Here is a 55,211-nt window from a genome sequence, read left to right as displayed (position 1 = left end):
GATTGTTGGTAGCGTGACATCTTTTGGGTCGGCGTGGAAGACCTCAGGCACTGAGCGGCTCCGGGGTGGAAGTTTTCGTCGTGAAGGTATCAAAAGTATCGAGTGCGAACGCGGCGAAGCCGTAGCCGGGCGCGCCGCCGAACACGATGGTTAGGTTGAGCGCCTCAATCAGCTGTTGCCTGGTGACTCCGGCAACGACGGCAGCTTCCGCGTGAGTCAGGATGCATCTCTCACTCTGGTGAGCCACACCCAGCACCACCGCGAGCATTGCCTTGCTTGCGTCGTCGAGCGCTCTTTCGGCCATTGCGGCTTCCTCCCTCACTTCCATTCAACGCTAGCCAGCACAGGTTCGACCCAGTCGGCGAGCTTGACGCCCTTGGGAATTTTGATCGTCAACGTCGTCAGGTAAGTTTCGGAGTACAGCCCGCCCCAGACATATGCCTGGTACTGGGTGTTGGCACCTTGGAATACGAAACCCTTCACACCTTTGATGGCGCGGTAGCCAGTCATTTTCAACGGTATATCCAGCGTTTCTTGCGAACTCTTGAGACTTAGTTGAGCGATGCGGTCTAGATTAATGTCGATCTGCGGGAATATCGTGGCACCGATAGAGGCAAATCCCTCGGTGCCAGGTACGAATTCACTGGTTTTAAGCGTGACAACTATTGACTTATTACCGACTGATAGCCATTTCATGCCGGCTGGCACCCGAAAGGTCGCGGTTTGTTTTGGGTTGCCGAATCCGGCAGTGAATAGCTGCCCTGTTGCCGGCGCGAAGGTCGGGCTCGGAGTGGCAGATGGTGCGGCTGACTGTGTTGCTGAGGTGGTTTGCGTTCGCTGCTCAGTAGTCGCGCTGACCGAAGCAGAAGGCAGGGGTTCCGGCAGCTCGCTGGGGGCGCTGCAACCCGCCAATGCGAGTGCCGTGATTAGAGCGGCTGTTACGGACGGGATCACTCTAGGTTTAGACATCTTCACTTCCATTCAATGCTGGCCAGAGTGGGCTCGACCCATTTATCCAGACCGGCACCAGTCGGGATCTTGAAGGCCAAGACGGTGAGTACATTATTGGCGTCCAGGCCACCCCACTCGTAGAACTGTTTCTCGCTGTCCGAGCTTTGCAGTACGAAGCCTTTGACCCCGGCGATGGTGCGGTACTCGGTGATCCTTACCGGAGATTTCCATCGCCTCTGCTCGAGGTTCCGTGCGGTCTGTGCCATCACAGTGAGGTCACTGCTGATTTGCGGGAATTCCGAAGCTTCGAGACCGATGAAACCTTCGATGCCCTTGGTGCCTTTGATGAGGTCGAGAGTCTTAACGATTACGGTGGTGGAATTGTTGTCATAGATGTACCACTTGGGTCCTGCAACGAGACGGAAAGTAGCTGTCTGTCTAATAGTCACCACCGGTCCCGTCGCTGGCGCAATGGTGGGAATTGGGGGTGTGGACACGGGAGTTGACGCACTCGGAGTCGCGCCCAGCGTGGAGGGGGAGCTTTTTTGCTCCGGACTCGTCCTAGCGACGTTTGGCGACGAGGAAGCTGGACTGCTTGGGCCCGTGTTGTTGGCAGAACAAGCGACGAGAGTGAGAGACAAAATCAGGCCGAAGGCCAATACTGAGGTGAATCGGCGGCCATCCATGGGTCCCTCTTTCATTTCCATTCGATGCTGGCCAGTGTGGGGTCTACCCAGTTGGCAGGCTTGAGATTTTTGGGGACCAGGAAGTCCAACTTGGCAAGAACATTGTCGGAATCCAAACCGGCCCAGATGTAGCGTTCTCCTCTGGGACCGGTACCTTGAAGGACAAATCCTTTGACGCTATTGACTACCCGGAAGCCGGTCAATGCCAGAGATGTGTTCTTACTCATCTCCTCAGCTTCAATTAGGCGCTGCGCCAAGCTGCCGAGGTTATCCGGAGTGTGCGATGACACCGAGGCAGTAAGGTAGGCGATCTCCTCGGTGCCCGGGCCGAAATCCTTGGTTTTGAGCACAACCATCGTCGACTTGTCGTTGAGGCCGTTCCATTTCACATTTGTGGGCGCACGGAAGGTGATGCGTTTTTCCGCAAATCGAAGGTAGAGAGTGAACAGTTGACCGGTAGCTGGAGCATTTCTGGCACTGGGAGTGAGGGTGGGAAGACTCGGTGGGCTCGGCTGAGTGCCTTGACTCGTGGCGCTGGCGGTGGCCGGAGTTGAGGATGGAGAGTTATTCGGGCCTTCCCCATCGACTGTGCACGCCGCGAGCGCCAGGGCGACTATCAATCCAATGGCTGCTATCGAGCTCACTCTGGGCATTTGCATATTTCCTTCATTCTTCCGGTGGCTGGCGCGGGAGGCGTTATTTTCGCCAGCGGATGCTCTCCAGTACCGGCTCGGCCCAATCGGCGAGGTTAGCGCCCCGGGGAACTGTGAAGGAGAGCACAGTCAGCACGTTTTTGCTATTCAGGCCACCCCATTCGTAGAACTGGAATCTGCCCGTCGCGCCCTGAATGACGTAACCATCGATGCTGTTGATGGCGCGATTCTTTCCGATGGTGAGCGGGGTTTGCATTTGTGTCTGCCGGGCGTCGCGTGCTGTCTCGGTGATCTCGTCGAGCCCAGTTCCGAGCTGCGGGACGATTGAGACTCTGACATGAGCGAAAGTTTTAGGGCCAAGGGGGAAATCGAAAGCCTCGCAGACCACGCCGGAGGATCCCTCGTCGAACACCGACCACCGGGCGTGCTTGGGCAAGCGGAGCGTTGCCGCGGTATTTGTGGTCTCCTCAAGCACGGCGACGAGCTTGCCGGTGGCCGGAGCGATGGTCGAGGCGATGGTTGGGGTCGCCGTGCCCGGGGATTGGGGTGTTGGTATGGCTGGTTGCAAATCCATCGTCCGTCTGGGTTCGCTTGAACAGGCCGAGAGGGCGAGAACCATGGGCAGCCCGGTGGCGGCCACTATTGGCGTCAATCTGCGGGCGCGCATGGCTCTATGGTCCTTCCCCGGAGGATTCTGGCAGCACAAACGTAGCATTCGCCTCAGGGGCCGCGGGAGTATCGTTCGGTTTTCCGATAGGTATCGTTCTTAGGTATCACGCTCGCCGTGAAGGTGTCCTGGCGTCTCCGTTTGGACGGTTCAGCGCTGTACCCGGTAGCGCAGGTGAAGCACCCGGTTGCCCTGAATGACCTCCTCGGGGTCACCCAGCAGCTGCTGAACGTCGAGCGAGCCGAAGTAGCGCTTGCCGGAGCCGAAAACCACCGGGGCGACATCCATCCGCACCTCATCGACCAAGCCGGCGGCAAAGGCCTGGCCACCGACGTCGCCCGCGGCCACCTCAACGATACGATCGCCCGCGAGTTGCTGTGCTTTAGCCACCGCGGCTTCAACGCCTTCGACGAAGTGGAAAGGCGCCTCGGGATGCCAGTCATCGGGCTTGGCCCGGTGACTCACCACCACGACGTGGTCGACCGAACTTGGCGGTACGCCGTCCCAGCCGTCGGTCAGGTCAAAGACGTGGCGACCCGCGATGGTCACCGCGACTTGGTCCCAATAGGGCCGGGTGTAGTCGTAGGAGGCCTGGGAGACGTTCAGGAAACCGCTATCGTCCAAGGGCACATCGCCGCCGAGCAGCCACTCGAAAAGTGGACCCGGGTCGTCATTCTGGTCGGCGATGAAACCGTCAACCGATACCGAGGCGTACATCACTACTTTGTCCATCCGGCGCTCCTTTGCGTGCTGATGTTATGTGCTGCTTTGAGGGTACCCGGGGTGGGGGACTGGCGGTAGTGCTGGTAGATCTCGTCGCTCGTGGTGAGCCAGACGTCGGGCTGCGCGGCGAGATATTCGAGCGCGAGGTCAAGGTATTTGGCACGGAACGGCTGGCCGATCACGAAGGGATGCAGCGCGAGCGCCATCACCCGGCCACTAGTTTGCGAATCTTTACTGAGGACTTCGTGCTGATCTTTGACCATCTGCAGGAAATCGGGCCCGGTCAGGCCGCGCGGGAAGAGAATGAGATCGTTCAGCTCGACGGTGTACGGCAGGCTGAACATGCCGGGCACGGTGAGCGGGTAGGGCTGATCGTCATTGGTCCAGTCGAGGACGTAGCCGAGGCCCAGTTCGGCGAGCAGCTCGGCGGTGTGATGGGTCTCGGACAAGCCCGGGCCCATCCAGCCCTGTGGTTTCTTGCCGGTGGACGATTCGATGGTGTCGATAATGTTGCTGAGGACTTGTTGTTCCTCAGCGCGATCTAGGCCGGTGTGCAGGATCGAGTTGGTGCTGCCACGGGCTAGCCAGGGCCAGTCGCGCTCCAGGCCGGCCTCGATGATCTGCGGGTTGTGCTCGGCGACCATCGAGTTCAGCAGCACGCTGGCTCGGATGCCGTGCCGGTCCAGGATCTCGGTGATCCGCCAGATGCCCACCCGCGCGCCGTAGTCCCGCCAACCGTGGTTGAGCGCGTCGGGGACGAGGGTGGAGGGCCAAATGCTGGTGGAGGGGCGGTCGGGCAGGAAGTGCTCGACGTTGAGGCCGAGGTAGAAAGCGACCCGCTTGCCGTCCGGCCAGTTGATGGTGGGGCGTTCGGTGATGGGGCTGTAGCTGAAGAGTTCTGTCGTCATGTCAGAATGGTAAAAGTTGACATCGGTGTTAAGTTCAAGTCGGTTAGTTGAGCTTTGTTGATTGGGCCTTGCTGATGGGACTTTGCTGCTTGCACCCTGCTTGACGGCCCTTGTTGAGTGCTGCTTATTGATCGAGAGGGGATGCGGTGAGAATTGGTGAGTTGGCACGGCGTACCGGGGTGAGTGAACGGTCACTGCGCTATTACGAGGAGCATGGCCTGCTGGCATCGGAGCGTACCTCCGGTGGGCACCGCGACTTCCCCGAGCGGGCGGTGGATCGAGTGATCCTTATTCAGCAGCTGTTTGCCGCGGGGCTGCACAGCAAGAAGATCGGCCAGTTACTACCCTGCATGCGCGACGCCGACGGCGGGCCTAATGAACGCGCCACTGGTGCGTTGGTTAGAGAGTTGATCGCGGAGCGCGAGCGGATCGACCGGCTGATCGGAGATCTTCAGAATTCCAGGGCGGTGTTGGATGAGGTGATTGGCGGGGTAAAAGCCAGGGATGAGAGGACAGCTCCATTGAGGGCATCATAGACAGCGATATGTGTGACGATGCCCGTCGAGGGTCGAGAGCGTTGCAGATATTACAGGGGGCCAATCTGTAGGGAGCCATTTTCTGCGTTTGTGCGAGTCAAGCGCCTTTGACGTTGACAGGTTGAAGTAATTGTCGGTGTCACGAATTTTGAGCGTTTGATGCATCATGGAAAGTCACTTCAAGCGGGTTCTTGTGCCACCTCAACTGAGCCTCACGTAGGCTGGTAATGCTGACGCTCCATAGTTCGGTTCCACATTGACCGCGGAAGTGGATCACGAAATACAGACACAGTCATCCGCAGCGAAACAGGTACGACGGAGTGCCCGATTCTCTTGTTGGTGATCCACAGGTCTGAACGGTGTTGGCTAAGCCTTGAGATCTGAGAGCACGACGTTGTGGCCGAGCATGATCCTCATCCATTCCTTCTCTGGTTGGCTTAGGTCAGAATCAATGAGAAGGCCAATCCTCCGCATCTCATAGCGCACGAGCCAGTGCTGCTGGTAGTCGGCTTCACAGAGGTAATCCCAGCCTAGGACTCGCCGCTTCGTAGCTGGGCGCGCACGAGGGCAGAGAGCCATTAGCGCCAGGACGACCAAATCGTCGTCCATCGACAAGAGCGGCTCCCATGCCGACTTATCGACGTGGCATTTGAGCACGCGGCGCAAGATATGGAGATTCCAAAGCACCACGTCAGTCTCAGCCCGCTCAGCTGCATCAAGCATCTGGCTCTTGATCGCGTTGGCGATTCGCGCTTTGTCAACCTCGTTGATCTCGCTTCTGATCGTTTCCAGTTCACTGGCGAGAAATGGGGCGAGATGAGGGTGCAAGGTACAGAGACGTGTCAACTCGTCGACGATCAGCATTGACGATGGCTGGTCAGCCTCGCGGCTACCACGGAGGGTTTTCACCGCTAACTTGAGAACCGAGTACCGAGGATATCGATGTGCAAGTAGTTCGGCATGGCGCAGGAATCTCGCCGCCACCAAAGGGGTGAGTCTGGATGGAAAATGTACTCGGACTTCTTCCATCCACGGATCACCGATCCCCTCACGAAGATCGACGATGTGCGTCTTCCTAGTGTTCAGGTCAAGTCGGTACTCTGACAGCGAGTGCTGCAAGTCAACAACGAACCGCTCGGCGTCAGTACGGTCTGAACAATAAGATGTGTAGTCGTCGACGTACCGGATGAAATCGTGACCTTTGGCTACCAGAGAGTTGTCAATTCTCTGTAGAACCAGCTCTGCGAGAAGGTTAGACACCGCTGGGCCAATCATCACTCCCTTGGTCTCTTTGTCGTGACAGTTCCGCACAAAATAATCGAGTTTTGCCTGCCAAGTCCTCTGTGACTGATCTGCCTTTGCGTTTTTCTTTCCCCTCGTCGCCCAGTCGATCGCGTGGCTGTAGACGCTGGGAAAGCAGTTGCTTACGTCCGCCTTGACGATGAACTTCTGTCCCTGAGCGAGGCGAGTATCACGACTCAGAGAACTTTCGGAAGTCTCGTAGTCCATCTGGACCAAGCGTCCGTCTTCATGAAAACTTGGCTTGATCTGGGAGCGGGGGCTCGCAAGCAATGGAGCGAGGCTTGACCAGTTATCTCCTATATGGAGCACTAACCGGGAGTATGGAACTGGATGCGGTATACCGAGGCGTCTGACAAGCCCGTCGAAACGGCGCGCCCGGATTTCGGTCCATGCAGCAGCTTGATGGGGCTTGCCAGGAAGCGCGGATAGGTCCTTTGCGCAGTTGACCGAAAAGGACTCGGACGAGAGTAGCGGTGGGAACTCTTCTCCGATTGCCTTTACATAAGGGAAGTACTGCTTCTGAAATAGCGCCTTGTGAACAGCTTCCGGACCTAGATCGCCTATAGCGAGGAAGGTAAAAATGTTATCGAACTTTGCTCTGGGCATTCGTCGTCCTGCCGCGCTCGGGATCCAAATGTATATTTGTTCAAATGCTTGACGCAGATTGTCGTCAAGTCTTGTTAGGGGTATCCGAGGTCGAGGCACTTGGCGTCGGCTCCAACCAATCGCGAGGGATGAGAGCAGTGCCGTTGCGCCAGGGAGCGTCGATGATTGAGTCCTGGAACCAGTCATCTGCGAAGTCGGCGTGGTCGAAGGCGATGATCTGGAGTTGGCCGTCGTGTTCTTCAACTCTGTCGAACATCATTCTGTAGAGCTTGCGCGTGTTGTCGCGGTCGGTGTCGGAGAGTTCATTGAGATCGCCTCCGGTCTCGCGGTCGCGGGGGAAGAACGCTTGGCTCGGCTGGTCAAGAACCAGGAACCGAGGCACCGGACGGTTGCCCTCGATGTAGTAGTCATGCAGGGCCAAGTAGGCGGTCAGGTGGTAGCCGACCCAGCTCATCCCACTGCCGATGGCTCCCTCGTCCATGTAGGCAGGGCCCTGCAAAGTATCTGCGACGACGGTGAGTCGATAGGGGTCGATTCGGACCCCGTGTTCTGAATGCTCCAATGGAAACGCTTGCGCGAGCTCGGTCATGCGTCGGCTGACGATCCTGAGGAGGGAGTCGACGGCTGACCGTAAGGCGTCGGGGTCCAACTCGTCTGTGAGACGGGCAACCTTTGCTTCGAGCGCTTCGACGGATCGCTCTAGTCTGGTGATGTCATCGTCGGTTTCTAGCGTGGTGGTCTCGAGGTACTGCGCAATGCGACCACGCACGAAGCTTTGTTGATCCCATGTTCGCTGGGCCGCCGCTCGGATCTCGTCTGTCCTGGCGAGTTCTTCCAATGCCGTGTCGACATCAGCCAAGTCCGCTCGTGCTTGGCTTCGCTCCTGCGTGAGTTCAGCGTTTGCATCGGCGATCCGGGGTTGGTCGCGTTGGGCCAGCTCGATACGACGTACAACTCGATGAAGGCTCTGCTCTATCGTGTCGCGCGTATCGGCATCGTTCAGGGAGTTCTGGCAGATCGGGCAGGCTGCCTCGCTGTCTGAGGCCTCTGGAATTAGGCCTATCGAGGCGAGCCTCACGCGGTGTTCGTTGAGTTCCGCTCCGTACTCGGTGCCGATTCGTGCGAACTCGTCAAGACTGCGGATTTTCGCGTTGATATCGCGGAGGCGTTCACGCAGCTCGGCGCGACGGGTGATCAGGTCCTCCATCTCCGCATCGCTATCGACGGCATCGACAGCGGCAGCAGGTTGCTTGGCATCTGCGAGAACTCTGAGTATCTCGAACGCACTGCCAGCGTCAGTTGCTGTGACGTCGGTGGAGAGGAGCCCGCTGGCTTTGGCATCCGCGATGAGCCCAGATGCTCGACCTACACCGAGTTCTCGTGCCGAACGTGCTTCCGCAAGGCGTGCCGCCTTGCGGCGTACGTCACGCCGCAGTTCGGAGAGTTCCTGGCGCTTGCGCAACGCGTCCGGGCTTTGGGCGCCCAGAAAGTACGGGAAAGTGTCGCGGATCGTCTGCTTCTGGAAGTCGCGGTTCTGGTGGTGGAAGAGAAGGTCTGGATTGGCGATCTCACCCTGTCCTTGGAAGTTGTAGTAAAGGGAATGTCGGAAGTTTGCTGCGAGAGGTCGTCGAGTCTGCCCCTCTGCGGGCACGTGGAGGTTTTCCTCAATCCCTATGAGGCCGCCAAGGTAATCGACGAGATCAGTCGCGTTTCCGTTCGTTTCAAGCGCGCCGAAAGCTGGGGCCTCGCTAATGCCGATTGAAAGCATTGCCTTCTCGGTTGTTGATCCGCGAGCTGGCGCAGGCCGCCCGATGAAGAACCGTGTGTCTCCGACATGTGCGAGGAGCCCGTACCATGCAACCGTGTTTTGAATCGGGCCAAGCGGGACGTTCGGGCTATCGCCGCCGAGGAGAAACCTCAGGATGCCAATAAGACTTGACTTCCCCGTGCCGGATTCGCCAGTGATGACGTTGAGCCGTCCAGGACGGAAGCGGATCTGCCGCACCTCGCCATCGCGGTTGTATAGGACGAGTGCGTCGAGTTGCATCATGGCTTGACTCCCCAATGAGCGAGCGTGGTGGCTTCGTCGGTATTGGCTCCAGCGAACCAACGTCCCAAGAATTCTGCTGCCTTGACACAGGCGCTCCAGTCTTCTGTCGGGAAGAGAGTGCGCGGCCGGCGGTTGAGGCTTCCGGCACCGATCGATCCTGTTGAGCCGTTCAGGGCTGTGCTTCGAAGTCCGTAGGTGATAGCCGCAGCGGTGAATGGGCGGAAGGTTCGAACACGATCAGCGAAGTCCATGAGCAGGACAGGGTTGTCTCGAAGCCAGCCCCACATAGCGGCTCCCGTCGTGCCGGGCAGGGCCTCGCGAGTCGGCTTGTGTAGAGCGCTCGGGAGAATCAGGAAGGCGAAGGTAACCGGCATCGCAGATTCGGCCTTCGACTCGTATTCGGTGCAGGCCTTGTTCAACAGGACCGCACAGAACGCAGGGTTGAACAGCGTGCTCGTTTCTGAATCTGCGCTCACTTGCGATGCCCTGGTGTTCATGCGACCGCCGGTTTTTCTGCCTCGGCAAGTCGATCCTTGAGGAGCTCTACCCAATCAGGGTGCCAGCCGATTTCTAGTCGGTCAGCGAGGATGTGCATAGAACCGAATGAGACATACCCGGAGCGGACCTCCGGGCGGATTGCTGGAAGCGTGCGTTCCTGAAGGCGTCCGTAGCTTTCGCGGGCGCTTCTGCGCTTGTCGTCGTCCGTCGTTTCCTCTGATGGTTCTTCGAGAGGGGAAAAGACTCGTCTCCACTCCTCGATGAGACTGCGGTCGTACTTATTGAGGTCACCTATGGCGAGCAGTTGTTCTCGTTGCCATCGTGAGCGTTGCAGGAAGGCTCGATTATGGTCGTAGACGGCCTGTCGGACGCGTTCGTGGTGGAGCAGGATCAGTTTGAGTTGTTCGACGAAGACTCGGTCATCATCCCTGACTTGTTCAGAGGTCGGTTCCGGCTCATCCTCGTAGTCCAGTGGCAAGTGGTCGTCTCGAAGCGACTGGGCGATGAGATGAAGCTGAGTCTCGATCTCCTGCATCTCAATCCAGTCATCCTCCCCGCGTGCGATCTTGGCTAGATGAGACATCGCTCGACCATGCCACCAACCTCGGAGTCGTTCAACGAGCGAGCCGCGACGCGACGCAATGGTCGCCTTGCGAACGCTGGCTTGAAGCTGATCGGTAATCTTTTCGCTGGTGGCTGCTGAGTCGATCACGACGATCCTGCTTAACAGTTCAGTGCGACGTCCTTCATCAAGAGACAGATACTTCTTGTAGTAGTCGGCGGAGGCCGTATTGCCAGCCTTGGTTGCGACTGCGTCAAACCGATCCCGAGCGGCAGAGACATCATCGTTTCTACGCCCAGAGCGAAGCAGATAAGCGGCGCTCCCGTCTGATGCTGTGGCCGTGGTGAAGAGAACGCACGCCGATCCCTCGTTCGATGTCTCGATCCAGTTGTGGATGGTCTTCCAGAGATCTGGGCTGGCATCGCCGATTCCGCCTTGACGATTGATGTGGTGCTTGGTTTGCCAAAGCTCTCTCGGTATGCCGTCGCCGTCGAAGGTGATGTCATCGACAGTTTCAAGTGAAAGCCGCAAGTTGTCTTCGTCGTCCATTCGACGGAGAGCGATAAGCAGCGCGTACTCGATCTGAGCGAGGTAGCCGAGCGCAGACCCCGCTGCGCCGAACCGGTTGCTGTCGACGTTGCTCATACAACATAGGGTAATAGTGATGACAGCACTTGAGTAGCTGAACTCGCAGAACGAAGCCCCGGTGATGTCGTCGGCACAATGATCAGTGTCCGTATTTATATGAAAGCACGCGTGGAGTCGATGTCACTGAGGCCGTTGCGCCACGCTGCGTAAGCCAGATTCACCCTGAAATACCGTTCAGGGAACCCATGTCTTTCAAGCAACAAGACCATACTTATCGGCACCGCTGATCAGTGCGGTCTTCGAGGAATATGCGAAAGATGACCGCAAGATCCTCGGTCTGCACGCCGAGATCATTACCAGAGACCCCACGACGATGCCGACTCGATCCCCGCACCCGGGGGGAGGTCAACGTACTTCAAGGCCCTCTGCAAACTTTTACCGCACCAGCACCGTTCACTGAGGAGGAACCGAGGCCGTGCAAGCACAACCCCCTCACCAGTTGACGAGTCGCCGACGAATACGAGCAGAACCAAGACCGCAGGAAACAGCTCAGGAAAGCACTACGGCTCTTCAACGGCTGCGCGGCCATGTATGCCGCCACCGACGACCACGGCAAGGGGGTCGAGAACCAGGACCTTCACCAACGGCATCGACATCTCAGAGGATGAACAGGCAACGCCGCGACTGGCTGAGCCCTACGAAACGGCAAAGTCGAACCCCGTCAGGAATTCGACCGCGTCTTCCATTGGTGGAGCATAGGAGATTCGAACTCCTGACCTCTTCGATGCGAACGAAGCGCGCTACCAACTGCGCCAATGCCCCTAAAGCTGATCCGGATGGATCGGCTCCAAGCTCCACTAGCCTACGCCACCTGCGCCGCCACTTCAAAACACTTCACGCCGCCACGGAGCCGCACTAGCCTGAATAAATGGATCAGCGAATCACCTTCATCACGCTCGCCGTCGCCGATATGCCTGCCACCAAGAAGTTCTACCTCGATGCACTCGGCTGGCAATCCAGCTACCAGGACGAGACCGTGCTGATGCTCCAAGTTGCGCCCGGCGTCGTACTTTCCTTCTGGGAGGCGCAGGAATTCGAGGCTGAAGCAGGCCCGGTCTCGCTCAAAAACGCGCCCATCACCATCGCCCACAATTGCCGCAGCGCAGAAGCTGTTGACGCCGTATTGCAGACCGCTATCGACGCCGGGGCGACGCTACTGACCCCCGGAACCCCCAGAGAATGGGGTGGCTACTCGGGTTACTTCAGCGATCCGAACGGCTATCGCTGGGAGATTGCCTGGAATCCGACGCCGATGGGGGAGCAGCTGCTCGACGAGGTGGGCGTCGAGTGAGCCAAAGGTAGGCCACGCCGCCGCAGCCGGCAACCGCTGCTGCCACCAGCATCGCCGCGGTTCCGGCCACCCCGGCCACCCCGGCCACCACGCCCGCAGACCCGGCCTGAACCGCCCCGGCCCCGGCAGTGCCAGCCCCGCTATCCGCCCCGGATAACCCCACCCCACCCAGCACGATCCCGATCACCGTGACGCCAATCGTCGCGCCCACCTGACGAATCGCATTGAGCAGTCCACCCGCGCTGCCCGCAGTCCCCTCCGGCGCCGCCGTGAGCAGCTGCGAAATCAACGCCGGCAAGGTAAACGACACCCCAAAACCCATTAGCAAAAGCGCCAGCACACACAACCCGATCGGGAAACCGAGCGACACCGCAGCGCCGAGCAGACCGCTGCCCACCGTGAGCAAGCCCAAGCCACCAAGGATCGGCATTCTGGGCCCATAACGGGCGACCAATCGACCGGTCAGCAGTGGGTTCAGCGCGCAGGGAATCGTGAAGGGCAACAGGAACAGGCCGAGCTGCGCTGGGCCGAGGCCCAAACGGTCCGAGAGCAGCAATGGCAGGCCAAAAATCACCCCGGTGAGCACGAAATTGACCGCCGCCCCGACCATCAATCCGGCAAGCACGCCTCGATTGGTCAAGAGCTGGGCGGCAAACACCGGAGCCGCACTGCGACGCTCAAGCACCACGAGCACTGCCGCGGCCAACACGGTGCCGCCAGCCAGCAGCGCCGCAGCAAGCGGTTGCGCCGCACCCCAGCAGATCAATGCCCCGGTGAGCAAGGCCAAGCCGCCGCCCGCGGTGAGCTGCGCCCCAAAATCAATGGGGCGGTCGCGCCTGGGTGCCGCAAAACCCTTACCCCGAACCAGCGCCAGCACCACGATCGCAATTGGCACGTTCACCAGGAAAACTAGTTGCCAACCGCCAATCGCCACCAACCAGCCACCTAGTAGCGGCCCCGCAGCCAGACCAATACCGCTGATCGCGGTCCAGAACGCCAGCGCCCGGGAGCGCTCGGACGATTTCGGGTAGAACTGAGCGATCATCGAGGTTGCAGAAGGAATGCTCAAAGCGGCGGCAATGCCGAGCAGCGCGCGGCACGCAATCAGCACCCCAACCGATGGGCTGCCCGCGGTGAGCAGTGAGAGTACGCCGAAGGCAGCAATCCCCAGCCGGAACGCTCGGTGCGCACCCCAGCGATCACTGATCGCCCCGCTGGAGAGCAGCGAGGCGGCCAGCGCAATGGTGTAGCCGTTCACCACCCACTGCAGGGCACCGATCGAGGTGCCGAGCGAACCCGCAATATCGGGCTCTGCAACCGAAAGCACCGTGGTGTCGAGTAGCACCATGAAGTATCCCAGTGACAGAGCCAGCAGGACTCGGAAACGCCTCGGTCGCTCTAAGGACTTATTTCTCACACGATTCCTTCCGCAAACTGTGACGCTGTGCAAACTGTGACGCTGTGCCAACTGTGGCGCCGTGACTAACCAAGCCAGTGTGTGCCGAAACTCTGGTACCAGCCATCGGCTCGGCGGTAGGCTGGCATCGGAAAAACCGAAAGGAAGCGCCGTGGAGTTCAGGCAGCTGAGAACGTTTGAAGCCATCATCCGCGAGGGCAGCATTAGCGGTGCCGCGCTCGCGCTGGACCGTGCGCCGTCCTCGGTGTCTGAGCAATTGCGCGGGCTGGAACAATCGCTTGGCGTGGCGCTCTTTGAGCGGCAATCACGCGGGATGAAACTGACCGGGGCGGGCGAAAGGCTGGCGACCTGGTCCGGTCGGCTGCTGGCACAGCTCGACGAGGCCCGCCGCGAGGTGCTCGGCGCCCCCATTCACGTCACGCTGGCCGCACTAGAAACCGTGATGGCGGTGCATGCCCCGCGGGTGCTCAAATCGCTCAGTGCCCGACGCCCCGGCGTGCAGGTGCGCACCGTGCCGATGAATAACCGGATCGACCTGCTGCGCAGCATCAGTGAAGGCGAGGTCGACGCCGGACTGCTCTTCGATCTCGACGGCGAATTGGGCGGCCTCGGCTTCGAGGTGCCGAGCGAGGGTTTCAGCTACCTCGATCTGGAGCCCGTGCAGCTTTCGTTGCTGGCCGCGCCCAATCACCAGCTGGCGCAGCGCGAAGGTCTCCGCCCTGCGGATCTATTGCCGTATTCGATGATCGGCAATAATCCGCTGTGCTCCTTCTGGCTTGCCGCCGAGCGAATGCTGCCCGAGCAGACCCGACGGCTCGCAGCCGGTAGCGTGGCGATTGCCAAGGCCTGGACCGCCCAAGGGGATGGCTTCACGCTATTACCGGATTTTGCCGTCGGGCCCGAACTGGCGGCCCGGGAGCTCATCCGGCTGCCCCTGCAAGTGCTGCCGCTTGAGTTGCGTCTGGTCTGGTCCGCCGAGCGGGAGGGGCAGCCCGGGGTACGCGATCTGCTCTACGCGATAGCCGACCCGGTGCGAGCTTAGTGAGCGGTTTCGACCGGCTCTTGGGGGCCGAATCCATCGCTCTCTAGTCCAGCGCTCGCTCAATCAACGCCCGCAGCTCCCGCTCCGGCAGTTCCCGCTGGAACATCAGCGCTTCAAAGAGCAGTTTTCCGGCCACCAAGCCGACGGCGGCTTTGACCTTTTCAACTGACACCCCGGAGGCCTCGACGGTGTGGCCGATTCGGCCTTGCCAATAGGTGTGCACTGCCTGGCCGATCACCGGATCGCTCTGTGCTGCGGCGACCACATTGGCGATCAGCGTTCGGCCCGCGGTGGTGCGCAGCACGGCCTGGGCTTCATGAGCCAAAGCGAAAAGTGCCTCGGTCAAATCGGCCGGTTCGGCATCGCCGATTCCGGGTAATACGGAAGCCAAGGTGTCCGCGATCAGTTGCGCTGGATCGGGCCAGTTGCGGTAGAGAGTGGCCCGGTTGATTTCAGCCCGGCGAGCTAAGGAATCGTAGGAGAGTAGTCTCGACGGCTCGGAAAGTTCGGCGATCACCGCCTCGAAAGCGCGCTGCCGTACCGCTTCGCTACGACCACCCGGCCTGAGTTGTTTAGCCACCATCGCATCACTATACCAACAATTTGTTGCTTTAACTCGTCATCAGCCCTACGGTGTTAAAGAAACAAAAAGTCGCTTTAGTGAAAGGTGTCATGATGAAGCTCCTCTTTGAAGATCAGGCGTACTCCTACGAAACCCTGCGCGCCGCTGGATACGCCTCGGGTGGCGGCGCAGACCTTGGTGAGATCATTGCCAGCTGCACCACCATCGCCCCTGGCGATCAGGAAAGCTGGTGGCAGGCTTGGCACAGTCTTGCCGCTCGGCTCGATGGGCAGGGCCAGCAACTGCTCGACGCGGGGGATCAGGTGAGCGCCGAGTCGTGCTGGTTGCGGGCCAGCAATTATTACCGCACGGCCGAGTTCTTTCTGCATGGCAATCCGGACGACCCGCAGATCTACCAGACCTCACAGCGGGCGGTGCAAGCCTTCGCGAAAGTCGCGGCGGGCGATCCCGCGGTGCCGGGCTCGATGCGCGAGCGGCTGGAGATCACCGAGATCAGCATTCCCTACCAGACCAGCACCCTGCCGGGTTGGTGGCTGAGCCCGCAAACAGGTGCAGAGGTCACAAGCTCCCGGCCCACCCTGATTATCACCGGCGGCTTTGATTCCACCGCGGAGGAACTGTATTTCGTTGCCGGCCGGGACGCCGTGTTGCGGGGCTGGAATTGTCTGATCTTTGACGGCCCGGGCCAGGGCAGGGCGCTACGTGAACAAGGCCTGTTCTACCGGCCGGACTGGGAAGCGGTGATCAGTCCGGTGATCGACTTTTGCCTCGGTCGACCCGGGGTGGACGAAAATCAGATCGCGCTGCTTGGAATGAGCCAGGGCGGCTATTTCTCGGCTCGCGCAGCGGCCTTCGAGCCCCGGATCGCCGCACTGGTCAGCTGGGATGGGGTGTATGACGTGGCTAGTGCACTGCGTGGCATGCTGCCCGGGCACGTCATCGAAGCAGCGTTGGCTGGACGCCTGGATGAGGCGGATGAGGCGCTCGCCGAGCTGGCCCAGCACAGCGGAACCCTGCACTGGGCGCTGGCCAATGGCACCTGGAGCTATGGTTTGAGCCGCCCCGCCGAGTTTGTCGTCGAAATGTTCAAGTACACGCTAGCGGACGGCATTGCCGAGCGGATCAGCTGCCCAACCCTGATCTTCGACGCCGAGGATGAGCACTTCTTCCCGGGGCAGCCAGCAGAACTGGAGAAACATCTGAAGGCTCCAGTGGAGCGGCATCTAATGCTGGCCAGCGAAGGGGCGGGGGAGCACTGCAACGCCGGGTCGCTGAGTAATTTCCACGCGGTGCTCTTTCCCTGGCTGAATCAGGTGCTGCCGCAGCAGGCGGCCCTCGAGCCGCGCTGAGCATTTCGCACTGAGTAGTCGCACGGAGTCGCCGCGCTGAGCATCTCAGCTAAACCGATAAACGTCATACTTCTACACGTCAGAGATTTGCCAGTTGGATCCCAGGATTCTCGGAGAATCGGTCGCCATATTGTGAAAGGGACATTTGCTCGGGCGGTGTGCCGGGGATGACTAGCTCCGGCACACCGCCCGAGCAAATGACCGTCAAACTCAAGAGACGAATCGACTCAAAGGATGACCATGAAATTCAATGCGCGTAAATTTGCCGCCCTGGCGCTGGCGGGCAGCGTCGCTTTCGGTGGCTTGGCGGTTGGCACTGCCAGCGCTGCTAATGCTGTTGCTCCAAGCCCGGAAATCATCGGAGGTCAGCAGACCAATAATCCCTGGGCGTTCCAGCTCATTAATGTGCTTGATTGGAACACCGGCAAGGCCAGTGGGTGCACCAGCGAGGCCCTCAACGATCATTGGGTGCTCACTGCTAAGCACTGCGTGGTAGCTGAGGATGGCAGCAAGTCGAAGCCGGAAAACGTCTTCGTGGTGCGCACCAATGACACCTCCGATATCAGCGATGCGAGCAAGCGGTTCTTCGCCGACCAGGTGCTCTGGTACGGCAGCGGCGATGTGGCGCTGGTGCATTTCGCTGATGCGGCGAACCTCTCCAGCTACCCGCAGATCGCCGGCGCTTACACACCGACTAACGGCAACGCGGCGCTGATCCAGGGCTACGGGTATCGCAGCGAAGTTCCGGTTGAGCAAGCCGATTGGCTCTACAAGGCCAATGTCACCGTGACCGGGAGCAGCACCGATGCTTACGGTGGCGCTGCCGTGCACGTGAAGGGCGTGGATGGCATTGCCAACCACGGCGATTCCGGCGGCCCGCTCACCATCGCTGGCAAGATCGTCGGTGTTGCCTCAACGATTGATCGTTCGAACACCACTGGTGACATCCACGAGACCGCCAACTACGCCAATGTCACCGGCAGCTCGGTGCGCACTTGGATCAGCAATAACACCGGTTCCTAATCACTCCGGTGCCCGTTTCGGGCAGTGACGATCACGGCTTGGTTGGCTTGGCGAAGTTCCGTCAAGCCAACCAAGCCGTTCCGCTATATTCGGGCTTGCAACTGCCGACAGCCAGGACTGGAGGCTATATTCGTGGCATGGAGGACTTCGAGCTATTAGTTGAAGGCGAGCGGTTTCGAGTCAGCGAACGTCTATCTGACGACGGGGCGCCTGGCTATGACTTTATCTGGCTCAATGGGCCGGGCGAAGGTTCATACGGGTTTAGCTTAGGGTTGGCTCGACTTGGCGTGAACGCCGTCGACGGTGCCGTCTCAAATGGCTTGAGTCCGGCACAATTGCGTGAGCAAGCTCGAGATTTCGTGGAAAGTTTTTATCAACCCGGTGGGATTCGAGATGAAGACTTTCACGATCATATCGCCGCCAGAATTCGACAAAAGGGCGCCCAGAATTAATCTGCGCGACGTCTGAACTGGGGCACTGAGCCCGATCCGTGCTTGATCGGCTAGCGAGCGGTAAAGTGAGAGCACCAAACCAGGAGGCGTCATCATGTCAGCACCCCAGGGAGTGAATCAAAGCCAGGAAAATGCCTTTGTCAGATTTCTCAAGGACAAATGGCTAGCCATCGTCCTGGTGATCCTGGTGATTATTTTTATCGCCCAAAACACCGCGACCGTCTCAATTAGCTTGCTCTGGTGGACGCTTTCGTCCCCGCTGTGGGTCAGCCTGGCTGCGGTGCTACTGGTCGGCGCGATTATTGGCTACATTATTAGCCGTCGCCGCCAGAACCGTCGCTAAGCGCCAGCCGGAAGAGTGCCTCACCGTGCAGCCAGCCGACTGAGCGCGAAAAATAGGGCGGCCAGCCCACAGAGCAGACACAAGCCGGCGCACAACAAAGCCAAGAGGGCGAAACTCGGCAATGCGCCCTGCGGTTTGCTCAGCAGGGCGCGGTTGACGGCGCGATAGCGTTGCTCGGCGTGCACCCACAGCCACAGGCAGAGCGCAATTCCGGCTGCGGTGATTAAGTAGGAACTCGTGCCGAAGACCGGCAACAGCAGCCGCCCCAGCCCGACGCTACCCGCAGCGAGGCCAAGCGCGGTGCGTTGCCAGGCCAGGGCAGTGCGCTCAGCCTGCAATCCTGGGTCAAATACCCCGTTGATTGGCTGGCTCACACCAGGAAGCCCAAGAGAATCAACAGCCCAGCGATGACTACTACGGCGGCGACTGCGATCGAGAGCCTGGGCATTGGTAGCGGTTGAGAATTGCGCAGCGCCCGCTCGGTGCGAAGCCAGCCAAACCAGGCCTGCACCGGGGCGGCAATACCGGCCAGGATCAAGACAATAGCGGCACTGAGCCTGAGCCCGGAGTGAATCGAACTGGCGAACACTTCAATCGCGATGCCGGCCGCGATCAGCGCGACCCCGGTTCTGATCCAAGCCAGAAAAGTTCTTTCATTGGCGAGGGAAAAGCGCGGATCGGGCTCCTCACCGTGCTGGTAGAGCGCTCTAGGGAAACGACGCTCGGAACTCATTGGCGCAACTCCCGGACTAAGACTGATGCTGTTCCCTTAGCCTATCGATACTTTGCGATTGCCGGCGGGGATTCCCCGGCTGCGGTCTCGGTGTCGCTGCACCGCGCTCCGGTTAGCGCAGGCTGGTGAACAGTAACGCTGGCTGCCGGGACGAGAAAAGTCGACGTAAATCCGCTCGCAGTTAGTGGCCTGGCAACGGCCCAATCGGTTCATCCCTCGCCCGGCCAGATGCAGTGCGGTGCCAACGTAGAGCATGGTGCGCAAGATCTGCCAGAGCGCCAGATTCTCCTCGCGATAATGCAGGTGCCAACCATCGCCCTGATGATCGGTCAGACTCGGATAGGTGGCCGAGCTGGCTAGCAGCTGATTGAGCACCTGAGCGCGCTGCTCTGCCTCCTCGGCATCCAGTACGGCGAGCCAGTCGTCGAGCATTCGGTAGGTCTGCGCCAGATCTGTCTTGCTGACCGGACGTTCAAGTACTACTCCAGCCTGCTGACAGACAACTTGCAATTCAGCTGCGCTGTGTACTGGTTCATTGACCAAGCGGACAGCTAGCCGCAAAGGATCTTCACCGTAAGGGTTTACCCGCATAATGGCATTACAGCAGACTTGATGACATGCAGCAATACTTAGCCTGTTTAGCTTTTGATGGCGGCCCGCACCTATGGTCCTTACGCTCCCAGCATCGCACTAGCGGGGGACTGGTGAGCTATTTCGGTTGCCCGTGCGGGCGCTGGGAAGTCGAGCTGAATTCAGCGACGCTGTTTGGCGCGCAGCTCAAGGAACCCGCACTAGGCAGCCAGCAACGTGCTGGCCAGCCTAGCTGTGGATCAGTTCCTGCCAGTTCGCCGGAACCTTATCCGCAGGAGCTGGAACGGGCTGTGTCTCCGGCCGGGACTGCGGATCGGCTAACTTCGGGCCACGCAGAAACTCATCGGTAGAAAAGTCATAGAACCAGTTCTCGCCCGGTTCGAAGCTGGTGATCACCTGGTGGCCTGACTTCCCCGCATGACTGCTGGCGTGCTGAGCAGGGGAGGAGTTGCAGCAACCAATGTGTCCGCACTCAGCGCAACGTCGTAAATGCACCCACCAGCCTCCGCCTTCCAAGCACTCGGCACAGCCCGTGCCGCTTGGCTCCGCGGCGGGATTAATACCAGGAATGAGATCGGACCCCATTGCACTTCTCCTTCACGCTTGCGGACCGCCCGGCGGTCGGGCTGCCGGACGCTCCCCGTTATTAGCTAACGCGGTCTCGATCATCACGGTTCCTCGGGCAGCTTCGCCTAAGGCACCGGCGCGGTGACATATATTGTCACCGTGCCACCGACCGGCACTCGATCAAAGGGCGTGATCGACTTAACTGTGTCGATTTTAGCGCCCGCGGACGGCACCTTGATCAACTGAACGGTGAGTCCGAGATCGTGCAGTGCCGTCAAGGCGTCGGCAGACGAAGTCCCGATGAGATGATTTGGCACCCGCAGATAACCAGAAGCTACCTGCAGAACCACGGTGCTGCCAATATTAATTTTCTGCCCCGCCCCCGGGCTCATCGACAGCACAGTATCCTCGGACTGCTCGCTATCCTTTTGCAGGACCTGAACATTCATTCCCTGCGCCACCAGCAGCTCCTTGGCAAGGCTAAGCTGTTCGCCCACCGTCGCGGGCACCCGATTGCGTTGCTTACCGGAAGAGACCAAGACAACCACGATCGTTGAGTCGGCGACTTTCTCGCCGGCGGACGGATCGGTTCCGATCGCTTTCCCGGCAGGCACTGTCTCAGAGGTCTGTATCTTCTGGCCACCCCATTTGAGGCCACTGGAGGCGAGTTTTGTTTTGGCTTCGGCGGCGGATTGGCCAGCCACCGTGGGGATCCGGATAGCACCATTTTGTGCTGAGTTGTTCGAGGCGGAAACCGCCCAGAAGGCGCTAACCACGCCGAGTAAGATCAGGATGAGCACACCAGGGATCGCAATGGCGCTATTGCGTTGTTGCCTACCCAAACCGCTCAATGGCGTATTCGGTTTTTTGCCGTGGAACCGAGATGACGTTGTCTTAGTTGTCGTTCTAGGACGCGCGGTTGGTAATGAAACCCGCTCCAGCCATTGCGAAATGTCAGCAAAACTCGGCTGCTGTTGGGCCAAGTTGCGGGAGAGCTCCCGCAACTGAGGGAACTCTAGGCTGCATTGCCGTAACCAACTCAGCAGTACGTGCCGAAAACCTAAGAGGTCATCGGCGACGCTGGCATCCTGGAGACGGAAATCGGTGATACGCAGATCTAGTGGTTCAACCAGCCGCACTGTTTTGGTGTTGAGGTTTCCATGTGAAATCCCCGCGCGTTGCAATTGATTCATGGTTGCGGCCAGATTCCTGGTCAAGGCTAGTACCTGTGCAGCCGTCAATTGACACTCTTCGAGGGTCAATGGCTCCAAGTATTCGCTGGCCACCCAGTGTAGGCGGCCCTCAGCGGTAGTGTGCAGACCCGCATCATAAATGGTCACGATGTGATCGAAGACAAGTTCAGCATGCCGCCTAATCGCTCGACGAAAGTCATCTCGATCAGCGGAATCTTCCGCCAACACGTCAAGGCGGACGCGTCGCCGCAGCAGATTATCCCAGCCGCTAAAGACAATCGCTTCAGCGGAGCCGAAAGGCTCCTCGGAGTCTATCCGTTCATCAACCCGGTAGCGGCCGCCGAGCAACTCATCAACGCCCGGTTCGGTGATTGCCGAGGACGTCATGTTCCCTTCTCCAATTGCGCATAAATCACCAGGTTACGGTTCGCCCCAGCATCATTGAGCTGGAAACAGGTCACCAGTACCAGGCGTCCTGGTATCGCCTTCCAGAGCTCCTTTTCCGAGGTGATGCTGCTTTTACGGTAGTCGGCGACCTGGGTGACTCGGTACCGATAGTTGCCAGTGCTAGTCAGGATGGTCAGCTGCTGACCGATTCTCACTCGGGCCGTCCCGGCCGCGATGTTCATAAGTGGGTTAAAGGCCGCGTATCCGTCGTTCCAGGAGTGCGCCGCGAGGTAAAGCGTGTTCTTCGCGGCGGGCCCGGCCGAACCGTATTCGTCCAGCCAGTAAGCCAGCACATTGGATGGAGGGTTGAAACGCCGGTCCGCAGGGAGCCTGCTGGGCAGGATCGGAACGTTCAAGCCCAATTCAGTGGAAAGCACCCGTAAAGGCTGATCCGGTCGTGGCGGCTGCTGGGCGAATTGCTGTTCTTGGGTGTTATTTGCTACCGCGCTATCCAGCACACTGACTTGATCTGCTAGCGGTTTAGCCGATGTCGCGGGAGCGCTAGCTGCGGGCAGCATAGGCAGCAGCGCGCCGACTGCGGGTAGGCTTCCGGGCGCAAAAATCTGGCTCAGCACTAGGGCGATGCCTGCTAAGCAGGCCAGCAGCGCGCCGAGTAGTCCGATTCGAAGCCAACGCTTAGCCAAAGCGGCCGTTCACGTAGTCGCTGGTGCGTTGATCCTGCGGATTGTTGAACATGGCGTGGGTATCGCCGTGCTCAACAATGGCCCCCGGGGTGTTCTGCGAAGCGAGGAAGAACGCGCAGGTATCGGAAACGCGCGCCGCTTGCTGCATATTGTGGGTGACAATCACAATGGTCACCTGGCCGCGTAACGATTCGATGGTTTCTTCAACTCGGCGGGTTGAGGTGGGGTCCAACGCTGAGCATGGTTCGTCCATCAGCAACACGCGAGGGCTGACCGCGAGCGAGCGGGCAATGCACAGGCGTTGCTGCTGGCCGCCGGAGAGCCCACCGCCGGGCTGTTGCAGACGATCTTTGACTTCATCCCAGAGTGAAGCCTTCCTTAAAGAATCTTCCACCAGGAAGTCCTTTTGCGCCCGGCTAGCTTTGATGCCACAGAGCTTCAAACCGGCAATGGCATTGTCGTAGATCGACATCGCCGGGAACGGGTTTGCTTTTTGGAAGACCATGCCGATATTGCGTCGTGCCGCGGTGATGCGCTGACCAGGATGGTAAATATCGGCCCCGTCCAGCACCACCTCACCGGCCAGCGAAGCCGAGGGGATCATTTCGTGCATCCGGTTTAGGATCCGTAGGAAGGTTGATTTTCCACAACCAGAAGGGCCAATCAGGGCGGTCACCTGGCCGGCGTGCATGGTCAGCGAGACTCGATCAAGCACTTTGTGCTCGCCGAACCAGGCACTGATCTGATTCGCCTGTAACTCGGCCGCTTGCTCGCGGGGCAAAGGATCGCGCCGCCGTGGACGTTCGGCAACCTGCGGCTGGTCCAGACTCAGCTGGGGGAGTGCTTCGGTGTGCAAGTTTTCAATGGTCATTATTGCCTCACAATAAATTCGGTAGAAGGAGGTTGATCTGATTTCCCACCAGTACAGTGAGGCTGCCGATCACCGGAACAAAGACGATCCAGCTCTGCCATTTACCCCATCGGCTGCGGCACCAGGCTCCGGCCATGCAAGCACCGAGCAGTAGCTGCAACAAAATCACCAGTCCGAAGAGCTGGGAGAAGTCTTGGCCGAGAGCCTTTTCTGCGTCCGGTGTTGAGCTGGCACTGAGCACCACCGGTCCGGTGGGAAAAGGATCGGAGATCAGCACGGCGTCGACCCTGAGCGCGTCGCTGGGCAGGAACGGCTGGCCTGCCGCGGTGGTCAGGGTGAGCCGACCTTCTTTTGCATCGGGGGCGGGCAGAGTGGGATCTCCGGCTTTGCGGATGGCTCGAACTTGAAAAGTCGCTTCGCCCTGACCTGTGGTCACTTTGATCCGCATTCCAGGTTTCAGCTGGTTGAGCTGGCCGAAAATACCGCCGTAGGCTCCGGAGCGCCCCATCAGCACCGAGATTCCGGCCTGGCCTGGCAATGGGGTATTGCGCAGATGCCCCACGCCTAGCATGGTCTGCGCCGACGTAGTGCCCTCGACTACCACCTCGTTGATGCCGAGGTCCGGGATGCTCAGTAGCGCCATCGGGGTGCCCAGCGGGACTAATTTTTCCGGGTCGTCGTTGAGCGTCTGGCCGACCGGGGCAGACCCGTCGTAAAGCGCCACCCGGAGCTGATCGTAGAGAGCTTTCTGACTCATACTGTGTTGCACGGGGGAGAGCAAAACCAGATTCAGCAGGAGAACGATGATGATGGCGCAGACCATTGAGAGCATTTTGGAAAACATTGAGGCACCGGCCGAAGCGGGCACTCGTCGCTTCGGTTCGGCTTCTTGCCGAACCCTTTTTCGCTCGGTCTCGGCGGGCTGCTCGCGTTCCAAAACCGCCGTCACAGCTGATCATCTCTGCGCGGACGGTTGACCATCCGAGCGGTCAACGGTGGGGCGAGCACCAGCAGTACGATCAGCACACCGACCAAGATCAGCAAATTCTGCGGAGCGCCCCAGCCTTCCGCTGAGGCCAGTGTGGTAGGCACCCCGGCGACCGGTGCGTTGCCCGCCCCGTCCTGGGTGCCAGCGTCGCCGCAGACCCCGGTATCCGGATCACACTTTTGGTTTGTTGCACCGGAAGCAGTGCTTTTCTTAGTACTCTTTGAACCGCTGGTCTGGCTGCCGTCGGTCTTTGTGGACTGCTGGTTTCCACCACCAGCTCCGGCGCCGGCGCCGCCTTGATTCTTCGTGCCGTCGTCCCCGCCGGTGCTGGGATTGCCGGTGTTATCAACCGTCTTCTGAATCGGTTTGCCCTTGATCCCGTAGAGCGCCCAAGCTTTGTTTTGGCACTCGCCCGCGCAGCCGGTGGGGAAGGGGGCGGTGAGCACCAACTGGTTTTGCTTGGGATTATCACCGGGTTTGAAGGTCGGGTTATTACACGGGTTGCTGCTGCCGCTGGTGACGCCGGAGGAGGTCTTGTTCAGCTTAGCTACGGTGGCCGCATCCAGGCCGGGGATTTTGCGTACTTGTTGCATGGCCGCCAGCACCAGGTTCATCGGCAACGGCGAATAACCGAGGTCTTCCGAGGAAAGCTGGCCTTCGCAGAGTGAATAGGTGGCAAAGAATCCGACGCTGGAGCCTTTATCAGCGGTGATCCGAGAGGTGGTCTGCGCCGGGGTGATCATGTAGGAGTAGGCGCTCAGCGGATAACTCCGCGGGTCTGTGTAGCTGTAAACCTCGGAGAGATCCTGGGCCAGATAGTTCTTTGAACTGCTATCCATATTGATTTTTGCTTTGACCAAAGCAACCGCAACGTTTTGTGCTGTTGGTTTCAGGAAGAAGCCGGCCGCATTCTTAATATTGGCCACCGGCAAGGCGGCGTTAAGGGCATAAGAGTACTCGTCGTAGTTAATTGTGAACTGGTTCGACTTAACGTAACCGGTGACGCCGTCGGAGCCCTTCTGGCTGACAAAGTTCCCTAAACCCTGAGTGGGGTAGTACGAGGTGGCGCTGTTCGACTTGCACTGCCCGGTGCTTTGGCAGAGTTTGGCGTAATCTTGCGGGAATTGCCGCAGCATCCAGAGGGTGAACTGCGCGGTGGCACCGGAGCCGTCCGAGCGAACTACCACGGTGAGTCGCTGATTGGGCAGTGTCACCCCCGGGTTATCCGCCTTGATCGCCGGATTATTCCAGTTATCGATCTGACCGCTGAAAATCTTGGCCAGAGTGGATTGGGAGAGATTCAGGCGTTCGAACCTCTTGCCAGCAACCTTCAGGTTGTACATAAACGAGGTTCCACCCGCGACCACCGGCAACATTGAATACTTAAAATTGGGTTCTACGCCCTGATCTTGAGGGTCAGCGGTGTCTCCGGTATAAGGAATTTCGGAAACCGCAAAGTCCGCCAAACCATTAGCGAAGTTCTTCCTGCCTTGCGATGAGCCGCTCGGCGCGTAATCCACCACGGCACCGGAATTGCCAACATTAGCCTTCCACTGATCCAGTGCATTGCCTGCCCACGACGATCCCTCGCCGCTTATCCGAGGGTAGGCTGCGGAAGCTGGCATCACGCCGACCGCGCTCAGCAGCGCGGTAAGCAGCAGGGCAAGTAGCAGCCTTGCGACGCTACGCCGATGGTAAAACGTGCTGGTCATAGGTTCTCCTGCAGCTGCGCCGAATGGTTCTGCGCTAAATGATTTTCGGTTAGGTGATGGTGGTAGTTGGCTTCAATGCTCGGTAGTTGAGCGCGTGAAACCCTGCCGAGCTTGCGCAATTTACGTGGCGAGTATTTGCCAGCTTCGCTACCGCCGGCAACACGGGCGAAGACAAAGAGAATCAGTACCACGACGAGCAGCAGCGCTGCCGTGGCGAAGCCTCGGGCGACCATTTCCGGCGAAGGCGAACGAACGAACTCCAAGGCGGCCAGCGGCAGCGAAGTCTGCTTATCGCTGAACGGGTTCACGTTGAGGTTGGTGGTGATGCCGGAGGTGAGCAGCACTGGTGCGGTTTCACCAATGCCGTGCGCGGTGGCCAAGATAATAGCGGTCATCAGACCGGAGCGAACAGTTGGCAACACCACGTGTAGCACTACCCGCCATTGCCCCGCGCCGAGAGCTAAGCCAGCTTCGCGTAGATTGCCGGGTACGAGCCGGAGCACCACATCGGCGGAGCGGATCATAATCGGCAGCATCAGCACGGTAATAGCGAGCGAAGCGGCGAAGCCGTTGAAGTCACGAGTAAACAGCACGATGACTGCGGCGTAGATAAAAAGCCCCGCCACCACTGAGGGCAGCGCCGTCATGGCCTCGACGATGGTACGTACGAAGCGGGCGAATTTTCCTCCCACTTCGTTAAGGAAAACTGCGGTGAGCAGACCAAGCGGGATGGTGATCGCTAACGCGATGCCAATCTGCTCCAGGGTAGCCACTAGAGCGTGCAGGATGCCGCCTTCGCTGAGCTTGTCTAGCGGACCAACCCCGCTCATATCTCGGGTGAGAAAATGGAAGGCGTCGAGTACGCTCCGTCCTGCCGGGAAGGAGAACATCTCAGCGACCACATCCCAACCACGGAACAACACAAAGATGATCACAATGGCGAGCGCCGCGACCACCACCACTCCGGCGGAGGCGAACATGACCGACCAGAAACGATTCCTGATCGCGGGTCCGAAGTCGGTCACCGCTGCAAGTACTGAGTAGATGGCCACGAACCAGCCAAAGGAGACGACCGGCATCCAGCCGATACCGATGATGCCAAGCCCCGCGCTCAGTAGCAGGCCGATCGCGATCCCAGCCGCTACCGAGCCGATAACGGCCAGAACTGCATCCCTGCCGAGGCCGATCTGGACTCGTTCACCTTCCGGCGGCAGATCGTCCTTCTCTAGCAGCGGCAGGAAGGTTTTTGGGGCGGTTGGGGTTTCAAGCTCCAGGCTGGGTTCCATGTCGATGCTCATTAGCCCTCGCTTTCTGCACCTGATCGTGACCGAGCAATAATCGAGGATGCGGTGAAGTTGATGGCCATGGTGAGGGCAAAGAGCGCTAGACCGGCGGCCATCAGCGCTGAGATGGAGAACTGATTGGCCTCGCCGTAACGTAAGGCGATATGAGCGGCGACGGTATTAGAACCGTTTTCGAGAATATGCGGGTTGACGACGAATTTAGGGCTGATGATCAGGTAAACGGCGATGGTTTCGCCGAGCGCCCGGCCCAGACCCAACATGGTGCCGCCGATAATGCCGCCTTTACCGAAGGGGAGCACCACCGAGCGAATCATTCCCCAGCGGGTGGCGCCGAGAGCAAAAGCCCCCTCGCGCTCGCCGATCGGGGCCCGTCGGAAGGTTTCGGTCATCATTGCCGTCTGCAGCGGGATGACCATCATTGACACCACCAGTCCAGCAATGAACGTAGAAGCGGTGAAGAGGTTGGTATCCACCAGGGGATTGCTAGGATCGACGTCGCGTACTTTGAAGATGGGTATCCAACCAAACCATTCGGACAGCCAGCGGCTGAAGTCGACCACCACCGGTTGCAGCATATAAGCGCCCCAAAGCCCGAAAACCACCGAGGGCACAGCTGCCATCAGGTCGATGACCGAGGTCAGTGTCTTTTGTAACGAGCCCTTGGCTACTTCGGTGATAAAGAGCGCGGTGCCAATGGAAAGCGGTAACGCGACGATGAGTGCCACGATGGCGACCATCACGGTGCCCGAGAGGAGCGCAGCGATACCGAAGTTATTCGTCTCCGGTGCCCACTCTTGGGTAGTCAGGAACTTCCATAGGCCGACAGCGGAAATGGCCTGCACAGCATTGATGGTCAGGAATAGGCCGACCAGGCACATCACCGCGAGCACAATAATGCCGCCAACCCGGGTGATGCCGCGGAAAAAGTAGTCGCTAGGTTCCAGCACATGCTTGAGCGGCCGGGCGGATACCTGCTCGGTGAGCTCTGGATAGCCCGGTAACAGGGTACTCATTATTGTTTCCTCCCGCGGCCGATGAGCGGTGAGAGCAGACCCGCAAGGAGCGCTATACCTAGACCGATCAGGAGCAGATACTGTGGCCAGGTTGAAGATAGTGGGGAGGTGGTACCGGCTTGGCTGACCGGAGCCGGGGTCTCTTTTCCTGCAGACTCATTTGAAGTACCGGCCTTGTCTGCGGGCGCGTCATCGGTCGGGGCTTTATCGGGTGGCAGGATCTCTGCCGGTGGGGGAGCATTATCGTCCCCCTTGGGGGTCGGAGCTGTGGGATCGGTCTTCGGCTCTTTTACTACTGCCGACGGTGATGTGGGGGAAGGAGTGCTCGGACTGCTCGGTGCAGCTTTAAGTAAGCCTGCTGTCTTCTTCAAAGCGCTCAGCATTGATTCGGTGAGTGGGGCGTAACCCGGCGGTAAGCTTCCCTGCGTATAACCTGCGGTTTGTCCGGCGCCTGCGGCGTGCTCGAAGAGCGTTCGGTAGGCGTTGACCTTGTCCTGCGTCAGTCCGTTGGTGTTGACAGCGGCATACACCGGAAGGGTCAGCGGATAAGCCCCACCCGCATAGTCAGGTTTCGTCGCGGGTTTTAGAACCCCAGCGACATCGGTGCTTTGAAAGTTGTTCGCGGCCTTTTGTAGTGAGCTGGTATCAGCACCGGAGCAACTGGTGCCCTCGGTATTGCAGAGCAGAGCGGTCGGTAACTGGAACTGAGCGGCGGTGGCTGCATCGGTAATTGAGGCCAAGAACTTATTGGCATAATTTTGATCGCCAGTGGACTTCCAGACACCGGGAAGCGGATAGTCCGGCTGGTTGAGGCAGAGATTTTTATCGCACCACAACGAGGAAACTTTATTCACTGGACGACTGGTCTCGCGGCCGATCACATCCATCCGTGAGCTGCGCGGTCGCAAATCGCCGATGCGAAGCGGTGAGATGGTTTCCTTGCCGTTCGCGTCGACTTTTGCACTGCGCTCATACCAGGCTGGTTGCGGATAGAAGCCCGAGGTGTAGTCGGGCAACTGGTATTGAAAGTCCTTGGGAGTTTTGGTTTCCGCCAATTTCTTGGTCAGATCTTTCTCCAAGGTCTCTTTCTGGTTTTCGCAGCCCGCGTAGCTTCGCATCGAGAAGTAAGGGTTGATCACCTTGCCGCTCGGATCAGGACAGCCGGAGAGAAAGGAAGACGCGGCCTGGTCGTCTAGGATCCACTGCCAGACCTGGTACGCAGCGTCCGAGCGTAGGGTTTCCACCAGCAGGTCGCCGCCAAGGTTTGGTGCCGAATCAATATTGAGGTCCGGGTTGAGTTTCTTGAACTCGGCGTCATCCTTGAGCGTTGCATAATTAGCTCTTGCCCACGGAGCTTTAGCGAAGAGTTCTGAGCCAGCAGCGAGATCGATGCCATTGTCATAGAACTGGGTGAGTAGTTTTGCGACCAACCGGGCATTGAGCTTCAAACCCTTGGCGGCGGCCCCGTTCTGGTCTGTCAGCGAGATGTTATAGGCAATCACCACGCCGGTGAGTCCAATGGGTGCCTGCAGCACAGTGCTGCTGGAAATTGCTTGGCTGCCGAAGAGCATTCCACCGGGTTTGCTGCTAAAACCACCGCGTACTTGAGTTTCGCCTAGTGGGTTGAAGCTAAAGGCTGTTTTCTTGTTGTCACATAGCGCAGGAATCCAGGACTTCATCAGACGTGACATTTGCTCAGCACCATTTATTTGGTTTGGTACAGCATCGCTCGAACAACCAGAACGAACATCCTGGAAGTCCAGCTTGACCTGGAGGCGTTGCGCCCATACGGAAGGGGCGACTGGTCCGACCGTATTCAATTTGGCATTTTTGGTATCCAAAGCGCCGTATAGCCTAGGCACTGCAATGAGCCAGCAACTCGACACACTGGGTGAGTTGTCCTCTCGCTTTCCGCAGCCGAGCCCGTTGGCCTCGGCGCCAGTTTGAACCTCTACCGGGCGAGTGACGGAGCCCTGAGGGCTGAGGTAGGCCTTGGATATCTCGTTTGTGGTTGTTCGGTTGAAAAAAGGATTTCCGATACTCTCGTTTTGAGTGACCTCGGTACCCCTGTGCTTGGTGCCACTTACCGCGGTGAAGGGCGCAACTCGGAGCAATCCATTGCTTCGAGGATCGCCTAAACCAGGTATTTGAGCGTCCCAATCGCCGCCTGTGAGAAGTTTGTCGTCTTCGGAAATGATCCGTGAGACAAAGGCAGTATCCGTCGCATCGCTGTCGGTGCCTCCGGCCCCAACCTGACATGTCGCTGGATCAGGGGAGGTAGCGTTCGGATCAGGTTTACCGTCGGGACCTGGTGCTCCCCAACACTGGAAAAATTGCATGAACGAGGTCAGATTGCTCTGATCGATCTCGTTGTGAGCGCCGCTCACCGAGACACTGATTGACTGGTTAACCAGGTCCTTGGTCTGTGACACCGACATGCTGAGTCCACCAAAGATCTCCTGATATCGTGCCCGGGTTCCCTGGTCAATGTCCTGATAAGTTTTGCCCGCAGTGTGGGCCAGGACAGTGTCATTGGAGCGTGAAACCACGCTACTGGGCAGATTACCGGCGTTGTCCCAGCGGACTGTCACCGCGGAAGAAGTATTGGTGATATCACCTTGCGGACCCCAACTCCCTTCCGCCGCTTGGGCGCTTGCTGGTTGAAAAAGCAAACTGGCCAGCGCCGCTACTGTCATGGTGGCTGCAATTCTGCGCACGGAGGTAATGTTCATGACTCGTTCCGAGGGTTGGGGCGACGACGAAATAATGACTGCAAAATGTGTGTCCCTTAATGCTTACGGTGAGGTGAGGTGCGGCCAATGAAGAATCGCCAGCCGAGCACGACAGCAGCGCTGAGCAACACCAGCAAGAAAAAAAGACCAGTCATCCCACCGGGTGTGCCGACGTTGTCAGAGACCCAGTTAGTCAAGGGCTGGAATGGCTGATTGTTTGTCGCAGCAAGTACGGTCAGCGGCACCGAATACGTCTTCGAGGAGGCGCTCCCGGTGAGTAGCAGCGTGTGTTCTCCGGCGCTGAGTTCGGTAGGAACCGTGAAGCTATAGCTTGCCGAGCCATCGTCGGCGGAGGTTGCCGTTTCGGTGAGAGCTAAGGGAGTGGAGTGGATTTCCCCGTTAATCAGCTCAGCTGCCGCGAAGCTGCCAGCTGGCACTGCGACAGTGTATTGCTTGCCCAGATCTACCGTGAGCGCGGTGCCGGTGCCGCCAGTTGGCGTTAGCGGTTCAACATTGGTCTCCGTCGCGCCGGGACTGGCGGAATGCGAGGGGTCGCCGGTAGGGGAGGGTGTTGTGCTATGGCTTGGTGAGGCACTGCCGGTTGGTGTTGAACTCGTAGTGGGGGAGGCTGAACCGGTATTGGTCGGCTGAGCAACGGCAGTGACCTTCCAACTAAGTTGATCGCCGGTACCGCTGCCGGTGGTCACCGTTGACCAAGCCGACTGTAGGTGACCGGTGCTATCGGGCTCGAAAAAATAGCTGGAACTGAAACCTTGGCTGACCCGGTAGAAGCACACAGCGGCGACGCTATAGCTGCTGTTTGGCGCGAGAATTGTAGAGAAGTTCGTAACCGGGCTGCCATCCGGCAAACCCCAGGTTTGACCTTCATCAACCGCATAACCAGGAAAGGTATTCTGATCCGCGTCGTCAACGGTACCGTCGGGCTTGGTTTGTAGGCTATTGATACCGACAGCTAAAAAATCATCCTTGAAGCTGGTGAAGTCGGTTGGCACTGCCACCTCTACCGATTTGGTGAGGCTTGGAGATTCCTTTCCCTGTTGAGTAAGCACATAGGTGGTCATCGCTAATACGGTGCTCCCCGCCGGGTAGCTGCCGCGTGATGGTTCGCATTTCAGCGAACTCTTGACCACAATAGGCTTGCCATTCGCGCCGTCAGACCACAGGCCCTCAGCGGGAGAAACCGTCACGCTGCCACTGGGTGAGCCATTGCTATTGGCGGCTTGTACTGGGAGGGCGATGGCCGAGACCGCCACCGTTGCAGCAGCGAGTGAGGTGGCGCCGGCTAAAAGCAGCCGCTGAGAACGAGTGAGAGCCTTCATGGAGTCGCGAGTCCTGTCATGAGCTTGAAGTCTGGAAGAAAAGGATAAAGAGTGGCTGGTTTGGTAAAGATCAAAACGAAGAGTTGTGGTGCGGCCCGTTGAGGCACCGCACCACAACTGCTGTTTAGCTAATCGATGAGCGAGCTATTCGCTCTCGTTCGCCAAGGTGAGGCTAAGCTCAGTGCTCGAACTTCGCAGTGAGTTCATTGCCGGTGCCGGTGTAGGACAAGGTCAAGAAGCCGTACTTTTCGATGAGAGCCTTGTTCGGGTTGACTGCCGGGGCGACCACAGCGGCGTTGATGGCGCGCAGCTTTGCAGCCAGGGTGGCATCCAGCGAGACGTTGTTGATCACGTTGTAGGTATCGCGAGCAAAGACGTCGCCACTAGCGGCAGGGGTCTGGGTAGCATTGCCGAACAGGGTGCCCGGGGTCAGGTTGGTGCCGGAGCCAGCAACAGCGGTCTTACCGTTGAGATCAGCGATCTTCAGGCCAGCGGTGGTGTTGGTGGTGACGGTGTTCTTCTGAGAGATCCACTGCGCAGCGGAGAACGGGATGATCTGGTTAGCAGCGGTCAGCTGGGTACCATTGTTCTCTGCACCAACAGTGGTGACGCCTGCGCCGACGGTTGCTTCGGTCAGGCCGAGAGCCTTCAGGAAGAACGCGCGGGTGCCCGAATCAGCCTGCGGCAACAGCGGGGTCACGTTGGTGAGTACACCGTTGACGCTGATTTGCGGCTGAGCGCCAGTGCCGTTCCACTGGTAAGCGGCCTTCAGCTGAGCGGTGGTCGCGGTAGCAGCGCCCAATGCGGTGTTCTTGATCGCGATGCTGACCGCGTCACGAGCGAACGGGATGTAACGCAGGTCGGTGCCAGCGGTCTTCGGGCCGGAGGACGAGCGGGCAACCTGGATCTTGCCAACCACGTTCACGTTTCCGCTCGGGCCGGGGTAGCCATTACCAGCGGTGGCAGCCCAGGTGGTGTCAGCGGAAGCGCTGAGAGCCTTGACGCCAGCACCGGAGCCAGCCGGGCGGTTAATGATGGTGCCCGAGTTGTTCAGGTTGATCGTCGCGGTGCCGAAAGCATCGTAGGAAGCTACATCCGACTGGGTAGCGGTGAGGCCAGCGCCACCATTGGAAAGGCCGTTCCAGACATCCTGAGTGGTGTCCGAACCGGTGGCTACGTACGTGCGAGGGGTGGAGCTGGGATCAGCGATAGCCGAAGAAGAAGTGGCCAAGCCGAGAGCGAGAACACCAATAGCGGTGGCACCCGCGAGGGAGAGAATTGACTTTTTCATTCCGGGAAAAACTCCTTGATAGAATGCATTGTTGACTACAGTTGCCGATTACACCTGTAGTTTTGACCCGCTCCGGCTCTAGCCCGGGGCGGGTCTTCCTTCAAAGAGACGCAAGCCAAAACGCGCTCCTGGAGGAAGGCTGGAAGATTGCTTAGCTTGCGCTGTGCAACCAGAAACAATTCTGCTGATCAGCCTGGCATCCGCGTCGACGCGAACAATAAGCAGCCTTGTCTGCCAGGTGAATATTGGGTGAATCAAACAGTTGTCCATTCGGATCTGAAAAAGACTGCTTCATCTTCTTAGCCCTGCCGCGTGGGCACTCTCCGGCAGACGTGCCGAGCTAAAAGCGATCAAGGCATTGTGCAGCGCTTTATCGCGATCACGTTCCATCCGGAACCAGCGAGCTCCGAAAACCTTGGGCTCTTCAGCCGCGAAGGCCAGCCAGGTATGGGTACCTTGATCCGCGTCAATTACTGAGTGATGCGCCAGGTCCTGAATTGAGCGTTGCGTTTCCGCGGCGTCGTCGCGAGCCTCGGAGAATTTTTTGAAAATTGCGGCGCTGCGGGCGAGTTCTCGATTATTCGATGTCAATAACCGCCAGACAAAAATATGTTCTTCGGGATCAAAACCATCGCTTTTTTCCAAGGCGCTGCCGTAGTGAGTTTCTCCGAGCACTCGACTGCGATGAACCAACCAACTGTGCAGCACCGGGTCCTGGGGAGTGCTAAACGAAGCGACTAAAAGACGCACGCTGGACATCGAAGGCCTCCAGGCCGCAAGAGAATGATGGATTTCAAAAAATTAATAACAAAACTAAAACAGCACAAAAAAGCAACCCCAAGAATTGTTTTGATCCTTGGGGTTGCTGTTGAAATCGTACTCAGGAACACATGAAGAACATGTGTCCTCTTGGTGAACTCTTATCGATTCAGAAAATAGGTTTGAGGTTTTGCTCAGGCCGGCAGGCTGGTTCTGGTAATTTCTTCGGCTCGCCGCCACAGTTTGCTAGCCAACTCATCGTCCCGCATTCTGCGGTTCAGACCCGCCACTCCGGTCGGGCCGACCAGGCCGAAGCGACCGGTTGGGCCGTAGTAGCCCTTGTTGATTGCTTCGGGGCTGGTAGCGGCAAAGAGCAGCGGTTCGGCACCTTGTGCGACTTCCTGTGACGGCAGCAGCCGGTCGAGCAGACCCTTTTCTCGGGGTTTTTCCTTACCTAAGCTAGCGCCCGCGGTCTGTAGGTTAGTTTGGGTGTATCCAGGGTGGGCGGCGTTACTGATCAGCTGCCAACCGCGTTCAAGGGCAACCTCGGCAAGTTTGCGCGAGAGTAGCAGGTCGGCGAGTTTGGATTGGGCGTAGGCAGCGGCGCTGCGGTAACGGCGATTCCAGTTCAGATCGTCAAAGTGAATCCTGCCAAAGTTGGCCATTCCGCTGCTCATTGTGGTGACCCTGGGGGCCTCAGCTTTCAATAGCAGCGGCAGGAGGCGGTTGGTTAGGGCGAATGGGCCAAGGAAGTTGCTGCCAAATTGCAGCTCAAAACCATCCTTGGTCTCGATTCGCGACGGCGGTGTCATCACCCCGGCGTTATTGACCAAGACGTCGACTTGAATGCCGTCATCAATCAGGGCTTCGGCGAATTCCTGCACGCTGGACAAATCGGCAAGATCGACCCGTCGAACCTCAAGCTGCGCCGTCGGATGCTCGGCGAGAATCTCCTGTTTGGCGGTCTCACCCTTTTCAGGAGTGCGAACTGCCATCACCACGGTGGCTCCAGCCGCAGCAAGGCGTTTGGTCGCCTCCTTGCCGGTGCCCGAATTGGCCCCCGTCACCACAAATACTTTGCCGCCCTGATCTGGCACCTGGTACATCGCACACCCTCGAATCTTTTTCTAACTAGTTGGTTGATAACCATTGAAAACCCTCTTTTCTTGATTGTCAACTAACTAGTTGGTAATATCTTCGGCATGGTGAGAGACGCGCAGGCAACCAAGCAACGACTGCTGGAGGCGGCCACAAAGGAATTTGCTGAACGCGGTATAGCCGGTGCCCGAGTGGATCGGATCGCCGCGATTGCTGGCTCCAATAAGGCGCAGATCTATACCTATTTCGGTTCTAAGGACGCGCTTTTCGATGCCGTCTTCGATGAAATGGTGATTGCCACCGTGGAGGAGGTGCCAATTACTGCCGAGGATCTCGCTGGCTACGCCGCTAAGCTCTTCGACTACGCGCTGGCGCACCCCGAGCAATTCCGGATCGTGTTGTGGGATCAGCTGGAGCGGCAAGGTAAGGGAATACGAAGTGCCGAAGTGCAGCAGGCCTCGGCACGCAAGAGCTTGGCTATTGAGCGGGCGCAGCAACAAGGAATTCTGGCAAATCACCTTCCCGCCGAGTTATTGCACCAGGCGGTAGCCATCTTGACTACCCAGGCGGCTTTCCAACTCGACGCTGAAGCTGGCGTAGAGCAGCGTGCGATGCTCCGTGAATCGGTGATATCGATGGTTCGGTTACTGACTTAGTTTTTGTCCCGGGCTTGTGTTGGAGTGCACTCCAAGTCCTAGGCTGTGCGTGGAGCGGCATTGCTCCGTAACGTTAGTGAAAGGACGACTCAGATGAAGCAGATTGAACTCGGGTCTTCTGGTCTTGAGGTCTCTCGACTAGGACTTGGTTGCATGGGGATGAGTGCCTTCTACACAGGTAGTGGGCAGGACGACGCCGGAGCGCTTAAAACAATTCATCGAGCCTTCGATCTGGGCGTGAATTTTTTCGACACCGCCGAGATGTATGGCCCCTACACCAATGAGGAACTGTTGGGCCGAGCTGTTGCCGACCGCAGGGATCAGGTGGTGATTGCGAGTAAATTCGGCAATATCGACCATCTGAACGGAAGCGTGCGCGGCCTGAATGGCAGCCCAGAAAATCTCAGACTAGCCGTCGAAGGTTCGCTCAAGCGGCTGGGCACCGACTACATCGATCTTTACTATCAACATCGGATGGACCCCAACACGCCAATCGAAGATACCGTGGGCGAGTTCAGCAAGCTGATCGAAGAGGGCAAAATTCGGGCCTATGGCCTTTCCGAGGCGGCGCCGGCGACAATTCGCCGAGCGCATGCGGTGCATCCACTGGCAGCGCTGCAAACCGAGTACTCGCTGTGGAGCCGAGATCCTGAGGCGGAGATCCTACCGACGCTGCGCGAACTGAACATTGGCTTTGTGCCGTATTCACCGTTAGGGCGAGGTTTTTTGACCGGAGCGATCCGTTCGGTGGAACAACTGGACGAGAGCGATTTCCGTCGGCAAAACCCACGATTCACCGGTGACAACCTGGAAGCCAATATCCGTCTGGTCGAGCAGGTCGATGCGGTAGCAGCGGAAGCTGGGGCTAGCGCGGCTCAAGTGGCACTAGCCTGGCTGCTTGCACAGGGCCAGGATATTGCGCCCATTCCCGGCACTAAGCGAATCAGCTACCTGGAAGATAACCTCGGTGCGGATCAGCTGGTGTTAACGGCAGATCAACTGGCGAAGCTCAATTCGCTGCCCGCCCCAGCGGGAGAGCGCTACACCGCCGAAGGAATGGCCGGGCTTAACAAATAACCCGCAGAGCCCTTAAAGGAGTTCAACCACAAAGGCCGAGTGCCCAGCGATAGCTGGCGCACCCGGCCTTTGTGGTTATTAGCTCTTAGCCGTTGAACTCTTCGGGGTTCGGCCCGATCCGGCCGTCCTTGTCGAGTGCATCGATGGTGGCTAATTCCTCGGCGCTCAGCTCGAAGTCGAAGACGTTGATGTTCTCTTCAATCCGAGCCGGGGTGACCGACTTGGGGATGACAATATTGCCGACCTGCAGGTGCCAGCGAATGATCACCTGGGCAACGCTCTTGCCATGTGCTTCGGCGATTGCGCTGAGTGAGGCGTCAGTCAGCAATTCGCCACCCTGGGCGAGCGGGCTCCAGGCCTCGGTATGAATTCCGTGGGCGGCGTGGAAGGCGCGCAGTTCGCGCTGTTGCAGGTTCGGATGCAACTCGATCTGATTGACCGCCGGCACGGTGCCGCCGAGGTCGATCAAGCGCTGCAGATGTTGCAGCGGGAAGTTTGAGACGCCAATTGCTTTGGCTCGGCCTGAGGAGTAAATCTCTTCGAAGGCGCGCCAGGTGTCGACGTAGGTGTCCTTCGCCGGGGTCGGCCAGTGGATCAGGTAAAGGTCAACGTAGTCCAGACCGAGCTTTGCCAGGCTTTCATCAAAGGCGGCCAAGGTCTTCTCATAGCCCTGCTCGCTGTTCCAGAGCTTGGTGGTGATAAAGAGCTCGGAGCGGTCTGCTTCGCCGGTGGACAGAAACTCTTTAATGGCCTTGCCGACGCCTTCTTCGTTGCCATAGATCGCGGCGGTATCGATGCTGCGGTATCCCGCTTTGAGGGCGCTGCTCACGGCGGCGGTAGCTTCGGCGTCGGGCACTTGCCAAACGCCGAGGCCGAGCTGAGGCATGGTGTTGCCGTTGTTGAGGGTCACGTTAGAAACGTTGCCGGTCACAAATATCTCCTTGTTTTGGTTACTCTTGCGGCAACCGGGTGGCTGGATTGGTTATTCCTGAGTCTTGACGCAGTTGGTGGTCATTTCAAGTTCGGGGCCATTACTCTCGCGCAGCGTCAACCGAACGTTGACCGATCCGAGCTCACTCAGCGAACTTAGATGAGTCCCTCCGCAGGGGATGCTGGCGGTACCTTCCGGTAGTTCGCAAGACCAGTAACGTCGGTCGGTCAGGCCCTCGCCTTCGCGGTTTATTCGGATCTCAGCGCCGCTGGCTAGCCATTGCGCAACTGTCTGATTAATGGCTGCATTGAGCTCCGGTAGCGCCTGCTCCAGACCCTCGGCGTCGAAGCCCTTGCGTCGCAAGGACTTATTGAGTCGGTATACATCGGTGGAGCCATATTCCGTAATAGTCGAGGAGGCGATGGCGCTACCGTCGAAGTCCGGCGCTCCGAGTGAGTCCGGCCGCACTTCCTTATTCCAGCGCTCCGCAACTGCCCGATTGAGCGCGAGCGAAACCAGATGACAGGCGCTGTGTCCGCTGCTGAGCGCCAAACGGTAGTCGGCGTCGACCAGTACCTCAAGCTGGCTACCCTCTGCGGGAGCGCTCTCGCCATTCACCAGATGCGCTACCAGGAAGCTCCAGCCCTCAGTGCCCTTGCGCACTGGAATATCGCTGCCGAGAAACAACTCGCTGCCATTGCTGGCGGCCACCACGGCGTCGAGGACCGGTATTTCGGCACCATCGGTGAGTAACTTGGCTCGGTCTGGGCCTTGATCGGGCCAAGCGGCATCAACCGGATGGCAGGGCGTGCTGTCGAGCAGCACGACGGCGCGACCGTCAGCGAGGCGTTCGGTGTGCAGCACGGTCGCGCGGGCCTGGGTCACGCCCAGCGGGTAACTTACATCAGTGTCGTGTTGGGGAAGCATTACAACCATTTCTTTTTCTTGAAAACGAAATACATAGTGGCCGAAACCAGCACCATCAAGCCAATTGCCGCCGGATAACCCCAGGTCCAGCTGAGCTCGGGCATCAGCTCGAAGTTCATCCCGTAAATACCGGCCACCACGCTGGGCGCGAAGAGAATAGCTGCCCACGAAGAGATCTTTTTAATCTCCTCGTTCTGAGCGGCGCTGGCCTCGTTTTGGCGGTTGGTGGTCAGGGTTCCGTCGACGATCAGGGCATTTTGCAGCAGCGCCCGGAAGGAGTCGGCTCGGCCGGAGAGCCTAGCCACGTGGTCTTCCACATCTCGCAAATTTCGCTGCAACTCAATATCCACGCCATACTTTTCAAAGCCGCCATGCAGAGCTGACATCATGCCCATAAGCGGTTGCAAGGCGCGTTGGAATTGGATGACTTCACGAGAGAGCTTATAAATGCGCCGGGAGACCTGGGTATCTCCGGAGAAGAGCTGATCTTCGATTTCGTCAATGTCGTTCTCCAGACCGGCAACCACCGGACCGTAGTCGTCAACAACCTGGTCCAGGATGGCGTAGAGCACTGCCTCGGGGCCAAGCGCGAGCAGTTGAGGATTCTGTTCCATTCGATGACGCACTTTGCTCATCACCGGAGTCTCGGCGTGGCGGATGGTGATCACGAAGTTTTTTCCAGTGAAGACGTGCAGTTCGCCGAACTCGACTTCCTCCTCATCATCCAGATAGCGAGCCGGTAGCAGCACAGTGAAGAGATTGTGATCGTAGCGCTCGAGTTTGGGGCGCTGGTGTGCGGTTACCGCGTCTTCAATAGCCAACTCGTGAAGATCGAATTCCGCGCCGATGGAAGCCATTTCTTCGGCGCTCGGCCGGTAGAGGCCGATCCAGGCCATCCCGTGGCGTTCGGTCAAGGTCTCGTAGGTCTGTTGCAGGCTGACCGGATCAGCTGTCCGGATGCCATTGACGTAAATGGCGTTATCGATGACGGTCACGCGTACATTATCCGTGCTGAGCTGTGATTGAAGCCACCTGTGTTCCGCCTCACAATCGCAAAGAAACGTTTGCAAAGAAATCTTTGCAATGTTATGATTTTGATATGTCACAAGGAGCTGAGCCCCCAGAGGAGCCGACGCGGTCCACCGCGCGAGACCTCGATGTCAGCTCGCTCAAGGCTCTGGCGCACCCGATCAGAGTGCGGATCCTGGATAGCCTTTCTCGTTATGGCGCGCAAACCGCGAGCAGCTTGGGGGAGTTGCTCGGGGAGTCGAGCGGCTCGACCAGTTATCACTTACGTCAACTCGAGAAGCACGAATTCGTGCGCACCGTTGAGGGTAAGGGTAATGCCCGGGAGCGTTGGTGGGAGCGCAGTCCAGGGCGGCTTAGTTTCGGCGATCGAGAGCAGTATGAGAACCCAGAAACCGCCGAGGCGGTGCGCCTGATCAACCGGGAGTTTCTCAGCAGTCGAACCAACTACTTGCAGGACTATCTTGCGCACGGCGATGACGTGCTTGCCGAAGAATGGGTCGACGCGGGTTCATTGAGTACCTCGACACTCCGCTTGAACGCTGAGCAGCTCAGCATATTTGCCCGAAAACTCAATGCTTACTCAGAGAAGTTAGTTGAAGAGATCAAGGCCGAGGGAGAACTTCAAGGGCAGCGCGCTGTGCAGGTGCACATCGACGCCTTCCCCATCCTTGATCCAAACCTCGATAAAAAATCAGCCAACACCGCAGCAAAGGAATCATCATGAATACCTCAGAAGAACGTGCACCCCGCCGTCGAAACATCATTGCCTCGCTGGCCAGCCATGCCGGGGTCGCTCTGCAAGAATGGTCGGCCCGCCGAGACCGTTCGCACGTCAGCAACACCCTTTACCGCGAGCGGGTTGATCAGGAAACCGAATTGCACCGCACCCTGCTCAAGCACAACGCAATGCGCTAATCGTCCACCAGGACACTAGCTCGTGATGAGGCTATGAAGAAGTCATGAGGAGAGCGGCCCCGAGTAGCCGGGCATCCGCTCAAAAACTAAGGTGGTCTCGGTGTGACCCACCACCGGATCGGTGGTCAGATTATCGAGTACCCAATCCCGCAGCGTGTCGGTATTCGTCACCGCGATGTGCAGCAAATAGTCCACCGAGCCAGAGGTGTGGAACGTGGTCAGCACCTCGGGTAGCTTGGGCACCGTTGAGGTGAAACGGTCGATTTCCACTCGGTCGTGAGCCTTCAATTGCACGGCTACGAGCGCCTGTACGGCACGACCTACGGCGGCCATATTGATAGTGGCTTGAAAGCCGGAGATGATGCCACGCTCCTGCAGCGAGCGGGTGCGCATCAAAGCGGTTGACGGCGCAATTCCGACCGCATCTGCCAGGTCTCGGTTGGTGATTCGGGCGTCCTGCAGGAGCAAGTCGATGATCTTGCGGTCGACGCTGTCGAGGCTTTGCGACTCAGGCAGTTGATTCACGATTTCACTATAGACGTATCCGAGCCGCCTGACCTCGCCAGCGGCTTAGAAAAGTTCAGATCTGACGGCTCAGCTCGGCGATGATCTCTGCACTTGTGGCGGTTCGGGCCAGGGAATACCCGGTGCCAGCCCATAAATTGACCCCATCGGCGTCGCCCTGGGCAGCCGCTGCGGAGCGCAGTTCACTGGTGAGATGGTGAATTTGCGGGTAACCCGACGGTGCGCCGGAATGTTCGCGGATAAATCGATTCTCAAGGCCACGCGCCCAACGACCGCTGAAGGCGCGGGTCCGCGCGGTTCGTCCGAAGCGTCGGTCGTCGAGGGCCGAGCGATGCACCTCCTTGGTGCCAGCCTCCTTCGCTTTGAGGAAGGCTGTGCCCAGCTGTACAGCGCTGGCGCCGGCCTGCAAGCTGCCGCTTACGGCAGCTGAATCAGCTATTCCACCGGCGGCTACTAAAGGTAGCGAACTCAGCTGCCGGACAGCTTTGAGCAATCCATGGAGCGAACCCGACCATGGCGTGGCCTCCAGATCTAGGAAAGCAGCGGAGTGTCCGCCCGCGTCGGGGTGCTGCAACACCAGGGCGTCCACTCCGAGTTCGGTAGCCTGTTGGGCTTCCTCTGCTGAGGTGACGGTGGCCAAGACCAGGCTGCCTTGTCGCTGCAGAGTGCTGAGCACGCGGCTGCTTGGTAGTCCAAAGGTGAAACTGACAAAACGCGGCGGCTGAGCGGTGAGCAGATCAAGTTTCTCCGACCAAGCGTCGTCGTCCGGGCCGGCCAGCTCGGGTAATTCAACCCGGTAGCGGCTGGCCTCAGTTTGCAGCTCGACACGGTAGGCCGCCAGCGCCCCTTGGTCGACTGGTCGCTGATCAGGGACAAAGAGATTGACCCCAAAATTCTCGGTACTTTGACGCACCGCGGAGATCTGCGTAGCCAAGGCGTCAACACTCTTATAGCCAGCCGCCAGGAAACCAATGGCACCAGATTCGGCGGCTGCGACGACCAGCTCCGGTGTGCTCGGACCGCCAGCCATCGGCGCCACGATTAAGTTTGAATCAAACATTCCGCTCCCGCCAACTATCCTTAGGGACGTGACTTCAACCGCTGAACCCAAGCCGAGCCAGCTCAAGACCATCATCGGCCTTGATATTGGCGGTAGCAAAACCCGTGGCATTCTGTGGCGGAATGGCGAGGTTATTGCTGACCGACAGACTGGCAGCGCCAATGTACAGAATGTCAGCGTTGACGAAGCTACCGAGAACCTGCGGCAGTTGTTCCAGCTGTTCCCCGAGGCGACAGTCGATCAGGTCTTCGCGGGTTCCGGCGGCATCGATACCGAGGCCGACGCTGAGGCGCTGGCTGCTTTGATCAGACCCAATCTGCCAGGTGTTCCGGTCACCGTGGTGCATGACACCAGATTGCTGCTGGCCGCCGGGCATGCACGTACCGGAGTCGCAGTGATCGCGGGCACCGGCTCAGCAGCGTGGGGAGTCAACGATGAGGGCGGCCAAGCTCGGGCGGGTGGTTGGGGGTACCTACTGGGCGACGAGGGCAGCGGATACTGGTTCGGCCGGCAAGCCGTGCGACACAGTCTGCACCGGATGAATCTCAACCTGGCTCCGGACACACTCACCGAAGCATTGCTCAAGGCTTGCGAACTGCGCGAGCCAGGGGAACTGATTGCGCACTTCCACTCCGGTACCACCCGGCGTTATTGGGCAGCGCTCTCACCCCTGGTGTTTGATGCCGCCGCGGCAGGACACCGGGAGAGCCAGCAGATGATTGAACAGGCCGGGAAGGATCTGGCCGCACTGGCCGCTCAGGTCGCTCATCAGATCGGGGTCACCGGGCCGATTGTGCTTGGTTCAGGCCTGGGTATGCACCAGCCGCCGCTTCAAGAGACCTTCAAAAAGTACCTTGCTGAAGACGGCTTCAGCGAAGTTCGGGTGCTCGACCAGGATCCTATTTTCGGTGTGCTGGATCTGGCTGCCCAAGCAGTCGGCAGCGTCGGCCGCTAACTCCCTACTAGGCCGGAGTCCTAGTCATCCACTGCTGTTAGTCGTCAGTTGCTGGCGGAGCCGAGGCGCGTTTCCGCGGACTCATCCGCACGGTGGGCAGTTCCGGAGCGGGGATTCGGCCTGCCTCGATGCCCGCCTCGGGTCCGTGGCCGGGAACCGTCGGGAATCTAGGAGACTGAGCTTCCCAGTCGGCTCGGGCGGACTCGATTTCTTCCTGGCTGCGGCCGACAAAGTTCCACCACATCAGCAGCTCCTCTTCGAAGGGTTCGCCACCAATCAGCAGGAACCGAGTACCGGCCAGCGCGCTGAGGTTCAGTTCATGCCGTCCGGCACCGAGGAAGGCGAGCGGTCCAGGCAGGACTTCCTGATCGTCGAGCTGCAAGGCGCCGTCCAGCACCAGAATGGCGTGTTCGAAGTCGTGGTTGAGCGCTAGCTTGCCTTCACCGTCGGCGTCGACGGTAATTTCCGCACCGACCAAAGGACTGAAGGTGGTGGCTGCCGAGCGATGTCCGGAGAGCTCTCCCAGGATCACCCGGACGCTCAAAACCCCGCTTGTGAAGGACGGCAAATCCTTATGTTGCTCGAAGCTTGCCGCACCGTGCCGGGAACCTTCCGGCAGCGCCACCCAGAGCTGCAGGCCGCGCATTGTCTGGTCCTCACCGCCGGGCTCCTGCAACCAGGAGAACTCGCTGTGCGCGATGCCATTGCCTGCCGTCATAATGTTCAACTCGCCGGGGCGCACCAGCACGTCCGAGCCCAGCGAATCGCGATGCCGGATCACCCCCGAAAGCGGCCAGGTGACGGTTTGCAAGCCAATATGTGGATGCGGCAGCACCGACATATCCGGTTCAGCCGGTCCGAAGCTGTCAAGAAAACACCAAGCCCCCACGGTTGGCAGACCACGCTGCGGCAAGGTCCTGGAGACCGAAACCCCGCGTACTCCGCCCAGTGGTACTTCACGAGCTGGCCAGAACTGTAAACATGGTCCGCTGGCTACCGCCGCTGGGCAATCGATGGGTTCGGGGTGTTGTTCAGCGTTAGTCACGGCTTAACGGTCACACGCCTGAGTCGCTATCGCAAGCTCGTTGAGTGACCTGTCGACTGGCACCGGGAAACTGGCCTAGGCTGGCCAAATGGCTCTGAGTTTCGAAACCCGACCGGCGGCTTACGCAGTGATCGTTCGTGAAGAACAGATCTTACTTGCCTACTGGTCTGAGCATGGCCAGCAAGCTTGGACGATGCCCGGTGGTGGGCTGGACCCGGGCGAGCATCCGGTGGATGGTGCGATTCGTGAGGTCTTTGAGGAGACCGGTTACCATGCGCAGATTGATCGGATGCTCGGCGTTGATGTCGGTTACTGGCCAGCAGAGAAGCGTTTGGACGGCTCTGAGCTACCGCTGCAATCCCTTCGATTCCTCTACCAGGGAACGATCACAGGCGGCGAGCTGACCGCCGAAGTCAATGGCACCACCACCCATGCTGCCTGGATTCCACTGGGCGAGGTGGCAAAGCTCAACCGGGTGGCCTTGGTCGATGTGGCAATAAAGCTGTGGTTACAAAAGCCGGAGGATGGCAAGCTCAGAGATTTGTCGCTATAGTTTCTGTCAAGTGATCGACGAGCCTGGAAGGGAGGCAATAACCATGAATGATTTATTGCTGTGCTCAGGCACAAAAAACTCATCCTGTTTTTGTCTTCCCGCCTCGACTGCTGAGCGACGCTAAAAAGCGAGCCACTCGGGGCATAACCCCCGAGGTTTATGATGAATTCTTCGTCAATTGACGAGCTTATTTCTTACGGTTTTATCGGCAGAATTGTCGAGCAATTTCAAGATTATCCCGATCTGGAGCCTGCCCGAGTGGTCCGGGTGGACCGGCAACATCTGCAGGTGATCACTGCGCAAGGCCTAATGCTGGTGAAAACCAATCACTCCTGTGCCACCGGTGATTGGCTCGGCTTATCAAGCAATGAGTCGGGCGAAACAGTGGTCAGTGCAGTGCTGCCGCGTTCGACCCAGCTGGTTCGCAAAGCCGCTTTCGATCTCTCCACCGAGTCCCAGGTGTTGGCTGCCAATATTGATTTCGTCGGGGTGGTGGTGCCGATTGATCGGCCGCATTCCCCCGGACGTTTGGAGCGCATGTTGGTCGCGGCCTGGGACTCCGGTGCGATGCCGCTGGTGATCTTGACTAAAGCAGATCTTGCAGACGGCGTGAATGGCAACGATGACGTCGTTGCTGCGGTGATTGAGCAAGCTCCCGGCGTCCAAGTGATCACGACCAGCGCTGAGCAAGGCGATGGTATTGACGCGCTGCGTGAACAACTGCCGCCCGGTAGCACGCTGACCTTCCTGGGGCCCTCGGGCGCTGGGAAGTCGAGTCTGATCAATGCCCTGGTCGGATCGCAGCAGCAGGACACGGGGGCAGTTCGCGACGGCGATTTCAAAGGCAAGCACACCACCACTTCTCGCGAGTTGATCCCGCTCGCGGGTGGAGCGGTGTTAATGGACGCGCCGGGGGTGAGGGGCTTCGAAGTCGCTGACGCCGGTGATGGCATGGCCAAGGTCTTCGGCGATATCGAAGGACTCTTTGAGAACTGCCGTTTCAACGACTGTCAGCATCGCTTTGAACCGGGTTGCGCCGTGCAAGAAGCTTTGCAGAACGGATCCTTGGAACACCGCCGCTGGGAGAGTTATCAGAAGATGGGCCGCGAAATGGCTCGGCTGGCCAAGCGTAAGGACACCGCCCTACGCCGCGCCGATTCGCGCTCCGCTGGGAAGGCTTACAAGTCCTTCAAGAAGATCCGCGACCAATCCCGAGCCGAGAAGCTGAGCTGAGCCGTCCGGCCCCGGGCCGGCTGAACCTCCCCATTTTTCCGTCCCTTAGACACGAGGCTTCGCGTGTCGGCTTCGCCGCCACGCGGGGGCTCGCGATGCGGGACTACAAAAAATGGGGAGGTTCAGTCGAATCAGAAATGTCAGTCTACGACCGCGGGTTCCTTCTCGGCTTTGGCTTGCCGGGCCAGTCGGGAGTTCCAACGACCGTAGGCGAAGTAAATCGCCAGCCCCACTACCGACCAGACTGCGAAGAAAATCCAGGTCTGGGTGGCCAGGTTGAACATCAGGTAGGTGCAGAGCAGGGCCGAAAGAATCGGGATCACCGGGCCGAGCGGTACCCGGAAGGCCGGCTTGAGATCCGGACGCTTGCGCCGTAGTACCAGGATGCCGATGCTGACCATCACGAAGGCGGAGAGGGTGCCGATATTGATCATTTCACTGAGCAATTCGATCGGGGTGAAGCCGGCCAGTAGCACCACCACGATGCCGCAGATGATTTGGGTATGCGCCGGGGTGGCCCGCTTATCCGAGGTGCGAGAGAGTGCGCGGGGGAGCAGACCATCACGGCTCATTGCCATTGACACTCGAGAGAGTCCCATCAACAGCACCATGATCACCGTGGTGAGCCCGATCAGCGAGCCAAGCGAGATAATCACCACGGCCCAGTCAGCGCCGACGAGTTGGAAGGCGGTGGCCAGGGATGGATCGGCAGCCTTGGCGAGCTCGGTGTAAGGCACCATACCGGTGACCGCCAGGGTAACCAAGATATAGAGCACGGCGACCACGGCTAGACCCGCGAAGATGCCGCGGGGCAAGGTCTTCTTCGGATTTTTGACTTCTTCGGCGCTGGTAGCCACCACGTCGAAACCGATAAAGGCGAAGAACACCAGAGCAGCACCGGAGATGATCCCGGTGAAACCATAGACGGCGGGGGAGGAGCCGGAGAGGAAAGACATGAATGGCTGGGTGAGTGCACTTGTCGTGGTTTGCGGAGCGTCCTCGGCGGGCGGCACGAAGGGGATGTAATTCTGTGCCTTCACGAAGAAGAAGCCCACCACGATAACGAACAAGACAATAGCAATTTTGATGATCGTGACAATGTTATTGACCCGGGCAGAAAGCTTAGTGCCGAGGACCAGGACCACGGTGAAGATCGCTACGACGATAGCTGGACCCCAATAAATGGTCACCGGTCCCACCGGGATCTCGGCGGGCAGGTTGATATTGACCGCCTTGAGGAAATCGGAGAGATAAACGCCCCAATATTTGGCGATTACAGCGGCCGCCATCAGGAGTTCCAGAATCAGGTTCCAGCCGACAATCCAGGCGAAGATTTCGCCCATCGTGGCGTAGGTGAAAACATAGGCGCTTCCGGTCACCGGAATGGCGGTGGCAAATTCGGCGTAGCACATGATCGCGGCCGCGCAGGTGATCGCAGCCAATACGAAAGAGATAGTTACCGCTGGGCCGGCATTGTGTGCCGCTGCCTTCGCGCCAACCGAGAAGATGCCGGCACCAACCGCGACCGCGACACCCATGATCATGAGATCCCAGGTGCTCAATGACCTCTTGAGCGTTCTACCGGGCTCGGCGGAGTCCGCTATCGACTGTTCAATTGTCTTGGTGCGCATCAGGCCCATTACGTTACCTTGTGTCCATTCTGGGTTGTTCGTTCGCTTGGCTGCCAACCAACCTACCCTAGCCACTCAGCAATATGGCTGACGTTCATTTGCGGTCTGTCTCATATCGTGGAAGGAAACTAGCCGTTCAACTCGTTACTGACCATTCATGACCTGAGCCCACGGACAATCGGGCAAACCCAAGGGAGTACTAGGTCTCGACGAATCGAAAATAGGTCTAGGGCCGATAGCAGAGGTTAGCGAAGCTTCATACATTGAAAGAGCGTTCGACTCTGAACCGCAGAGCGTGAAGTTTTATCCGAAGATTCTTTCACTTATGGAGGTTATTGAGGTGCCTAATTCAGCCAAAGTCCGGTGGCAGGCAGCCGTCGTTGGTACCGTGCTTGCCACTGGGGCGTTACTCAGCATCGGTCCGATCAGTCCAGCGGTGGCGCAGCAAGCCGCTATTGGCGATCACCTACCAGCGACAGCGCTGGCCGCCGAGGTTTGCTCGGTGCCGGCGACGGCAAATGACAGTGTGCTGCTCACTCTCAAGCGGGTTGGGGACAGCCGGAGCATTAGCAGCAAGGTGAGGCTGGCCATGTTTGAAACGGCCTGGGTTGAATCGCATGCGAATAACCTCGGTTGTGGCGATTCGGATTCGGTCGGTGTCTTCCAGCAACGTCCGAGTCAGGGCTGGGGCACCGTCGCCCAGTGCATGGATGTGAATTACGCGGCCAATAAATTCCTAGACCAGGCGATCAGCAATGCCGCGAAGAACCCGGGATGGACTGCCGGGCAGGTGGCGCAAAGCGTGCAGCGCTCGGCCTATCCCTCCCGCTACGATCAAGCTCAGAGCACTGCCAATTCACTAATTTCCCGCTCGATCACCTTGGATAATGGTGGCCCGGTGAACTCCTTTGCCTGGCCGGTGACTTCGATCGGCGAGGTGTCTACCAGGGTCAAGGTGCTCCAGTCGATGCTGGTGCAGCGGGGCTACTCCCTGACCATCGATGGTTCCTTCGGTGCCGCTACTCAAAGCGCTGTGAAGAGTTTCCAGGCCAGCAAGGGAATGGTCGCCGACGGCGTGGTGGGCGTTCAGACCTGGCCTGCGGTGCTTATTAACCCCAGCTACGGCCAAAACAACAAAGCGGTCTCCGCTTTGCAGACCGAACTCAAGGCACACGGCTACACCATCACCGTGGATGGTAGCTATGGGGCTGCAACTCAGAACACAGTGAAGAGCTTCCGCAGTAATTACAAATTGCCGGCCGGCACCACTGTTGACCTATCGGTCTGGAACATCCTGGTGCATTTCCACTAGAGCACTGTCGTATCAACCGTAAAAAATCCGTATCAACCGTAAAAAATCAACACCTCAAAAAGGAGGCAGAAATGCTGACAAGACGACATTTTGTTAAAACCTCGACACTGGCTGTTGGCGCTGCGGCGGCAGGAATGGCAGTCGGTGTGGCGGCTGCAACTCCAGCCCAGGCCGAATATGTAACGCCTGCATTAGTGCCGATCATGCAGTCCACCACCGGAGCTTACGCGGCCTACAACTGCGGTCCGACTTCGGTGACGATGGCCTTGGTAGCTAAAGGAATCAAACCCGCCGCTTGGCCCGATAAGGTCGCCGCGGTCCAACTTGTGCGCCGTGATGCGATGAAGAAAGTGGGCTCGGGGGGCACCACGTTGGCACAGATTCAAGCCGGATTTGCCTACTACGGCAAGGGCTCGCATATTGCTGGAATCGATGAGGCTATTAACTGGGCACATCAGGGCCATGCCGTGGTCGTCGGCGGCGACGCGGCGACTCCCGCCTTCAACTGGGCTAAGTGGTTAACCGCCGGGGCAAGCGGAGTAGGCCACTACGTCTTCCTCGCCGGTTACGACTCCAGCCGGGGTTACAAGATTCTCGACCCGGTCTCAGCGAGTTCGGCGAATGTGGTGCATTACGTTTCAGAGAGCGCCATCCGCGCGTTTTCTTCCTACTACCCGTACCAATCAAACGTCATACCGAATCTCTGAGTTTCGCGGAGCCACGGCCCAGCGCCCAAGCAATACCATCTCGGCGAGAAACCCCAATTTTCTGCAGAATATTGCTGACATGGATTTTGACGGTCTTCTCAGAGATCAGCAGGCGCTGGGCTATGGCCGCGTTGGAGAGGGATTCCTCGACGATGAGTTCGGCGATCTCCAACTCACGACTGGTCAGAGTAGCCAGCGGGTCTGCCTCGTCCTGTGGCTTCTGCACCGCCTGTGAAGCCAACTCACTTGAGGATTTCAAGCAGAGCATCCGGATATTGTCGAGCTCTTCAGCGATCTGGGCTTTGGAGAGGCGAGCTATTTTCTTGCTCAGGCCATGGAGGGAGGATTGTAAGGAGTCGAAGACCAAAGTGGCCTCGTGAAGTAGATCCAGACTGTTAACCACCCGGCTGCTCTGCAGTTCGGGATGCTCCCGATAGAGTTCGACATTCGCTTTATTGCCCGTCGCGGGCTGCGCCACTGTCATTAAAGCCTTCGCTAGCCATTCCATCGCTAGCACGACTTCGTCGGTGATTACGCCCGCAACCGAGGATTCAACCGAGAGCATGCCGACCACCTCCCGGTTCGGGCCAAGTAGAGGGAGCATAGCCCCGTCACGAACCCCCTCTGTGGCGCCGAACCGTACGCCAACTGTCAGCATTCTGCCTCCGTCATCGGAGAACCGGTAAGTTTTCGCTGAGTTGAGAAGCCAGGTTGAAATGCCATGGCGACCGAATTTGGAGATCTCCGGCCTCAGTAATTGTCCGCGATGGAAACGGTAAGGCACTACCAGGGTGCGCTCATCTCGGTACATGCCAATGTAGAAGGTGTCGATATTAGCCAGGGCTTCAATCGCTCGCCTAGTGATGGCATAGAGCTCAAAAAGGTCGCCGGGCGGTGCCAAGCGGATCCGTCGATCCGCGGATCTCAAAAGTGCTATGGTCTCGGCAGAAAATCGGCTCTGTTGTTTTGGCTCCCCCATGCTGCCATGGTAAATCAGAGCGACAATTTGGTCATTGCACGGTTGCGCGTTGGGGGCTTACCCGAGGCCGAGCATAAGCAACGAAAAGCAATGAAATATGTCCGGTTCTTCATATTGTCAGCGGGCCTGACTAGACTCAACAGAACGTCGGTGCGAGCCGATAGGGAACATTCCCGAGGCAGACTAAGTTAGAACCAGCTACACCGTCAGATGTTTACCACGGCGCCACCTACAGTGAGGGACCAGCATGGCACCAGCACGACCCGCAATAACACCTGAACCGATGATAGTTTTCGATTCTGTTACTAAGCGCTATCAGGCAGGTCAGGGCGGTTTGGCAGCCGTGGACAACCTTTCGATGACGATTGACAAAGGCGGTATCACCGTTTTCGTTGGTCCTTCCGGTTGCGGTAAGACCACATCACTGCGAATGATCAATCGGATGGTCGAGCCTAGCGAGGGCACCATCACCGTCGACGGGCAGGATATTTCTGGGGTGCCCGCTCCGGCGCTGCGTCGCTCAATGGGGTATGTCATGCAGTCTTCCGGCCTGCTGCCGCACCGCACCGTGATCGACAATGTGCAGACCGTGCTGAGACTCAATAAGGTGCCTAAATCGCAAGCTCGAGCTCGGGCGCATGAACTTCTTGACGTCGTCGGACTCTCGCAATCTTTTGCGAAGCGTTATCCGAGCCAACTCTCCGGTGGCCAGCAACAACGCGTCGGAGTGGCCAGGGCGCTTGCCGCTGACCCGCCGGTGCTGCTGATGGACGAACCGTTTAGCGCAGTTGATCCGGTGGTGCGGGCCGAATTGCAGGAGGAACTGTTGCGGCTGCAACGGGATCTCGCGAAGACCATCGTCTTTGTCACTCACGATATTGATGAGGCGACCATTCTTGGCGATAAGGTGGCGGTTTTCGCGGTAGGCGGCAGGCTCGCCCAGTACGCCAAGCCGGAGGAAATCCTGCGTGCTCCGGTGGACGATTTTGTCGCGGGCTTCGTCGGGCGGGACCGCGGTTTTCGGCATCTCTCCTTCAGCGAAGGGACGCAACTGCAAGTTCACCCGGTGGCCACTAGCCAGCAGCAGCAGCCGGTCAGCGAATGGACACTGCTGGTCTCTGAGGAAAAACACCCGCTGGGTTGGCTCTCTCCCAACCGACCGGGCGAGATAGTCGCTGGTGGTTCCCTCTTCGAAGAGCATGAATCACTGCGGCGGGCACTCGATGCCGCGCTATCTTCGCCCGCGGGCCTCGGCGTCACCGTTGACGAGCACGGCGCGGTCAGCGGAGTGGTCAAGGCACCAGAAGTGCTTGATGCCATCGAACAAGCTCGGATAGCGCGCGAGGCTTAAGATGGCTTGGTTTATCGCCAACTTCGGCGCCATTTTGGCTAATGCCGGGCTGCACCTCTATCAGTCGGTGCTGCCATTGGTCCTCGGGGTGATTATCGCGATCCCGCTGGCGCAACTCGCGCGGGTGAGCAAGATCGCTCGAGGCATTATCCTCTCGTTGGGATCCCTGCTTTACACCATCCCCTCGCTCGCGCTCTTCGTTGTGTTGCCGGTGATTCTAGGGACTCAGATTCTGGATCAGAACAATGTGATTGTGGCGCTGACGATCTATGCGGTGGCGCTTTTAGTTCGCACCACGGTAGACGCGCTGAATTCGGTGGACAACGATATTCGGCAGGCCGCGGTGGCGCTTGGTTACAAGGCTTTCCCGCGCTTTTTCGCCGTCGATCTACCACTCTCAATTCCGGTGTTATTCGCCGGGCTGCGGGTGGTCTCGGTCAGCAATATCGCCCTGGTCAGCGTCGGTGCGGTGATCGGTGTGAAGAACTTAGGTTTCTACTTCACCGATGGCTTGCAAAGGGATTTTCTGGTGGAGATCTGGGTGGGCATTATCGGCACTCTGGTGCTGGCTGTGCTGATGGATGTGGTTCTGGTCTTACTGCAACGCCTGCTGACACCATGGCTGCGGGCCGCTAAGGCGACTAAACCGCAGACCGAAGCTTCGCGACTTGAAGAGGCGGTGAGCTGATGCTGAGCATGACCGACTACACCAGCACCGATCCGATCGGTCAAGGCATTCAATGGCTGGGCGATGCACAGAACTGGGAAGGTGTGAACGGAATTCCCACCCGCTTGGTGGAACATCTTGGCTATGGTGCGCTGACCCTGCTGATTTCGCTGGTGATCGCGCTGCCGATCGGCCTCTACGTAGGGCATACCGGTCGGGGCAGAGTGGTGGTGGTTTCGCTTGCCGCAATGTTCCGCGCATTGCCCACCCTCGGCATGATCACGCTCTTCGCCTTACTTTCCACCCTCGGTTTAATGCCGGCCATCTGGGCCCTGGTGCTGCTAGCTATTCCGCCGCTTCTGACCGGCGTCTACGCCGGTATTTCCTCGGTTGATAGAGCAGTGGTGGACTCAGCGCGCAGCATGGGCATGACCGAATGGCAGATCTTATTTGGCGTGGAAGTGCCCAACGGCCTTAAAGTCATGCTGGGTGGCTTCCGCGGCGGGGTGCTGCAAGTCCTGGCTACCGTTGCGGTGGTCGCCTATTTACCGCTCGGCGGACTCGGCCGTTACTTGATTGACGGTGTCAGTTCCAATGATTATGGACAGGTGTTTGGCGGCGCTGTGCTGATCGCCGTGCTGGCCATTGTGATCGATGGACTTTTGGCCTTATTGACCCGATTCTCGGTCTCTCCCGGACTGAGGGTCACCGCACGACCCACTGCCGCTACTGTGGGCAGTGAGAAAACAGTTGCCAATGACACTTCAGTCATCGGCGTACAAGGAGGAACCTCATGAAGCTAGCTAGCTCGACCTTCGCCAGGCGCGCCCTGCTCCCTGCGGGAGCACTGATGGCTGCCGCGCTGACTCTCACTGCCTGCGGAGGTAATCCGCTCAGCAATCCGTCGACTGCGGGTTCCGGCGGCAGTAGCGCTGCCGGTTCGGTGATCGTGGGATCGGCTGACTTCCCGGAAAGCCAGGTCATTGCTGAGATCTACGCTGGTGCGCTGCAAGCCGCGGGCGTTTCGGTGACGCCTAAAATGAATATCGGCTCGCGCGAAGCCTATGTCGGTGGTCTCAAAGATGGCTCTATTGATCTGATTCCGGACTACACCGGAAACCTCTTGGGCTTCTTGGACACCAAGAACACTCTCTCCGATAAGGACGCGATTGTTAAGGCCTTGCCGGATAAGCTTTCCGCTTCCGGTCTCGCCGTGTTGGATCCGGCCGCCGCGGAAGACAAAGACGCCATGGTGGTGACTAAGGCGACCGCAGAAAAATATCAGCTCAGCTCCTTGGAGGACCTTGCGAAGGTCTGCGATAAGTTGACCTTCGCCGCGCCGCCGGAGTTCGCTACCCGCGACTACGGGCTGCCGGGCTTGAAGGCCAAATACAACTGCGTGCCGTCGAAGTTCCAGCCAATTAAGGACGGTGGCGGGCCGTTGACCGTCAAGGCACTGATCAGCGATCAGGTGCAGGTGGCCGATATCTTCACCACCAGCCCGGCCATCCAGGACAATAACCTGGTGGTGCTGAGCGATCCGAAGAACAACTTCCTCGCCCAGCAGGTGATTCCGCTGTACAAGTCGAGCAAGCTTTCCGACGCTGCCAAGCAAGCCCTTAATAATGTTTCAAAGCAATTGACCACCGACGATCTGATTAATCTCAACCGTCAGATCTCGGGTGATCAGAAGCTGGAGCCCAAGGACGCTGCGCAGCAGTGGCTGAAGGATAAGGGCATTGTGAAGTAACGCGTTCGCGGTTCAAGGTAGTCTCTTTGAGCTGAAGGGCACGCGGGTCTAACGCCACTTTTTGGCTATTGGCCCGCGTGCCTTTCGTCGCTTAACCGCCGGTTGAGGGCCTTGGTGTGCGATTCTTGAGAAATGTCAGATTTCACTCAGTCTTCGAAACTTGCAAGCGTCCGTTACGACATCCGGGGCCCAATTCTGCAGCGAGCGCAACAGCTTGAGGCGGAGGGGCATCGCATTCTGAAGCTGAACATTGGAAATCCGGCACCTTTCGGCTTTGAGGCGCCAGACGCCATCCTGGTCGATATGATCAGGCACCTGCCCAAGGCGCAGGGCTA

The 55,211-nt window shown here is 58.7% G+C and carries 59 protein-coding genes and 1 tRNA gene (2 of these 60 running past the window's edge); 21 read left to right on the top strand and 39 right to left on the bottom strand.

The features are described from left to right. From UM93_RS09100 to UM93_RS09065, 8 genes are all read right to left on the bottom strand, one after another. On the bottom strand, positions 1-51 hold the beginning of the coding sequence (locus tag UM93_RS09100; RefSeq protein ID WP_045075122.1) for an ArsR/SmtB family transcription factor. It extends 291 nt beyond the left edge of the window; only the first 51 of its 342 coding nucleotides appear in the window; its start codon is at positions 49-51; the stop codon falls past the left edge of the window. Next, positions 44-304, bottom strand: coding sequence for a carboxymuconolactone decarboxylase family protein (locus UM93_RS09095; RefSeq protein WP_052663709.1), 261 nt, complete (start codon positions 302-304; stop codon positions 44-46). The genes UM93_RS09100 and UM93_RS09095 overlap by 8 nt, the downstream gene beginning before the upstream one ends. Before the next feature lie 14 nt (positions 305-318). Beyond that, positions 319-981 (bottom strand): hypothetical protein, encoded by a 663-nt coding sequence (locus tag UM93_RS09090; RefSeq protein ID WP_157874125.1) that lies wholly within the window; start codon positions 979-981, stop codon positions 319-321. After that, positions 972-1,448: a hypothetical protein gene (locus tag UM93_RS09085; RefSeq protein ID WP_157874124.1), complete on the bottom strand. Its 477-nt coding sequence runs from the start codon at positions 1,446-1,448 to the stop codon at positions 972-974. The genes UM93_RS09090 and UM93_RS09085 overlap by 10 nt, the downstream gene beginning before the upstream one ends. Positions 1,449-1,648: 200 nt before the next feature. Beyond that, the gene (locus UM93_RS09080) at positions 1,649-2,290 is read right to left on the bottom strand and encodes a hypothetical protein (RefSeq protein ID WP_045075117.1); all 642 of its coding nucleotides are present in this window, start codon (positions 2,288-2,290) and stop codon (positions 1,649-1,651) included. Between the two features lie 43 nt (positions 2,291-2,333). Continuing rightward, entirely contained in the window at positions 2,334-2,957 is a 624-nt protein-coding gene (locus UM93_RS09075; protein ID WP_157874123.1) for a hypothetical protein, read from the bottom strand. Between the two features lie 150 nt (positions 2,958-3,107). Further along, positions 3,108-3,689, bottom strand: coding sequence for a dihydrofolate reductase family protein (locus tag UM93_RS09070; protein WP_045075115.1), 582 nt, complete (start codon positions 3,687-3,689; stop codon positions 3,108-3,110). Then, positions 3,677-4,588: a polysaccharide deacetylase family protein gene (locus UM93_RS09065; RefSeq protein ID WP_045075114.1), complete on the bottom strand. Its 912-nt coding sequence runs from the start codon at positions 4,586-4,588 to the stop codon at positions 3,677-3,679. Before UM93_RS09065 ends, UM93_RS09070 begins: the two co-directional genes overlap by 13 nt. 146 nt (positions 4,589-4,734) lie before the next feature. Here UM93_RS09065 and UM93_RS09060 point away from each other — a divergent pair, with 146 nt between their 5' ends. Continuing rightward, a complete protein-coding gene (locus UM93_RS09060) occupies positions 4,735-5,124 on the top strand; it encodes a MerR family transcriptional regulator (protein WP_045075112.1) in 390 nt (129 codons plus the stop codon). Between the two features lie 366 nt (positions 5,125-5,490). On the opposite strand, the gene UM93_RS09055 is transcribed toward UM93_RS09060, so the two are convergent. The 5 genes from UM93_RS09055 to UM93_RS09035 all read right to left on the bottom strand — a co-directional run bounded on the left by UM93_RS09055 (position 5,491) and on the right by UM93_RS09035 (position 11,552). Beyond that, on the bottom strand, positions 5,491-7,032 hold the full coding sequence (locus tag UM93_RS09055) for an RNA-directed DNA polymerase (protein ID WP_045075111.1): 1,542 nt from the start codon (positions 7,030-7,032) through the stop codon (positions 5,491-5,493). A gap of 64 nt (positions 7,033-7,096) precedes the next feature. Then, on the bottom strand, positions 7,097-9,082 hold the full coding sequence (locus tag UM93_RS17155; RefSeq protein ID WP_052663708.1) for a DUF3732 domain-containing protein: 1,986 nt from the start codon (positions 9,080-9,082) through the stop codon (positions 7,097-7,099). Continuing rightward, positions 9,079-9,558: a three component ABC system middle component gene (locus tag UM93_RS17150; protein WP_157874122.1), complete on the bottom strand. Its 480-nt coding sequence runs from the start codon at positions 9,556-9,558 to the stop codon at positions 9,079-9,081. The genes UM93_RS17155 and UM93_RS17150 overlap by 4 nt, the downstream gene beginning before the upstream one ends. A 17-nt stretch (positions 9,559-9,575) precedes the next feature. Beyond that, the gene (locus UM93_RS17145; protein WP_052663706.1) at positions 9,576-10,787 is read right to left on the bottom strand and encodes an ABC-three component system protein; all 1,212 of its coding nucleotides are present in this window, start codon (positions 10,785-10,787) and stop codon (positions 9,576-9,578) included. Positions 10,788-11,476: 689 nt separating this feature from the next. After that, a tRNA-Ala gene (locus tag UM93_RS09035) sits at positions 11,477-11,552 on the bottom strand. Between the two features lie 106 nt (positions 11,553-11,658). Here UM93_RS09035 and UM93_RS09030 point away from each other — a divergent pair. Then, positions 11,659-12,081: a VOC family protein gene (locus UM93_RS09030; protein ID WP_045075110.1), complete on the top strand. Its 423-nt coding sequence runs from the start codon at positions 11,659-11,661 to the stop codon at positions 12,079-12,081. Here UM93_RS09030 and UM93_RS09025 read toward each other — a convergent pair. Next, a complete protein-coding gene (locus UM93_RS09025) occupies positions 11,993-13,498 on the bottom strand; it encodes an MFS transporter (RefSeq protein ID WP_162183379.1) in 1,506 nt (501 codons plus the stop codon). The genes UM93_RS09030 and UM93_RS09025 overlap by 89 nt on opposite strands. Before the next feature lie 151 nt (positions 13,499-13,649). Here UM93_RS09025 and UM93_RS09020 point away from each other — a divergent pair, with 151 nt between their 5' ends. Further along, positions 13,650-14,540, top strand: coding sequence for a LysR family transcriptional regulator (locus UM93_RS09020; RefSeq protein ID WP_045075109.1), 891 nt, complete (start codon positions 13,650-13,652; stop codon positions 14,538-14,540). Positions 14,541-14,583: 43 nt separating this feature from the next. Here UM93_RS09020 and UM93_RS09015 read toward each other — a convergent pair whose 3' ends face one another. Next, positions 14,584-15,123 (bottom strand): hypothetical protein, encoded by a 540-nt coding sequence (locus UM93_RS09015; RefSeq protein WP_052663704.1) that lies wholly within the window; start codon positions 15,121-15,123, stop codon positions 14,584-14,586. Between the two features lie 89 nt (positions 15,124-15,212). Here UM93_RS09015 and UM93_RS09010 point away from each other — a divergent pair, with 89 nt between their 5' ends. The 4 genes from UM93_RS09010 to UM93_RS08995 all read left to right on the top strand — a co-directional run bounded on the left by UM93_RS09010 (position 15,213) and on the right by UM93_RS08995 (position 18,290). Further along, a complete protein-coding gene (locus UM93_RS09010) occupies positions 15,213-16,472 on the top strand; it encodes an alpha/beta hydrolase family protein (RefSeq protein WP_052663703.1) in 1,260 nt (419 codons plus the stop codon). A gap of 240 nt (positions 16,473-16,712) precedes the next feature. Then, a complete protein-coding gene (locus UM93_RS09005) occupies positions 16,713-17,495 on the top strand; it encodes a S1 family peptidase (RefSeq protein WP_052663702.1) in 783 nt (260 codons plus the stop codon). Between the two features lie 8 nt (positions 17,496-17,503). After that, a complete protein-coding gene (locus tag UM93_RS09000) occupies positions 17,504-17,947 on the top strand; it encodes a hypothetical protein (RefSeq protein ID WP_045075107.1) in 444 nt (147 codons plus the stop codon). A 94-nt stretch (positions 17,948-18,041) separates the two neighbouring features. Continuing rightward, entirely contained in the window at positions 18,042-18,290 is a 249-nt protein-coding gene (locus UM93_RS08995) for a lipopolysaccharide assembly protein LapA domain-containing protein (protein WP_082057074.1), read from the top strand. Positions 18,291-18,310: 20 nt separating this feature from the next. Here UM93_RS08995 and UM93_RS08990 read toward each other — a convergent pair whose 3' ends face one another. The 16 genes from UM93_RS08990 to UM93_RS08915 all read right to left on the bottom strand — a co-directional run bounded on the left by UM93_RS08990 (position 18,311) and on the right by UM93_RS08915 (position 35,581). After that, a complete protein-coding gene (locus UM93_RS08990) occupies positions 18,311-18,664 on the bottom strand; it encodes a DUF202 domain-containing protein (protein ID WP_052663701.1) in 354 nt (117 codons plus the stop codon). Then, positions 18,661-19,023: a YidH family protein gene (locus tag UM93_RS08985; RefSeq protein ID WP_045075106.1), complete on the bottom strand. Its 363-nt coding sequence runs from the start codon at positions 19,021-19,023 to the stop codon at positions 18,661-18,663. The genes UM93_RS08990 and UM93_RS08985 overlap by 4 nt, the downstream gene beginning before the upstream one ends. A gap of 36 nt (positions 19,024-19,059) precedes the next feature. Further along, positions 19,060-19,614, bottom strand: coding sequence for a CGNR zinc finger domain-containing protein (locus UM93_RS08980; protein WP_045075104.1), 555 nt, complete (start codon positions 19,612-19,614; stop codon positions 19,060-19,062). A 228-nt stretch (positions 19,615-19,842) separates the two neighbouring features. Beyond that, entirely contained in the window at positions 19,843-20,199 is a 357-nt protein-coding gene (locus tag UM93_RS08975; protein ID WP_045075103.1) for a UBP-type zinc finger domain-containing protein, read from the bottom strand. A 107-nt stretch (positions 20,200-20,306) separates the two neighbouring features. Continuing rightward, positions 20,307-21,761: a PASTA domain-containing protein gene (locus UM93_RS08970; protein WP_045075101.1), complete on the bottom strand. Its 1,455-nt coding sequence runs from the start codon at positions 21,759-21,761 to the stop codon at positions 20,307-20,309. Beyond that, positions 21,758-22,465 carry a class F sortase gene (locus UM93_RS08965; RefSeq protein WP_045075100.1) on the bottom strand — a complete coding sequence of 236 codons (708 nt, stop codon included), beginning with the start codon at positions 22,463-22,465 and terminating at the stop codon, positions 21,758-21,760. The genes UM93_RS08970 and UM93_RS08965 overlap by 4 nt, the downstream gene beginning before the upstream one ends. After that, complete coding sequence (gene pstB, locus UM93_RS08960) at positions 22,458-23,336, bottom strand: phosphate ABC transporter ATP-binding protein PstB (protein WP_082057073.1); 879 nt, start codon at positions 23,334-23,336, stop codon at positions 22,458-22,460. The genes UM93_RS08965 and pstB overlap by 8 nt, the downstream gene beginning before the upstream one ends. A 7-nt stretch (positions 23,337-23,343) precedes the next feature. Continuing rightward, on the bottom strand, positions 23,344-24,285 hold the full coding sequence (locus tag UM93_RS08955) for a sortase (protein WP_052663700.1): 942 nt from the start codon (positions 24,283-24,285) through the stop codon (positions 23,344-23,346). After that, a complete protein-coding gene (locus UM93_RS08950; RefSeq protein ID WP_045075098.1) occupies positions 24,282-26,036 on the bottom strand; it encodes a substrate-binding domain-containing protein in 1,755 nt (584 codons plus the stop codon). Before UM93_RS08950 ends, UM93_RS08955 begins: the two co-directional genes overlap by 4 nt. After that, positions 26,033-27,334, bottom strand: coding sequence for a PstA family ABC transporter permease (locus tag UM93_RS08945; RefSeq protein WP_052663699.1), 1,302 nt, complete (start codon positions 27,332-27,334; stop codon positions 26,033-26,035). Before UM93_RS08945 ends, UM93_RS08950 begins: the two co-directional genes overlap by 4 nt. Further along, the gene (pstC, locus tag UM93_RS08940) at positions 27,334-28,353 is read right to left on the bottom strand and encodes a phosphate ABC transporter permease subunit PstC (protein ID WP_052663698.1); all 1,020 of its coding nucleotides are present in this window, start codon (positions 28,351-28,353) and stop codon (positions 27,334-27,336) included. The genes UM93_RS08945 and pstC overlap by 1 nt, the downstream gene beginning before the upstream one ends. After that, positions 28,353-31,085 carry a hypothetical protein gene (locus tag UM93_RS08935; RefSeq protein ID WP_045075097.1) on the bottom strand — a complete coding sequence of 911 codons (2,733 nt, stop codon included), beginning with the start codon at positions 31,083-31,085 and terminating at the stop codon, positions 28,353-28,355. The genes pstC and UM93_RS08935 overlap by 1 nt, the downstream gene beginning before the upstream one ends. A 56-nt stretch (positions 31,086-31,141) precedes the next feature. Continuing rightward, complete coding sequence (locus UM93_RS08930; RefSeq protein ID WP_045075095.1) at positions 31,142-32,425, bottom strand: RAD23 family protein; 1,284 nt, start codon at positions 32,423-32,425, stop codon at positions 31,142-31,144. Positions 32,426-32,603: 178 nt separating this feature from the next. Beyond that, positions 32,604-33,716, bottom strand: coding sequence for a hypothetical protein (locus tag UM93_RS17140; protein WP_052663697.1), 1,113 nt, complete (start codon positions 33,714-33,716; stop codon positions 32,604-32,606). Positions 33,717-34,007: 291 nt separating this feature from the next. Next, positions 34,008-34,475: a hypothetical protein gene (locus UM93_RS08920; protein WP_045075093.1), complete on the bottom strand. Its 468-nt coding sequence runs from the start codon at positions 34,473-34,475 to the stop codon at positions 34,008-34,010. Between the two features lie 194 nt (positions 34,476-34,669). Continuing rightward, positions 34,670-35,581 (bottom strand): SDR family oxidoreductase, encoded by a 912-nt coding sequence (locus UM93_RS08915; RefSeq protein WP_045075092.1) that lies wholly within the window; start codon positions 35,579-35,581, stop codon positions 34,670-34,672. 96 nt (positions 35,582-35,677) lie between these two features. Here UM93_RS08915 and UM93_RS08910 point away from each other — a divergent pair, with 96 nt between their 5' ends. After that, positions 35,678-36,229 (top strand): TetR/AcrR family transcriptional regulator, encoded by a 552-nt coding sequence (locus UM93_RS08910; protein ID WP_045075090.1) that lies wholly within the window; start codon positions 35,678-35,680, stop codon positions 36,227-36,229. Between the two features lie 93 nt (positions 36,230-36,322). Continuing rightward, positions 36,323-37,306 carry an aldo/keto reductase gene (locus UM93_RS08905; RefSeq protein ID WP_045075089.1) on the top strand — a complete coding sequence of 328 codons (984 nt, stop codon included), beginning with the start codon at positions 36,323-36,325 and terminating at the stop codon, positions 37,304-37,306. 85 nt (positions 37,307-37,391) lie between these two features. Here UM93_RS08905 and UM93_RS08900 read toward each other — a convergent pair whose 3' ends face one another. The 3 genes from UM93_RS08900 to corA form a co-directional block, all read right to left on the bottom strand. Continuing rightward, the gene (locus UM93_RS08900) at positions 37,392-38,192 is read right to left on the bottom strand and encodes an aldo/keto reductase (protein ID WP_045077141.1); all 801 of its coding nucleotides are present in this window, start codon (positions 38,190-38,192) and stop codon (positions 37,392-37,394) included. Positions 38,193-38,288: 96 nt separating this feature from the next. Beyond that, a complete protein-coding gene (locus UM93_RS08895) occupies positions 38,289-39,173 on the bottom strand; it encodes an alanyl-tRNA editing protein (protein ID WP_045075087.1) in 885 nt (294 codons plus the stop codon). Next, positions 39,164-40,159, bottom strand: coding sequence for a magnesium/cobalt transporter CorA (corA, locus tag UM93_RS08890; RefSeq protein WP_045075085.1), 996 nt, complete (start codon positions 40,157-40,159; stop codon positions 39,164-39,166). The genes UM93_RS08895 and corA overlap by 10 nt, the downstream gene beginning before the upstream one ends. A 104-nt stretch (positions 40,160-40,263) precedes the next feature. On the opposite strand from corA, the gene UM93_RS08885 reads away from it, so the two are divergent. Further along, positions 40,264-40,917, top strand: a complete 654-nt coding sequence (locus tag UM93_RS08885) for a winged helix-turn-helix domain-containing protein (protein WP_045075084.1) — start codon at positions 40,264-40,266, stop codon at positions 40,915-40,917. After that, entirely contained in the window at positions 40,914-41,108 is a 195-nt protein-coding gene (locus UM93_RS08880) for a hypothetical protein (protein ID WP_045075082.1), read from the top strand. The genes UM93_RS08885 and UM93_RS08880 overlap by 4 nt, the downstream gene beginning before the upstream one ends. A 42-nt stretch (positions 41,109-41,150) precedes the next feature. On the opposite strand, the gene UM93_RS08875 is transcribed toward UM93_RS08880, so the two are convergent. Together UM93_RS08875 and UM93_RS08870 are read right to left on the bottom strand one after the other, a co-directional pair. Beyond that, a complete protein-coding gene (locus UM93_RS08875; RefSeq protein WP_234399279.1) occupies positions 41,151-41,633 on the bottom strand; it encodes an Lrp/AsnC family transcriptional regulator in 483 nt (160 codons plus the stop codon). Positions 41,634-41,688: 55 nt separating this feature from the next. Beyond that, positions 41,689-42,693, bottom strand: a complete 1,005-nt coding sequence (locus UM93_RS08870) for a nitronate monooxygenase (protein WP_045075079.1) — start codon at positions 42,691-42,693, stop codon at positions 41,689-41,691. Between the two features lie 28 nt (positions 42,694-42,721). On the opposite strand from UM93_RS08870, the gene UM93_RS08865 reads away from it, so the two are divergent. Continuing rightward, positions 42,722-43,648, top strand: coding sequence for an N-acetylglucosamine kinase (locus tag UM93_RS08865; RefSeq protein ID WP_234399278.1), 927 nt, complete (start codon positions 42,722-42,724; stop codon positions 43,646-43,648). A gap of 37 nt (positions 43,649-43,685) precedes the next feature. Here UM93_RS08865 and UM93_RS08860 read toward each other — a convergent pair whose 3' ends face one another. Then, a complete protein-coding gene (locus UM93_RS08860; protein ID WP_045075077.1) occupies positions 43,686-44,693 on the bottom strand; it encodes a pirin family protein in 1,008 nt (335 codons plus the stop codon). An 88-nt stretch (positions 44,694-44,781) separates the two neighbouring features. Here UM93_RS08860 and UM93_RS08855 point away from each other — a divergent pair, with 88 nt between their 5' ends. After that, positions 44,782-45,246: an NUDIX hydrolase gene (locus UM93_RS08855; protein WP_045075076.1), complete on the top strand. Its 465-nt coding sequence runs from the start codon at positions 44,782-44,784 to the stop codon at positions 45,244-45,246. A gap of 162 nt (positions 45,247-45,408) precedes the next feature. Beyond that, positions 45,409-46,479 carry a ribosome small subunit-dependent GTPase A gene (gene rsgA / locus UM93_RS08850; RefSeq protein ID WP_234399277.1) on the top strand — a complete coding sequence of 357 codons (1,071 nt, stop codon included), beginning with the start codon at positions 45,409-45,411 and terminating at the stop codon, positions 46,477-46,479. A 140-nt stretch (positions 46,480-46,619) separates the two neighbouring features. On the opposite strand, the gene UM93_RS08845 is transcribed toward rsgA, so the two are convergent. Continuing rightward, positions 46,620-48,119 carry an APC family permease gene (locus UM93_RS08845; protein WP_045075073.1) on the bottom strand — a complete coding sequence of 500 codons (1,500 nt, stop codon included), beginning with the start codon at positions 48,117-48,119 and terminating at the stop codon, positions 46,620-46,622. 331 nt (positions 48,120-48,450) lie between these two features. Between UM93_RS08845 and UM93_RS17825 the strand changes: the two genes are divergently transcribed. Together UM93_RS17825 and UM93_RS08835 are read left to right on the top strand one after the other, a co-directional pair. Next, the gene (locus UM93_RS17825) at positions 48,451-49,422 is read left to right on the top strand and encodes a peptidoglycan-binding domain-containing protein (protein ID WP_199921736.1); all 972 of its coding nucleotides are present in this window, start codon (positions 48,451-48,453) and stop codon (positions 49,420-49,422) included. 71 nt (positions 49,423-49,493) lie between these two features. Next, positions 49,494-50,129 carry a C39 family peptidase gene (locus UM93_RS08835; protein ID WP_045075071.1) on the top strand — a complete coding sequence of 212 codons (636 nt, stop codon included), beginning with the start codon at positions 49,494-49,496 and terminating at the stop codon, positions 50,127-50,129. Here UM93_RS08835 and UM93_RS17130 read toward each other — a convergent pair. Beyond that, a complete protein-coding gene (locus tag UM93_RS17130; protein WP_052663695.1) occupies positions 50,113-51,108 on the bottom strand; it encodes a helix-turn-helix transcriptional regulator in 996 nt (331 codons plus the stop codon). The genes UM93_RS08835 and UM93_RS17130 overlap by 17 nt on opposite strands. Before the next feature lie 283 nt (positions 51,109-51,391). Between UM93_RS17130 and UM93_RS08825 the strand changes: the two genes are divergently transcribed. From UM93_RS08825 to UM93_RS08805, 5 genes are all read left to right on the top strand, one after another. Continuing rightward, positions 51,392-52,459 (top strand): ABC transporter ATP-binding protein, encoded by a 1,068-nt coding sequence (locus tag UM93_RS08825; protein ID WP_045075070.1) that lies wholly within the window; start codon positions 51,392-51,394, stop codon positions 52,457-52,459. Position 52,460: 1 nt separating this feature from the next. Next, positions 52,461-53,147, top strand: coding sequence for an ABC transporter permease (locus tag UM93_RS08820; protein ID WP_045075068.1), 687 nt, complete (start codon positions 52,461-52,463; stop codon positions 53,145-53,147). After that, the gene (locus UM93_RS08815) at positions 53,147-53,923 is read left to right on the top strand and encodes an ABC transporter permease (protein ID WP_234399276.1); all 777 of its coding nucleotides are present in this window, start codon (positions 53,147-53,149) and stop codon (positions 53,921-53,923) included. The genes UM93_RS08820 and UM93_RS08815 overlap by 1 nt, the downstream gene beginning before the upstream one ends. Next, positions 53,920-54,876 (top strand): ABC transporter substrate-binding protein, encoded by a 957-nt coding sequence (locus tag UM93_RS08810; protein WP_045075067.1) that lies wholly within the window; start codon positions 53,920-53,922, stop codon positions 54,874-54,876. The genes UM93_RS08815 and UM93_RS08810 overlap by 4 nt, the downstream gene beginning before the upstream one ends. Before the next feature lie 132 nt (positions 54,877-55,008). Continuing rightward, positions 55,009-55,211, top strand: the 5' end (the start) of a protein-coding gene (locus UM93_RS08805; protein WP_045075065.1) for a pyridoxal phosphate-dependent aminotransferase. Its footprint extends 1,015 nt past the window's final position; only the first 203 of its 1,218 coding nucleotides appear in the window; the start codon lies at positions 55,009-55,011; its stop codon lies off the right edge, out of view.

The sequence above is a fragment of the Psychromicrobium lacuslunae genome (genome assembly GCF_000950575.1).
Taxonomy (GTDB): Bacteria; Actinomycetota; Actinomycetes; order Actinomycetales; family Micrococcaceae; genus Renibacterium; species Renibacterium lacuslunae.
Note: the sequence above shows the minus strand (reverse complement) of the source record. Positions and strands in the feature narration are given on the sequence as shown.

Bases quoted from the DNA above. Each gene is read 5' to 3' on its own strand.
- UM93_RS08980 (WP_045075104.1), bottom strand. From the start codon at position 19,614: ATGCGGGTAAACCCTTACGGTGAAGATCCTTTGCGGCTAGCTGTCCGC.
- UM93_RS17140 (WP_052663697.1), bottom strand. From the start codon at position 33,716: ATGAAAAAGTCAATTCTCTCCCTCGCGGGTGCCACCGCTATTGGTGTT.
- UM93_RS08905 (WP_045075089.1), top strand. From the start codon at position 36,323: ATGAAGCAGATTGAACTCGGGTCTTCTGGTCTTGAGGTCTCTCGACTA.
- UM93_RS08880 (WP_045075082.1), top strand. From the start codon at position 40,914: ATGAATACCTCAGAAGAACGTGCACCCCGCCGTCGAAACATCATTGCC.
- UM93_RS08910 (WP_045075090.1), top strand. From the start codon at position 35,678: ATGGTGAGAGACGCGCAGGCAACCAAGCAACGACTGCTGGAGGCGGCC.
- UM93_RS09090 (WP_157874125.1), bottom strand. From the start codon at position 981: ATGGAAGTGAAGATGTCTAAACCTAGAGTGATCCCGTCCGTAACAGCC.
- UM93_RS08975 (WP_045075103.1), bottom strand. From the start codon at position 20,199: ATGGGGTCCGATCTCATTCCTGGTATTAATCCCGCCGCGGAGCCAAGC.
- UM93_RS08930 (WP_045075095.1), bottom strand. From the start codon at position 32,425: ATGAAGGCTCTCACTCGTTCTCAGCGGCTGCTTTTAGCCGGCGCCACC.
- UM93_RS08870 (WP_045075079.1), bottom strand. From the start codon at position 42,693: ATGTTTGATTCAAACTTAATCGTGGCGCCGATGGCTGGCGGTCCGAGC.
- UM93_RS08810 (WP_045075067.1), top strand. From the start codon at position 53,920: ATGAAGCTAGCTAGCTCGACCTTCGCCAGGCGCGCCCTGCTCCCTGCG.
- UM93_RS08895 (WP_045075087.1), bottom strand. From the start codon at position 39,173: ATGGTTGTAATGCTTCCCCAACACGACACTGATGTAAGTTACCCGCTG.
- UM93_RS08835 (WP_045075071.1), top strand. From the start codon at position 49,494: ATGCTGACAAGACGACATTTTGTTAAAACCTCGACACTGGCTGTTGGC.
- UM93_RS09070 (WP_045075115.1), bottom strand. From the start codon at position 3,689: ATGGACAAAGTAGTGATGTACGCCTCGGTATCGGTTGACGGTTTCATC.
- UM93_RS08845 (WP_045075073.1), bottom strand. From the start codon at position 48,119: ATGGGCCTGATGCGCACCAAGACAATTGAACAGTCGATAGCGGACTCC.
- UM93_RS17145 (WP_052663706.1), bottom strand. From the start codon at position 10,787: ATGAGCAACGTCGACAGCAACCGGTTCGGCGCAGCGGGGTCTGCGCTC.
- UM93_RS08900 (WP_045077141.1), bottom strand. From the start codon at position 38,192: ATGCCTCAGCTCGGCCTCGGCGTTTGGCAAGTGCCCGACGCCGAAGCT.
- UM93_RS09080 (WP_045075117.1), bottom strand. From the start codon at position 2,290: ATGCCCAGAGTGAGCTCGATAGCAGCCATTGGATTGATAGTCGCCCTG.
- UM93_RS08985 (WP_045075106.1), bottom strand. From the start codon at position 19,023: ATGAGTTCCGAGCGTCGTTTCCCTAGAGCGCTCTACCAGCACGGTGAG.
- UM93_RS09055 (WP_045075111.1), bottom strand. From the start codon at position 7,032: ATGCCCAGAGCAAAGTTCGATAACATTTTTACCTTCCTCGCTATAGGC.
- UM93_RS08915 (WP_045075092.1), bottom strand. From the start codon at position 35,581: ATGTACCAGGTGCCAGATCAGGGCGGCAAAGTATTTGTGGTGACGGGG.
- UM93_RS08995 (WP_082057074.1), top strand. From the start codon at position 18,042: ATGTCAGCACCCCAGGGAGTGAATCAAAGCCAGGAAAATGCCTTTGTC.
- pstB (WP_082057073.1), bottom strand. From the start codon at position 23,336: ATGACCATTGAAAACTTGCACACCGAAGCACTCCCCCAGCTGAGTCTG.
- UM93_RS08820 (WP_045075068.1), top strand. From the start codon at position 52,461: ATGGCTTGGTTTATCGCCAACTTCGGCGCCATTTTGGCTAATGCCGGG.
- UM93_RS08885 (WP_045075084.1), top strand. From the start codon at position 40,264: ATGTCACAAGGAGCTGAGCCCCCAGAGGAGCCGACGCGGTCCACCGCG.
- pstC (WP_052663698.1), bottom strand. From the start codon at position 28,353: ATGAGTACCCTGTTACCGGGCTATCCAGAGCTCACCGAGCAGGTATCC.
- UM93_RS09075 (WP_157874123.1), bottom strand. From the start codon at position 2,957: ATGCGCGCCCGCAGATTGACGCCAATAGTGGCCGCCACCGGGCTGCCC.
- UM93_RS08815 (WP_234399276.1), top strand. From the start codon at position 53,147: ATGCTGAGCATGACCGACTACACCAGCACCGATCCGATCGGTCAAGGC.
- UM93_RS08825 (WP_045075070.1), top strand. From the start codon at position 51,392: ATGATAGTTTTCGATTCTGTTACTAAGCGCTATCAGGCAGGTCAGGGC.
- UM93_RS08920 (WP_045075093.1), bottom strand. From the start codon at position 34,475: ATGTCCAGCGTGCGTCTTTTAGTCGCTTCGTTTAGCACTCCCCAGGAC.
- UM93_RS09015 (WP_052663704.1), bottom strand. From the start codon at position 15,123: ATGGTGGCTAAACAACTCAGGCCGGGTGGTCGTAGCGAAGCGGTACGG.
- UM93_RS08855 (WP_045075076.1), top strand. From the start codon at position 44,782: ATGGCTCTGAGTTTCGAAACCCGACCGGCGGCTTACGCAGTGATCGTT.
- UM93_RS09065 (WP_045075114.1), bottom strand. From the start codon at position 4,588: ATGACGACAGAACTCTTCAGCTACAGCCCCATCACCGAACGCCCCACC.
- UM93_RS08970 (WP_045075101.1), bottom strand. From the start codon at position 21,761: ATGACGTCCTCGGCAATCACCGAACCGGGCGTTGATGAGTTGCTCGGC.
- UM93_RS09030 (WP_045075110.1), top strand. From the start codon at position 11,659: ATGGATCAGCGAATCACCTTCATCACGCTCGCCGTCGCCGATATGCCT.
- UM93_RS17130 (WP_052663695.1), bottom strand. From the start codon at position 51,108: ATGGGGGAGCCAAAACAACAGAGCCGATTTTCTGCCGAGACCATAGCA.
- UM93_RS08945 (WP_052663699.1), bottom strand. From the start codon at position 27,334: ATGAGCATCGACATGGAACCCAGCCTGGAGCTTGAAACCCCAACCGCC.
- UM93_RS08935 (WP_045075097.1), bottom strand. From the start codon at position 31,085: ATGAACATTACCTCCGTGCGCAGAATTGCAGCCACCATGACAGTAGCG.
- UM93_RS09095 (WP_052663709.1), bottom strand. From the start codon at position 304: ATGGCCGAAAGAGCGCTCGACGACGCAAGCAAGGCAATGCTCGCGGTG.
- UM93_RS17155 (WP_052663708.1), bottom strand. From the start codon at position 9,082: ATGATGCAACTCGACGCACTCGTCCTATACAACCGCGATGGCGAGGTG.
- rsgA (WP_234399277.1), top strand. From the start codon at position 45,409: ATGAATTCTTCGTCAATTGACGAGCTTATTTCTTACGGTTTTATCGGC.
- UM93_RS09010 (WP_052663703.1), top strand. From the start codon at position 15,213: ATGATGAAGCTCCTCTTTGAAGATCAGGCGTACTCCTACGAAACCCTG.
- UM93_RS09005 (WP_052663702.1), top strand. From the start codon at position 16,713: ATGAAATTCAATGCGCGTAAATTTGCCGCCCTGGCGCTGGCGGGCAGC.
- UM93_RS08950 (WP_045075098.1), bottom strand. From the start codon at position 26,036: ATGACCAGCACGTTTTACCATCGGCGTAGCGTCGCAAGGCTGCTACTT.